Origin of the sequence: Giesbergeria sinuosa, assembly GCF_042652905.1 — a bacterium.
Classification (GTDB): domain Bacteria; phylum Pseudomonadota; class Gammaproteobacteria; order Burkholderiales; family Burkholderiaceae_C; genus Simplicispira; species Simplicispira sinuosa.
Genome location: NZ_JBHSHJ010000004.1, coordinates 249,265 through 292,655, shown reverse-complemented (window position 1 = coordinate 292,655; position 43,391 = coordinate 249,265). Strand labels below are relative to the sequence as shown.

The 43,391-nt window shown below is 58.8% G+C and carries 42 protein-coding genes (1 of these 42 running past the window's edge); 16 read left to right on the top strand and 26 right to left on the bottom strand.

The window, feature by feature from the left end; genetic code table 11:
- The first annotated feature begins 28 nt into the window (after positions 1–28).
- Together ACFO6X_RS07920 and ACFO6X_RS07915 are read left to right on the top strand one after the other, a co-directional pair.
- On the top strand, positions 29–151 hold the full coding sequence (locus tag ACFO6X_RS07920) for a zinc ribbon domain-containing protein (RefSeq protein WP_382431789.1): 123 nt from the start codon (positions 29–31) through the stop codon (positions 149–151).
- A gap of 110 nt (positions 152–261) precedes the next feature.
- Positions 262–2,157 carry a propionate--CoA ligase gene (locus ACFO6X_RS07915; RefSeq protein WP_382431765.1) on the top strand — a complete coding sequence of 632 codons (1,896 nt, stop codon included), beginning with the start codon at positions 262–264 and terminating at the stop codon, positions 2,155–2,157.
- A 66-nt stretch (positions 2,158–2,223) separates the two neighbouring features.
- On the opposite strand, the gene ACFO6X_RS07910 is transcribed toward ACFO6X_RS07915, so the two are convergent.
- The 12 genes from ACFO6X_RS07910 to ACFO6X_RS07855 all read right to left on the bottom strand — a co-directional run bounded on the left by ACFO6X_RS07910 (position 2,224) and on the right by ACFO6X_RS07855 (position 14,714).
- Positions 2,224–3,024, bottom strand: a complete 801-nt coding sequence (locus ACFO6X_RS07910; protein ID WP_382431763.1) for an enoyl-CoA hydratase/isomerase family protein — start codon at positions 3,022–3,024, stop codon at positions 2,224–2,226.
- 108 nt (positions 3,025–3,132) lie between these two features.
- A complete protein-coding gene (locus tag ACFO6X_RS07905; protein WP_382431761.1) occupies positions 3,133–3,807 on the bottom strand; it encodes a 4-carboxy-4-hydroxy-2-oxoadipate aldolase/oxaloacetate decarboxylase in 675 nt (224 codons plus the stop codon).
- Positions 3,804–4,472 carry an RraA family protein gene (locus tag ACFO6X_RS07900; RefSeq protein WP_382431759.1) on the bottom strand — a complete coding sequence of 223 codons (669 nt, stop codon included), beginning with the start codon at positions 4,470–4,472 and terminating at the stop codon, positions 3,804–3,806. Before ACFO6X_RS07900 ends, ACFO6X_RS07905 begins: the two co-directional genes overlap by 4 nt.
- On the bottom strand, positions 4,469–5,176 hold the full coding sequence (locus ACFO6X_RS07895; RefSeq protein ID WP_382431757.1) for an RraA family protein: 708 nt from the start codon (positions 5,174–5,176) through the stop codon (positions 4,469–4,471). Before ACFO6X_RS07895 ends, ACFO6X_RS07900 begins: the two co-directional genes overlap by 4 nt.
- A 25-nt stretch (positions 5,177–5,201) precedes the next feature.
- Positions 5,202–6,203 carry a DODA-type extradiol aromatic ring-opening family dioxygenase gene (locus ACFO6X_RS07890; protein ID WP_382431755.1) on the bottom strand — a complete coding sequence of 334 codons (1,002 nt, stop codon included), beginning with the start codon at positions 6,201–6,203 and terminating at the stop codon, positions 5,202–5,204.
- Positions 6,204–6,226: 23 nt separating this feature from the next.
- Complete coding sequence (locus ACFO6X_RS07885) at positions 6,227–7,438, bottom strand: CaiB/BaiF CoA transferase family protein (RefSeq protein WP_382431753.1); 1,212 nt, start codon at positions 7,436–7,438, stop codon at positions 6,227–6,229.
- A 12-nt stretch (positions 7,439–7,450) separates the two neighbouring features.
- Entirely contained in the window at positions 7,451–7,867 is a 417-nt protein-coding gene (locus tag ACFO6X_RS07880) for a Zn-ribbon domain-containing OB-fold protein (protein WP_382431748.1), read from the bottom strand.
- Positions 7,868–7,871: 4 nt separating this feature from the next.
- Entirely contained in the window at positions 7,872–9,089 is a 1,218-nt protein-coding gene (locus ACFO6X_RS07875) for a thiolase domain-containing protein (protein WP_382431746.1), read from the bottom strand.
- 62 nt (positions 9,090–9,151) lie between these two features.
- A complete protein-coding gene (locus tag ACFO6X_RS07870) occupies positions 9,152–10,132 on the bottom strand; it encodes a Bug family tripartite tricarboxylate transporter substrate binding protein (RefSeq protein WP_382431744.1) in 981 nt (326 codons plus the stop codon).
- Between the two features lie 46 nt (positions 10,133–10,178).
- The gene (locus tag ACFO6X_RS07865; RefSeq protein WP_382431742.1) at positions 10,179–11,312 is read right to left on the bottom strand and encodes an acyl-CoA dehydrogenase family protein; all 1,134 of its coding nucleotides are present in this window, start codon (positions 11,310–11,312) and stop codon (positions 10,179–10,181) included.
- Between the two features lie 36 nt (positions 11,313–11,348).
- Positions 11,349–12,542, bottom strand: a complete 1,194-nt coding sequence (locus tag ACFO6X_RS07860) for an acyl-CoA dehydrogenase family protein (protein WP_382431740.1) — start codon at positions 12,540–12,542, stop codon at positions 11,349–11,351.
- Positions 12,543–12,563: 21 nt separating this feature from the next.
- The gene (locus ACFO6X_RS07855) at positions 12,564–14,714 is read right to left on the bottom strand and encodes an acetate--CoA ligase family protein (RefSeq protein ID WP_382431738.1); all 2,151 of its coding nucleotides are present in this window, start codon (positions 14,712–14,714) and stop codon (positions 12,564–12,566) included.
- Between the two features lie 409 nt (positions 14,715–15,123).
- On the opposite strand from ACFO6X_RS07855, the gene ACFO6X_RS07850 reads away from it, so the two are divergent.
- The 9 genes from ACFO6X_RS07850 (at position 15,124) to ACFO6X_RS07810 (ending at position 23,370) form a co-directional block, all read left to right on the top strand.
- Positions 15,124–15,891, top strand: coding sequence for a GntR family transcriptional regulator (locus ACFO6X_RS07850; RefSeq protein WP_382431736.1), 768 nt, complete (start codon positions 15,124–15,126; stop codon positions 15,889–15,891).
- Positions 15,892–15,904: 13 nt separating this feature from the next.
- On the top strand, positions 15,905–16,291 hold the full coding sequence (locus ACFO6X_RS07845) for a RidA family protein (protein ID WP_382431734.1): 387 nt from the start codon (positions 15,905–15,907) through the stop codon (positions 16,289–16,291).
- A 38-nt stretch (positions 16,292–16,329) separates the two neighbouring features.
- Entirely contained in the window at positions 16,330–17,331 is a 1,002-nt protein-coding gene (locus tag ACFO6X_RS07840; protein WP_382431732.1) for an amidohydrolase family protein, read from the top strand.
- A gap of 66 nt (positions 17,332–17,397) precedes the next feature.
- Positions 17,398–18,630: a Rieske 2Fe-2S domain-containing protein gene (locus ACFO6X_RS07835; protein ID WP_382431730.1), complete on the top strand. Its 1,233-nt coding sequence runs from the start codon at positions 17,398–17,400 to the stop codon at positions 18,628–18,630.
- Positions 18,631–18,708: 78 nt separating this feature from the next.
- On the top strand, positions 18,709–19,686 hold the full coding sequence (locus ACFO6X_RS07830) for a Bug family tripartite tricarboxylate transporter substrate binding protein (RefSeq protein WP_382431728.1): 978 nt from the start codon (positions 18,709–18,711) through the stop codon (positions 19,684–19,686).
- Positions 19,687–19,706: 20 nt separating this feature from the next.
- On the top strand, positions 19,707–20,675 hold the full coding sequence (locus tag ACFO6X_RS07825; protein WP_382431726.1) for a PDR/VanB family oxidoreductase: 969 nt from the start codon (positions 19,707–19,709) through the stop codon (positions 20,673–20,675).
- A gap of 39 nt (positions 20,676–20,714) precedes the next feature.
- Positions 20,715–21,503, top strand: a complete 789-nt coding sequence (locus ACFO6X_RS07820) for a crotonase/enoyl-CoA hydratase family protein (RefSeq protein WP_382431724.1) — start codon at positions 20,715–20,717, stop codon at positions 21,501–21,503.
- 22 nt (positions 21,504–21,525) lie between these two features.
- Positions 21,526–22,875, top strand: a complete 1,350-nt coding sequence (locus ACFO6X_RS07815) for a 3-hydroxyacyl-CoA dehydrogenase (protein WP_382431722.1) — start codon at positions 21,526–21,528, stop codon at positions 22,873–22,875.
- Between the two features lie 66 nt (positions 22,876–22,941).
- The gene (locus ACFO6X_RS07810; RefSeq protein WP_382431720.1) at positions 22,942–23,370 is read left to right on the top strand and encodes a PaaI family thioesterase; all 429 of its coding nucleotides are present in this window, start codon (positions 22,942–22,944) and stop codon (positions 23,368–23,370) included.
- A gap of 7 nt (positions 23,371–23,377) precedes the next feature.
- Here ACFO6X_RS07810 and folP read toward each other — a convergent pair whose 3' ends face one another.
- The 3 genes from folP to ACFO6X_RS07795 all read right to left on the bottom strand — a co-directional run bounded on the left by folP (position 23,378) and on the right by ACFO6X_RS07795 (position 27,032).
- Positions 23,378–24,208, bottom strand: a complete 831-nt coding sequence (gene folP, locus ACFO6X_RS07805) for a dihydropteroate synthase (RefSeq protein ID WP_382431718.1) — start codon at positions 24,206–24,208, stop codon at positions 23,378–23,380.
- Positions 24,209–24,283: 75 nt separating this feature from the next.
- Positions 24,284–26,227, bottom strand: coding sequence for an ATP-dependent zinc metalloprotease FtsH (ftsH, locus tag ACFO6X_RS07800; RefSeq protein ID WP_382431716.1), 1,944 nt, complete (start codon positions 26,225–26,227; stop codon positions 24,284–24,286).
- A gap of 142 nt (positions 26,228–26,369) precedes the next feature.
- Positions 26,370–27,032 carry an RlmE family RNA methyltransferase gene (locus ACFO6X_RS07795; RefSeq protein WP_382431714.1) on the bottom strand — a complete coding sequence of 221 codons (663 nt, stop codon included), beginning with the start codon at positions 27,030–27,032 and terminating at the stop codon, positions 26,370–26,372.
- 372 nt (positions 27,033–27,404) lie between these two features.
- Here ACFO6X_RS07795 and ACFO6X_RS07790 point away from each other — a divergent pair, with 372 nt between their 5' ends.
- Positions 27,405–27,881 (top strand): YhbY family RNA-binding protein, encoded by a 477-nt coding sequence (locus tag ACFO6X_RS07790; RefSeq protein WP_382431712.1) that lies wholly within the window; start codon positions 27,405–27,407, stop codon positions 27,879–27,881.
- 4 nt (positions 27,882–27,885) lie between these two features.
- Positions 27,886–28,635, top strand: coding sequence for a glycosyltransferase (locus ACFO6X_RS07785; RefSeq protein WP_382431710.1), 750 nt, complete (start codon positions 27,886–27,888; stop codon positions 28,633–28,635).
- Between the two features lie 8 nt (positions 28,636–28,643).
- On the opposite strand, the gene ACFO6X_RS07780 is transcribed toward ACFO6X_RS07785, so the two are convergent.
- Together ACFO6X_RS07780 and greA are read right to left on the bottom strand one after the other, a co-directional pair.
- Positions 28,644–29,063: a DUF4149 domain-containing protein gene (locus ACFO6X_RS07780; protein ID WP_382431708.1), complete on the bottom strand. Its 420-nt coding sequence runs from the start codon at positions 29,061–29,063 to the stop codon at positions 28,644–28,646.
- A 22-nt stretch (positions 29,064–29,085) separates the two neighbouring features.
- Positions 29,086–29,562 carry a transcription elongation factor GreA gene (greA, locus tag ACFO6X_RS07775; protein WP_382431706.1) on the bottom strand — a complete coding sequence of 159 codons (477 nt, stop codon included), beginning with the start codon at positions 29,560–29,562 and terminating at the stop codon, positions 29,086–29,088.
- 199 nt (positions 29,563–29,761) lie between these two features.
- Here greA and ACFO6X_RS07770 point away from each other — a divergent pair, with 199 nt between their 5' ends.
- From ACFO6X_RS07770 to ACFO6X_RS07760, 3 genes are read left to right on the top strand one after another with little or no spacing between them, the layout of a single operon-like run.
- Positions 29,762–31,060 (top strand): hypothetical protein, encoded by a 1,299-nt coding sequence (locus ACFO6X_RS07770; protein WP_382431704.1) that lies wholly within the window; start codon positions 29,762–29,764, stop codon positions 31,058–31,060.
- A 2-nt stretch (positions 31,061–31,062) separates the two neighbouring features.
- Positions 31,063–31,491, top strand: a complete 429-nt coding sequence (locus ACFO6X_RS07765) for a type 2 periplasmic-binding domain-containing protein (RefSeq protein ID WP_382431702.1) — start codon at positions 31,063–31,065, stop codon at positions 31,489–31,491.
- Between the two features lie 4 nt (positions 31,492–31,495).
- A complete protein-coding gene (locus tag ACFO6X_RS07760) occupies positions 31,496–33,886 on the top strand; it encodes a putative bifunctional diguanylate cyclase/phosphodiesterase (protein WP_382431700.1) in 2,391 nt (796 codons plus the stop codon).
- Between the two features lie 62 nt (positions 33,887–33,948).
- Here the strand turns inward: ACFO6X_RS07760 and carB are convergent, their stop codons facing one another.
- From carB to ACFO6X_RS07715, 9 genes are all read right to left on the bottom strand, one after another.
- Entirely contained in the window at positions 33,949–37,197 is a 3,249-nt protein-coding gene (carB, locus tag ACFO6X_RS07755) for a carbamoyl-phosphate synthase large subunit (protein ID WP_382431698.1), read from the bottom strand.
- The gene (gene carA / locus ACFO6X_RS07750) at positions 37,197–38,360 is read right to left on the bottom strand and encodes a glutamine-hydrolyzing carbamoyl-phosphate synthase small subunit (protein ID WP_382431696.1); all 1,164 of its coding nucleotides are present in this window, start codon (positions 38,358–38,360) and stop codon (positions 37,197–37,199) included. Before carA ends, carB begins: the two co-directional genes overlap by 1 nt.
- 182 nt (positions 38,361–38,542) lie before the next feature.
- Positions 38,543–39,337 (bottom strand): TrmH family RNA methyltransferase, encoded by a 795-nt coding sequence (locus ACFO6X_RS07745; RefSeq protein WP_382431694.1) that lies wholly within the window; start codon positions 39,335–39,337, stop codon positions 38,543–38,545.
- Entirely contained in the window at positions 39,334–39,978 is a 645-nt protein-coding gene (gene rnhB, locus ACFO6X_RS07740) for a ribonuclease HII (RefSeq protein WP_382431692.1), read from the bottom strand. The genes ACFO6X_RS07745 and rnhB overlap by 4 nt, the downstream gene beginning before the upstream one ends.
- Positions 39,950–41,110 (bottom strand): lipid-A-disaccharide synthase, encoded by a 1,161-nt coding sequence (gene lpxB, locus ACFO6X_RS07735; protein ID WP_382431690.1) that lies wholly within the window; start codon positions 41,108–41,110, stop codon positions 39,950–39,952. Before lpxB ends, rnhB begins: the two co-directional genes overlap by 29 nt.
- Positions 41,111–41,120: 10 nt before the next feature.
- Positions 41,121–41,909, bottom strand: coding sequence for an acyl-ACP--UDP-N-acetylglucosamine O-acyltransferase (gene lpxA, locus ACFO6X_RS07730; RefSeq protein ID WP_382431688.1), 789 nt, complete (start codon positions 41,907–41,909; stop codon positions 41,121–41,123).
- A gap of 22 nt (positions 41,910–41,931) precedes the next feature.
- Positions 41,932–42,372, bottom strand: coding sequence for a 3-hydroxyacyl-ACP dehydratase FabZ (fabZ, locus tag ACFO6X_RS07725; RefSeq protein ID WP_382431686.1), 441 nt, complete (start codon positions 42,370–42,372; stop codon positions 41,932–41,934).
- 12 nt (positions 42,373–42,384) lie between these two features.
- Entirely contained in the window at positions 42,385–43,362 is a 978-nt protein-coding gene (gene lpxD, locus ACFO6X_RS07720; RefSeq protein ID WP_382431684.1) for a UDP-3-O-(3-hydroxymyristoyl)glucosamine N-acyltransferase, read from the bottom strand.
- 27 nt (positions 43,363–43,389) lie between these two features.
- Positions 43,390–43,391: a 2-nt sliver of an OmpH/Skp family outer membrane protein gene (locus tag ACFO6X_RS07715; protein WP_382431682.1), read on the bottom strand. 514 nt of this gene lie beyond the right edge of the window; only 2 of the gene's 516 nt are visible here; its start codon lies beyond the right edge, outside the window — the gene reads right to left on this strand; its stop codon straddles the right edge of the window (only 2 of its three bases are visible, at positions 43,390–43,391).

The window sequence follows — 43,391 nt, the reverse complement described above, 5'->3', positions numbered from 1 at the left end:
TGCCAGCAGTCCGAAAGGTAGAGCGGGTTTGCGAATAAGAGAGTGGAAGTGCAGCGATTGCGGGGCGGAACACGACCGCGATGTGAATGCAGCACGCAACATTCTCGCGGCGGGGCATCGCCGTCTAGCAGTAGGAATCCCCGTCCTTTAGGGCGGGGAGGATGTCAATGACAAACCGCGTCAGCTTCCCGCAAGCACACAAGATAAATAATTATGAATTCAAAATTGCCACTACCTGTGCGCGCCCCTCGGAGACATTGCATGACCAGCTACGCCGAATTTCACCAACGCTCCATCACTGAACGGGACTCTTTCTGGGCCGAGCAGGCTCGCCTGATTGACTGGCAAACCCAGCCCCAGCAAATTTGCGACTACAGCAACCCGCCCTTTGCCCGTTGGTTTGTCGGCGGCACGACCAACCTGTGCCACAACGCCGTAGATCGCCACCTGGCTAGCCGCGCCGATCAAGCCGCGCTCATCGCCATCTCCACCGAAACCAACACCGAGCGCAGCTACAGCTTTGCCGAGTTGCACGCCGAGGTGCAACGCATGGCCGCCAGCCTGCAAGCCTTGGGCGTGAAAAAGGGTGACCGCGTCCTGATCTACATGCCCATGATTGCCGAAGCCGCCTTTGCCATGTTGGCCTGTGTGCGCATTGGCGCCCTGCACTCGGTGGTGTTTGGTGGTTTTGCCTCGGGCTCGCTGGCCTCACGCATTGAAGACGCACAGCCCGTGGCCGTGGTCAGTGCCGATGCTGGTTCGCGCGGTGGCAAAGTGGTGCCTTACAAGCCGCTGTTGGACGAAGCCATTGCGTTGTCCAGCCACAAACCCCAAGCCGTGTTGATGGTCAACCGCGGCTTGGCCCCGATGGATTGGGTAGAAGGCCGCGACCAAGATTGGGCCAGCCTGCGCGAGCAGCACCTGAATGCCCAAGTGCCTTGCGAGTGGCTAGAGTCCACCGATCCCAGCTACACCCTCTACACCAGCGGCACCACGGGCAAGCCCAAGGGCGTGCAACGCGACACCGGCGGCTATACCGTAGCACTGGCTGCCAGCATGAAGCACATCTTTGATGCCGAAGCAGGTCAAACCTTCTTTGCTACCAGCGACATCGGCTGGGTGGTGGGCCACAGCTACATCATTTATGGCCCCCTGATTGCTGGCATGGCCACCATCATGTACGAAGGCTTGCCCACCCGCCCCGACGCAGGCATCTGGTGGAGCATTGTCGAGAAATACAAGGTCACGCACATGTTCTCGGCCCCCACGGCTGTGCGCGTGCTCAAAAAGCAAGACCCCGCTTATCTGGCTAAATACAACGTCTCTAGCCTCAAAGCCCTGTGGCTGGCCGGTGAACCGCTGGATGAGCCTACCGCCCAGTGGATCAGCAGCTCGCTCAATGTGCCCATCATTGACAACTACTGGCAAACCGAAACCGGCTGGCCCATCCTCACGCTGGCCAATGGCGTCGAGCCACAATCCACCCGCTTTGGCAGCCCTGGCAAGGCCGTGTATGGCTACAACGTCAAGCTGATTGACGAAGCCACCGGCGAAGAACTGACCACCCCCAACCAAAAAGGCGTGGTAGCGATTGAAGGCCCACTGCCCCCCGGCTGTATGCAAACCGTCTGGCGCGACGACGACCGCTTCGTCAACACCTACTGGAAGAGCATTCCGGGCCGCCTGATTTACAGCACCTTTGACTGGGGCATCCGCGATGCCGATGGCTACCACTTCATTTTGGGCCGCACCGACGATGTGATCAACGTGGCTGGGCACCGCTTGGGTACCCGCGAGATTGAGGAGTGCATTGCTTCGCACCCCAACATTGCTGAAGTGGCCGTGGTGGGTGTGGCCGACAACCTCAAAGGCCAAGTCGCCTTGGCCTTTGCCGTACCACGCGATGCCAGCAGCCTGGGCGATGACGCTGCCCGCAAGGCACTAGAGACCGAAGTGATGCAAGTGGTGGACCACAAGCTGGGTGCCGTGGCACGTCCATCGCGCGTTTATCTGGTGGGGCTGCTGCCCAAAACCCGCAGCGGCAAACTCTTGCGCCGCGCCTTGCAAGCCGTGGCCGAAAAGCGTGATCCGGGCGACCTGACCACGATGGAAGACCCCGCCGTGCTGCAACAGGTGCGTGATCTGGTCGGCTCCTGATTCAGTTCCTGTAGGGCGATGAGCCGCAATGCCTTGTCGGGCATTGCGGCTTTTTTAACGTCTGGCTCAATGTCCGGTAAACACCGGCTTGCGCCGCTCGGCAAAGGCACGGCGTCCTTCGGCAAAGTCGGCGCTTTCGGATGTGAGCGCCTCGCGTTCGCGCATGGCGGGCCAGTTGGGCTGGCCCGTAGCAATCTCATTGATCGATTGCTTGGTCGCCCGTACGGCCAGCGGGGCCAATGCCGACACCTCTTGTACCAAGTCGGCCACGGTAGCATCCATAGCGGCCACGTCGGGCACCACCGCCTCCAGACAACCCGTATTCCAGAGCATTTGCGCAGTAAAAGGTCGGGCTGTCAGAAAAGCACGCTTGGCTGCCGAGACCCCCAGCCGTGCCACATAGCGTTGTAGACCGCTGGGGTAGTAGTGCAACCCCAAGGCGGTGGCAGGCATACGAAACTCAATACCATCGAGGGCCACACGCAAATCACAGGCCAGTACCAAATCGGTGGCACCACCGTACACACTGCCATTCAGGGCGCAAATCGTCACCGGATGCAGCACGGCCAAGGCATCGGCCACACGCTCAAACAATGCCGAGCCACTCTCATCTTCCCCACCAAAACCACCAATGTGGTAGCCCGCACAAAACACCGGCTTGGGCTGATCGGTCGTGTTGGCCGTGAGCACCACCACCCGGATGCTGGGATCAGCATCTATTTGGGCAAACAGGTGCAGCAGGGCTTTCAGATCGGCATTTTCCAGTCGGTTACGGTGTGCCGGACGGTTGAGCGTGATTGTGGCCACGCCGCCTGCGGCAAGGGAGAAAACAGGCGTAGATGGGGTAGGGGCAAGGGTGTCAGACATACGGTTCTTTCGATGCACAAGGAGATGGGCTGCATTGACAAAGGCGCAAGAATACCTGTGCAGACAGCGCATGCGCTCTCCACCACAGCGACACCACGCCCCACCGGCTCAATGCCAGCCGTAGACAGCCAAGGTACTCTCGCCCGCTTGCAGGCGCTGCAAGATGGCGGCCTCGTCGGCCTCGCGCTGCTGCCCCTCGGCCACCACCTCCGCAGCACAGGACTGCGCAATGGCAACCACCCCATCGGCATCGCCCACCACCAAATCGCCCGCTTGCACCACCACTTGCCCCATCATGACTGGATGGTTGATCCAGCCTGTGGCACCAAAATCTTTGCCCGTTCCTTGGATGCACAGGCCGCGTGCAAACACCGGAAAACCAATGTCGGCCAACAACACGCTGTCGCGCACACAACCGTCAATCACCAAGCCGGCCAGCCCGCGCACCTTGGCCATAGTGGTCATGATTTCACCCCAATAGCCATGCTCATACACCCCACTGGTGTGAACCACCAACACATCTCCGGGCCGTGACAGCTCCAGTGCGCGATGCAGCCAGAGATTGTCTCCACCGGGTGAATGCACCGTCAGGGCAGAGCCTGCACAACGGAAGTGAGGGGCCACTGGCTTGATGGCCGAGGGCAGCGCCCCTTTCTTTTTCGCTGCTTCATGCAGCGTTGCTGTGGGCAGACATGCGGCGGCAGCCACCAAGGCTGGCGAGAGGCGCTGAAAATTCAGGCATGTGGTTGATGCGGGATCTACCCGATCCAAGAGCTGGCTCATGTGGCCTCCCGGCTCTGAAGTTGGTGGTACTTGAACTGCTTGCGTGCTGCATCCAGCCGGATACCGCTACGTGCTGCGGCTCGAATGTGGTTCTCTGCCGCCTCGATTTCCTCAGCTATCGCCAGCACACGGTCTTCATGCTCTTGGGGGATGACCACAACACCGTCAGTATCGCCCTTCAAGATGTCGCCGGGGGCTACGCGAGCGCCACCAATTTGCACCGGAATGCCCGTGGCCTCCACCTGCACCCGGTCTTTGCCTGTGCGCATCCAATGGTCTTTGGAAAACACCGGATAACCCAGTGACAAGCAAAGATGGGTATCACGGTTGATGCCATCGATCACGGTGCCTGCAATACCGCGACGGTGGGCAATTTCGGTCAGAATGTCACCCCAGACCGTGGCATCTTCACGGCCATTGTTGTCCAGTACGATCACGCTGCCGGGAGCCACATCGTCGATAAAGTCGCCCACCGTGCCGGGCGGGTTTTGTGCCGGGCCGTATTTCAGTGTCCAAGCACGGCCTGCCATGCGAAAGTCGCTGCTGCGGGGCTTGATCTTGTAGCACTGGCCCACAATGCCCAGCTTGTCCAAAGCGTCCGAGAGGGTGGGGGTGTCGAGCCGAGCGGCACGGGCCACGTTTTCGTCTTGGGGAATATTGCTCATATTGATTTCTCCAGCATGTGTTCGTAGTTGCCACCCATGACCTGCGTCATGGGCGTTCCTGCCAAAATGGCCTTGGCCATAGCAGCCTCTTTGGCCACAATGGTCTCGGCAGCCTCCAGCACCTGTTCAATTTGTTCTGCCGCAATAAAAATGACGGCACTGCGGTCGGCCAGCACATAGTCACCGGGGTTGACAAGCACTTCGCCACCCAAACCGGGGCCGGTGCCAACACCGATGGTCACGGGCACTTGGGTGCCCAACTCCACCACCCGGCCCCGTGCAGTGCGTGCAGACAGGCTGCGGCTATAGATGGGGAATTCGTACGCTATGGCCTCGTCTACATCCCGCAAAGGGCCATCGGCAATGACACCGGCCACGCCACGCACCTTGGCCCCGAGTGTCAGCAGCCCCCCCCAGCAACCGGCTTCCACGCCACTGCGCTGCTCGACCACAATGACGCTGTGGCTGTCGGCCTGCTCAATGGCACTACAACCCAGATGCCGGGGTGGGCCCGCAGGAGGCTGACCGGGGCCGACCTTCATGGTCACGGCACGCCCTGCAATGCGGCTGGCACCACCGGGGCCGCTGCTGCGTTGGGCAAGGTGGGTTACCACACCGGGCAGACCCAGTTTGTCCAGTGCATCCGACACAGCGCAAGCGTCCAGACGGCGCAAACGCTGCACATGGTTTGGGGAATCAGTCATGGTTTTCCTTGGTAGGCACAAAGGTTCAGGGCAAGGTTTTCCAGGCGGCAAAGGCCAGCCCAGTACCCGTGAGGGCGGGGGTGCGGTATCCGGGCACGTACTGCACCCATTCCAAGTCCAACTCCTTAGCCATTTCGCCCACCACCAGCCAGTTGCGAATTTCTGAGCTGCCCGCTTGCAACAGCTTGGGATCGAAGGCGGCCAAGGCGGCGCTGTCCTTGTTGCGGATGGCGCTAAGCACCTGTTGGTCTAGTTCTTCATCGACCACAAAATGGCTCAAACCACCTGAGGCAATCACGCCCACACGCAGCTCTTGCGGCCACTGGGCAATCAGTTCACGCAGCGCCTGCCCCAGAGCCACACAGCGTCGGGGGGTGGGTTGGTTGGGCGGATCAAAGGTATTGAGAATGACCGGAATCACTGCCAGACCATGCTCCTTGAGCAAGCGGCGGTGGACGAACTGAAAAGCATGCCCCTCAAACTTGCCTGGCTCTATGCTGTCTAGCGCCGCAATATCGAAATCACGGTCGCAAAGCTGGCGGATCAGCCACTCGGCCATATCGCTCTTGACCGGGTATTCGCGGTCTTGCTCTGGTTCGTGGCGCCACATGCGGGCAGTTTTGACCCAGTTGTCATCGGGGCTGGCGGGCTCGCGGGCTGTGTTGCGAATGGTGTGGCCGTAATAGATGGCAATGGCCGGGTTGTTGCTGGTTCTAAACAGCTCTGTCTGGTCATCGCCCACTATGAGCAGCACGTCCAACTGCGCCGCCTTGATGCGCTCATGCAGCACATCCATTGCGGCCTCGGCGGCGTCATAACGCTCGCTCATTTTGTCTGGCGTTACCAGTGCCGCACTGTTTGGCGGCACCGCCGCCAGCAAGGCGGCATAGTCCGTCTTGTGGCCTTGCTTGTCGTAGTAGTGGGTATTTTTCGGGTCAATCAGTTGAAAGTGGTGTTGCCAATCCTCACGCTGTGACACCAGCATGATGCTGTGTGAGGAACCAAAAGCGGCGACGAGTTTTGCCATAGTGCAGGTTCTCTTTCCAAAAATCAGACAACAAATTGGGCGCGCAAAGCAGCAATCTGCTCGGTGCTATAGCCCAGCCCCCCCAGAATCTGCTCGGTCTGGTCGCCTTGGTACGGCGCGGGCTGTAATGGGCCATCGTTGCGCGGGTGGCGTGAGAACTGCATGGGCAGTGCCACCACCTCGATATCACCCAACTCCGGGTGGTGCATGGTGCGGGCCATGCCCAAATGTTGTACCTGTGGGTCGGCAAACATGCGGTCGACCGTATAGATCGGGCCGCAAGGCACCCCGGCTTGCAACAGGCGCTGCGTCCAGTCTGCGGTCGTGCGCAGCTTAAAGGCCGCACCAATGGCGGCATTGACACGCCCACGGTTGCGCACCCGCTCGGGGTCTGAGCCCATGCCAGGCTCATCCACCAAATCGGGCATCTCCAACGCCTGGCACAAGCGACGGAACATGGTGTTGCCTATGGCCGCCAGATTGATATAACCATCGCTGGTGGCAAACACCCCGGTAGGCACAGTCAGTGGGTGCTCATTGCCGGTGGACTGCGGCACTTTTTTATCAATAAGCCACTGGGCCGCCTGAAAATCCAGCATGGCAATTTGGGACTCCAGCAGTGAAGATTGCACCCACTGCCCCTCTCCCGTGACTTCGCGCTCTAGCAGCGCCGCCATGATGGCTTGGGCGCAAAAGTGGCCTGCACACAAATCGGCAATCGGAATGCCCACCCGCATCGGCCCCGCCCCAGGCTGGCCGGTAACGCTCATCAAGCCCCCCATGCCCTGAGCAATAGAGTCAAACCCCGGCCAGTTGGCATACGGGCCATCTTGTCCAAAGCCAGAAATGCTGGCATACACCAACCGTGGATTGATGGCGCGCAGGTCGTCTGGGCCTATGCCCAAGCGGTACTTGACGTCTGGGCGATAGTTCTCAATGAACACATCTGCCGTCTTGACCAGTGCATGCAGGATCTCCAACCCCTGTGGCTCCTTCATGTTGAGGGTCAGGCTTTCTTTGTTGCGGTGCAGGTTTTCGTAATCAGCACGGTTGTGATCGCGGCTACCAATCATGTCGTCGCCACCGGGCGCTCCCGGCGGGATTTCCAGCTTGATGACCCTGGCTCCCAAATCGGCAAAGGTACGAATGGCCGTGGGGCCGGCACGCACCCGCGAGGCGTCCAGGATAGTGAAACGCGACAGTGGCCCTTGACGGCGGGTTTGGCTTGCAGACATTGGCATTCCCTGTCAAATAGGGGTAAACATGGGCACCGCATGACCATCGGTGGGCTGAAACACCACGCGCACCGGATCACCAATTGCTATGCGGGCAGGATCACAATCCACCAAATTGCTCATCAGGGTCACGCCCTCTTGCAGCGTCACAAAGGCCAGCGTGTAGGCCGCCTCGCCCCGGCCCATCGTGCTCAAGGAGTAGACCTTGCCCATACCAGAGGCTTGGCACCATTCGGTGTCACTGCTGAGGCAATGGGGACAGATGTCGCGCGGATAGTGGTGAAATTCACCACAGGTGCGGCAACGCTTGACCAACAGACGCCCCTCATCAGCGGCTTGCCAATAGGCCAAGGTTTCGGGCAATACCCTGGGCGCGGGCACCTTGCGCCGGTGGGCTGGTTTCTCTGGAGTGTTTGCGGGGGTGTTCATGGTGTCAGACCCTTTCCAAAATCAAGGTGCCAGCGGTGTGACGCGAGGCCAGCGCCCCACCAATGCCATTGGCCAACGCCAGGGCACAGTTGGGCACCTGCACCGCAGGATGGGCCTCGCCGCGCAGTTGGCGCACGGCCTCAATCACTTTGGTGACGCCACCACGGTTGGCCGGGTGGTTGTTGCACAGGCCACCACCATCGGTGTTAAAGGGCAACCTGCCCACGCCAGAGATCAGGTTGCCGTCCATCACAAACCGTCCACCCTCGCCCTTTTTGCAAAAACCCAGGTCTTCCAGCTGCATCAGCACCGTGATGGTGAAGCTGTCGTAGAGCGAGGCATACTGGATATCGGCGGGCGTTACACCGGCCTCTGCAAAGGCCAAGGGGCCAGACCAAGCCGCTGCCGAGTAAGTCAAATCCATGCGGCCACCCATGCCATGCTTGGGTGCCTCGCCAGTGCCACGCACTTTGACCAGAGGGCGGCCATTCTTGCGGGCCAATTCGCGGGCAATTTCTGGGCGGGCCACAATCAGGGCGCCACCGCCATCGCTCATCACGCAGCAATCCAAACGATGCAATGGATCACTGACCATAGGTGACTCAAGCACGTCTTGCACCGTCACCACATCACGCAGCATGGCGTGGGGGTTGTGCTGGGCATGGTGCGATGCCGCCACCTTGATCCACGCCAGTTGCTCGCTGGTGGTACCAAACTCATACATGTGGCGCTTGGCCACAGCGGCATACAGATTTTGTGTGGCCGGGCCATAAGGCAACTCAAAAGCCAGCTCGGGCGCATCTGGATCAGGGGCCTTCAAGGCCAGCGGCGCTTTGCCACCCTTGCCCTCCTTGGCAGCCTGCTGGGCAGCCGCCATCTGGGCACGCGGACGTCCGGCCAAGGTGATCAGCGCCACGTTGCAACGCCCGGCAGCAATGGCCGCAGCCGCATGGGCCACATGCAAGATGGGAGCCGAACCGCCACATTCTGTGGAGTCGACATGGCGCAATTGCAGCCCCAAGTATTCGGCTATGGTGGTGGTGCCTAGGCCGGGGGCATCACCAGCACAAAAATAACCATCGATGTCGTTTTTGGACAAGCCTGCATCTTCCAGTGCGCCTTTGGCCACATCGGCATGCAGGCGAACAACGGACAGATCATCAGCCTTGCGGGTGGGGTGCTCATAGGCTCCCACAATGTAGGCGGAACCGTTCAAACTCATGGTGCGTGCTTCACTATTGACGGGTGGGAGGGCCACAGCCCCCAAAAAGAAAGGCCGATGGCTCAAGACTCCGGCTTGAAGCCCGACTCTTTGATGATGGGGCCCCAGAATTGCAGCTCCTTGCGCTGGAGCTTGTCCATCTCTTCGCCACTGCGAAAATCGGGATTGAGCGTGGCTTTGTTGACCAAAATCTCGCGCACCTCGGGCAAGCCCAACACATGCTTGAGGCCGCTCTGCATGCGCTCAATCTCAGCCTTGGGGGTCTTGGCAGGTGCCCACATGCCAGTCCAAGCGTCTCCAGCATCGAGCTTGTAGCCCTGCTCCATCAGCGTGGGCACATCGGGCAGCACCGGAGACCGCTTGGCACCGAACTGCCCCACCACCCGCACCTTGCCGCTGCGCTGGTGCTGAATGATGTCGCCTGCCGTCATGATTCCAGCGGCAATTTGCCCGCCCAACAAGTCGGTAGCCAAGGGGCCATTGCCCCGGTAGGGCACCACCTGCAATTCTTGACCGATGATCTTGCCCCATTGCAGCCCTGTGAAGTGGGTATGGCCCCCAGCGCCAGCCGAGCCAAACGTAGCGTCTTTAGGGTTGTTCTTCACCCAATCGGCATATTCTTTGGCGGTCTTGGCACCGGTGTGGTTGCTAACGGCCAATGCCAAGGGGTAAGAAACCACCAAGCCCACCGGAGTGAAGTCGGTCAGCAGGTTGTACTTGAGCACTGTCTCGGGGTAGAGCAGCATCTGAAACACCGGAGTGGCATTGGGGGCCAGCATGTAGGTCAGACCATCGGGGGCCGAGGTCTTGAGGGTTTGGACGGCCAAACGGCCACCAGCGCCGGGCTTGTTGTCCACCATCACCGGCTGCTTGAGCACAACGGCCAATTTATCGGCCAGCACGCGGGCCACGGTATCGGTAGAGCCACCGGGCGGAAAGCCCACCAAGATCCTGATGGGGTGTTTGTCTTGGGCCGTGGCCGATAGGCTCAGGCCCACCGCCATACACACCAGCGTGGCCTTGAATGTCTGTAAAAGTTTCATAGGTTTGTCTCCGGTTTTTTTATGAAAATCGCTGGCACAGCAGACCTCAAGGTGCCGTGGGGGCCATCAGTTGTTGCAGGTGGTAGGCAGAATCCCCCAGCAGTTGCCCAATCACCATCAAACGCTTGGCGTAATGCCCCACACGGCACTCGTCGGTCATGCCCATCGCCCCGTGCATCTGAATGGCCGTCAGCCCTATCTGACGCCCCTGCTGGCTGGTCAAGACCTTGGCCGCCGATACGATGCGGCGACGCTGGGCGGCATCACCGGCCTGCACTGCCATGGCTGCGGCACAAGCCATAGACTTGAGTTGCTCCAACGCGATCACCATGTCGGCCATGCGGTGTTGCAATACCTGAAACTTCGCCAGTGGCACGCCAAATTGCTTGCGGGTACGCAAATGCTCTGCGGTGTGGGTCAACAAGGCATCGACAGCGCCCACCGCTTCGGCACACAGGGCCGCCACACCGGCCTGCAGCACGGCCTCCACACCCTCGGCGGCCTGACCAGGCGTGCCAATCACCTGTTCAGCAGGCACCTGCACCTGGTTGAACTCCACATGGGCCGCGCGGCGCCCATCCAGGGTGTCAAAACCTTGCACCTGCACACCCGGTGCCTGTGCCTCTACGGCCAACACGGTCAGCCCTTGGGGGCCAGCCCCGGCGCCTTCAGTCCGCGCCACCACCAGCAAGAGCCCAGCGGTATCACCATGCAAGACCAAGGTTTTACGACCTTGCAGGACATAACCGGCAGCCTTGGCCGTGGCATGGGTCTGTACCTGTTGCCAGTCATAACGTGCGCCATCCTCATACAAGGCCAAAGCCGCCTGCAAGCTGCCATCGGCCAGTGCAGGCAACCAACGCTGTTGTTGTGCGGCAGACCCCAAGCGGCTCAGCAACTGTCCGGCCATCACGGTGCTAGAGACAAATGCACCGCCCCCCAAAGCACGGCCCAACTCCTGGGCGACCAACATCACCTCTACTGGGCCTTGCTCACTGCCCCCCACATGGGCCGCCAAAGGCAGGCCCAGCAAACCCAGCTCAGCCATTGCAACCCAACGTTGGGCCGCCTGTGGCGGCGTTTCGGGATTGCCCCGGTGTTCAGCCGGGTACTCCCCCTCACAAAAACGCTGCACAGCATCGCGCAGAGCCAAGTGGTCATCGTTCAGAGCGAAATCCATCGTTAATCCTTGTGCCATTCATGGGGCATCGGTGGGTCAAAAGGCATCCAGTGCGGCACGGGCAATCAGGTTGCGCTGCACTTCATTGGTGCCGCCATAGATCGTGACCTTGCGAGAATCCAGACAGTTGGCGGCCAAGGCCACCAACTCCTCGCCCGTGGCAGCCTGGTGCAGATGCTCCAGACACTGCGCCTCCACCGAGAAGGGCACCGCGTCGGGGCCAGCGATGTCCACCAAGGTTTCGTAAATGGCCTGACGCAGCTCGGTGCCTCGCACCTTGAGCATGGAAGCCTCGACAGCCGGAATGCGACTTTGTTGGTTGGCACTGAGCAGGCGCAGCGCCGTAAACTCCAGCGCCATCAGCTCCACCTCAAATTGCGCCAAACGGGCCTGCAACAGGCCGTCTTCGCCCAAGCCCTGCTGCTGTGCCAGCCGCCGCGCACGGGCCAATTGCTGCTTGCAAGAACCAATGCCCGCAATACCAGTGCGCTCATGGCCCAGCAAATACTTGCCATAAGACCAGCCCTTGTGCAGCTCACCCACCAAGTTGTCCACCGGCACCCGCACGTTGTCCAAATAGCATTCGTTGAGGTCTTCTCCGCCCTCCAGCATGCGAATAGGCCGCACCGTCAACCCGGGCGAATTCATATCAATGAGGAGAAAAGAGATCCCCTCCTGCGGCTTGGTGGCATGGGGGTCGGTACGCACCAGTGCAAACATCATCGAGCACCAGTGGGCATAGGAAGTCCAGACTTTGTGCCCATTGACCACAAAGTGCTTTCCATCTGGCTCCAACACCGCCGTGGTGCGCACCGCCGCCAGATCCGAGCCTGCACCCGGCTCCGAAAACCCCTGGGCCCACCACGTATTGCTCTGGCGAATGTCGGGCAAATACTTTCTTTTTTGCTCCTCGGTGCCAAAGGCGTGCAGCACCGGCCCCAGCATCTGGATACCACTGGCAATAATGCGTGGGGCACCACCGAGCAAGGTCTCTTCGTCAAAAATATAACGTTGCACATGGCTCCAGCCGGGGCCACCGTACTCCACCGGCCAACTGGGCGTCAGCCAGCCGCGCGCTTCCAAAATGCGAAACCAGGTCACATAGTCTTGGTGCTCCAGACGCAACCCACCCTCCACCTTGCGCCGAATATCAGCAGGCAGGTGTTGTTGGACAAATGCCCGAACTTCCAGACGAAAAGCTTCTTCTTCCGGAGAAAACTGTAATTTCATGGTCAATCTCCTTGGGGTGGATCAGGCGCTGGCCAGCACCAAGGCATCCAGCGCCAACACGGGTTGTGTGCTGCCTGCGGGATAAGCCACCAACGGGTTGATGTCGATCTCGGTAATCTGCGGATTGGCCCGCATCTGCGCACCCACCAGCGCCACCACCTTGGCAATGGCTTGCAAATCCACCCCCACAGCCCCGCGAACGCCTTGCAATACCGCTGCCGCTTTGAGTCGACCCAGCTCCACCACAATGTCTTGCTCCGCCATGTCAGCAGGAATCAGGCGCACGTCTTTCAAGGCCTCGATCCAAACGCCCCCCAAGCCCACCAGCACCACTGGCCCCCATTCGGCATCGCGCTTGGCTCCCACCACCAACTCCAGCCCGCGCGGCCCCATCCCCTCAATCAACGCACCGTCCAGCACCAGATCAGGGCGGTGCTGGCGCACATTGGCAAACAGCTGTACCCAGCCTGCACGCAACGCAGCCTCGTCGGCCAGTCCTACCAGCACCCCCCCCACATCACTTTTGTGGGGCAAAGCACTGGCCTGCGCCTTCAGCACCACGGGGTAGCCAATATCGGCCGCGATCTGCACGGCCTCGTGGGCGGTACGGGCCAACATACCCTGGGGCACTGGCAACCCGGCCTGTTGCAACCAAGCCTTGCCTTGGTATTCAGCAAAAATCCCATTGGGGGGCACTGCGCCGGGCAATGGCAAGGCCTGCACTGGCGCTGCACTGGCCCGAGCGGCCCGCTGCAAGGCCTCGCCATAGACGGCCACGCGGCGCACAGCACGCAAAGCCCGGTCTGCCGAGCGAAACAACGGCACACCACTGCGCTGGATGGCCTCCAAAAAGAATGGCTCTACCGGGCTGGTATCCCCCGTCAGTACCAGCACCGTGGGCTTAGTAGCTTGGGCGATGGTGGGAATAATGTGTTCGGCCTTGTCTTGTTGCGCTACGGTTGGCCCTACCGGGATGGCCAGCACAATGTTGCCAATGTGGGCGTCCTCCAACATGGTGAGCAACAACTCGCCCACCACCCCAGGGTTGCGCACACTGATGGTGGTGTAGTCCAGTGGGTTCTCGGCCACCGCATATCCGGGCAGCAAGGCTGTCAGTTTTTCTACGGTGGCGGGGGTCAGTGCAGGCAAATCCAGGCCCAAACTGTCAGCAAAATCGAGCGCAATGTTCTTCATCGCCCCCGAGCCAGTCATAAAGGCAGTGCCTCCAGCCGGTGGCTGTGGGTAACGCAATAAAACCGCACTCACATCCAGTAGCTCATCCAGCGACTCCACCACCACCACCGCCTCACGTTGCAACAGGGCTGTGGCCGTGGCGTGGTCGCCCGCCAAAGCGCCGGTATGCGACTGGGCAGCCTCTCGCGCACGGGCGCTGCGCCCCGGCATCAACAGCACAATGGGCTTGCCTAGCGCACGCGCTCGGGCAGCCAGTTGCAAAAACACACGGGGCCGACGAATCTGCTCGGCATACACGGTGATCACCCGGGTCTGCGCATCGGCAAGGTAGTGCGCCACGATGTCTTCCACTGCCACCGCCACCTCGTTGCCCGTAGAAAACACCGAAGTCACCGGAACACCACGGCCCAACAAAGCATCGCGCAGGTTGGCTGCCATGAACCCACTCTGTGCCACCACCCCTACCCCAGGGCGGGTTTCACGGGCGCGCACGGGCATCGGCTCAAAAGTAATAGGCACCCCTGCGGCCAAATTGGTAAACCCCATGCAATTAGGCCCAACCAACAAAATGCCCGCCTCTTGCGCCACTTGGGCCAATTCTGCTTGGCGTGCTTGGCCTTCTTCACCCGCCTCCGCATAGCCCGAGGCAAACAACACCGCCGCACGACAACGGCGGGCCGCCAGTGCCCTGATGGCATCCAACACCCCAGCCTCTGGAATGGCAAGCACAGCCAGATCGATGTTTTCAGGCAGCGCATCCACCGTGGCTACGCACGGGTGTCCATGAATCTCCGTGCTGCTGCGACTGACCAGATGGATCACCCCACCGTAGGCATAACGCTCCAAATTGGCGAGTACAAAACCACCAAAAGCCCGAGGGTCGGCAGAAGCCCCAACGATGGCAATGGAACGGGGCTGGAGGATGTGATCAACAGCAAAAACGCTGGGCTCTTCTTGACTCCGGGCAGACGGGTTCATGCAGACAGATCCTTGTGGGAGAAGTAAGGGAAACGCGGTTTGCCAAAGCAGCACCGCCGAATGGGGCCGATTCTGGCATACATAAAACCCATTTTCAATACACCAGAAATGCAAATTAGGTGTTTTAAGGGTTTGTACTAATGGCTAGTTACTTCTGTATTTGCACACCAAAAAGCCTCACTCACCACTTCCGGTGTACTGCTTCCCCCAGACCAACAGAGGCTATGGCCCGCTGTTTTCTCTCTTACATCCCTATAGCAGCAGACAAAAATCAACGTCTTGCACTTGACCGCACAATAGCAAGCGGTACCCGCTGGTGTAGCCCACGTCTTGCGGGCCTTACCCAACCCTTTGTGGCATTTTTTAAAAAAACTATTGCATACCACAACACTTTGGAGATATATTTCAAATGCCTATGAAACACACCGACCCCACCACCGCCCTGATGGAGCACCTGCCACTGGAGACAGAACTGCCTTGCTCCGCAGATGAGTTGCGTCCACGCGGTGGTCGGGCCAACGAAATTCGTACCACCTTGCAAGAAGAAATTGAAAGTGGCACCTTGCCGCCTGGGGCACCACTGGATGAGCGCGCGTTGGCTACCCGATTTCAGGTCTCACGCACCCCCGTGCGTGAGGCTTTGCAACAACTGGCCGCCCGCGATCTGGTGCGTATTGCCCCGCGCCAAGGCGTGAGCGTGTCGCGCTTGTCCGTCAGTCAGGTGCGCTCCATCATGGAAAGCGTGGGTGAACTCGAGGCACTGTGCGCCAAGCTAGCGGCCCGCCGCGTGGATGAACCATTGCGCCACCAGCTCGATGAAGCGGTGCAACGCTGCCAAGATGCAGCGGTGCAGGGTGGCATGGCTGAGTACGCCATTGCCAACAGCTTTTTTCACGAAACGATCTACACCGGCAGCCGCAACCCCTATTTGGCCGAACTGATCCGCAATGCCCGCCGCCAAATCCAGCGATACCGCATCCGCGACTTTCACACCAAGGCACAGATCAGCAAATCTCTGCAAGAGCACCTGAAGGTGGCCCGTGCCATCCAAGAAGGTGACGAATCATTGGCCTCACACACCATGCTGCTGCATGTGCCAGCAGGCTCGACCGGCTTTTCCGAGTTTCTGGCCCGCATGCCCAGCAGTTTCTTCGATACCGAATCCAACGACCTCTGAAAGCTGCCACCCCATGACCCTGCACCACCGCTCCATCGAGGTTCCAGGTGCCTCGCACAATGCCCCCATTCCTGCGGGTGCCCGCGTGGGCAATGTGCTGTGCTCTTCAGCCATCTCGGGCAAAGATCCGGCCACCGGCCAACTGCCCAGCGATCCGGCAGCCCAAGTGGCCCAAGCCTTTGCCAACCTCAAAACCTTCATACAGGCCGGTGGTGCCCAACTCTCTGATGTGGTCAAGCTGACCGTCTACATCCGGGACAACGCTGTGCGCGAAGCCATCAATACCGAATGGCTCGCCTGCTTCCCCGACCCACACGACCGCCCAGCGCGCCACATCCTCGTCTATGAACTGCAACACGGCATGGCTGTGCAGCTTGAGGCCATGGCCGTCATCCAATAAATCACACATCCCCCATCCACGCTAAGGAGACTGCCCCCATGATCATTGACTCGCATGCCCACATCGTCATGCCCCCCGAGAGCTTTCGCTTCATGGCGGAACTGGTCGGTGGCCGAGCCAACCCCAACACCCTGCCCAAAATTCCCGAAGCCTCGGTGCGCAAAGTGGCCGAAGAGCTGGTGCGTGGCATGGATTCGGTAGGTACCGATGTGCAATTCATCTCACCACGGCCCTATTTGCAAATGCACTCGGTCAAGCCTGGCCGGGTGGCCGAACTGTGGAACCGGCATTGCAACGACCTGATCGCCCAGTTCGTTCAACTGTTTCCCGACCGTTTTCGGGGGGTCGCTGGCCTGCCACAGTACATGGACGAGGCACTGGAACTACGGGTCATTCCCGAGTTGCGCCGCTGCATTCAAGAGCTGGGATTTGTGGGCACGCTCATCAACCCCGACCCGACCGAAGGGCTGGGCGATCCTCCCGGCTTGGGCGACCCCTATTGGCACCCGCTGTACCAAGCCATGACCGAGCTGGATGTGCCCGGTCTGATCCATTCCGCCGCCAGTTGCAGCGCCCGCGAGTCCTACACGCTCAAGTTCATCAACGAAGAAAGCATCGCCATCATTTCGCTGCTGCACGCGAAGATTTTCGACACCTTCCCCACACTGAAAATCGTGGTGGCCCACGGTGGCGGTGCCATTCCTTACCAGATGGGACGCTTTCGCTCCTGGAGCGTGCGCAAGGGCGAGAAAGAAACCTTTGATGAGCAGCTGCGCAAGCTCTACTTTGATACCTGCAACTACAGCAAAGAATCCATCGAGCTGCTGCTCAAAGTGGCAGGCACCGACAACGTGCTGTTTGGCACCGAAAAGCCCGGCACCGGCAGCTCGCGTGACCCTATCAGTGGCCGCGACTACGACGACATGAAACCCGTGATCGAGAGCATCGACTGGCTCACCGAAGCCCAGCGGCAGAACATCTTCGAATGCAACTGCCGTCGCATCTACTCACGCGCCTTCCGCAAAGACGAAGACTGTTAACCAGACGCCCGCCAGCGTCCATCCCCCGGCGCGGGTTTGCGCCACCTTTCCCACAAGGAGACATACATGCCACTGAGCAAAGAAGACAACGACCTGCTAACCCGCGTCGAAAACGGCGCCCCCATGGGCGAGATGATTCGCCAACACTACTGGTTGCCCGCCGTGCCCTCCGTCAAGCTGGAGGCCGATGGCGCCCCGGTGCGGGTGCGCCTGCTAGGCACCAACCTCGTCGCTTTTCGTGCGACCAATGGCGAAGTGGGTGTGCTGGATGAACAGTGCTCGCACCGCAAGGCATCCCTGGCGCTGGCGCGCAACGAAGACAACGGCTTGCGCTGCATCTACCACGGCTGGAAGTTCAACGTCAAAGGGGAGGTGGTAGAAGCCCCCAACCACACCGGCAACCAAGAGCAGTTCTGTAACCATGTGCGTGTCAACCGTTACATCACCGTAGACCGTGGCGGGATTGTCTGGGTTTGGCTGGGCAAGGGCGAGACGCCCCCCCCCTTTCCTGATCTGCCATTCATGGATTTGCCCCAACAGCAACGCTCGGTCACCAGTGTCGAAATCCCCACCAATTGGGTGCAAGGCGTTGAGGCATCCATGGACTCCTCGCATGTGAGTTTCTTGCACGAATCGACCACACAGCTCACCGCTGGCCCCGGCAACGAGCGCCAAAACATGAACAAAGCACGCGCGCCCAAGCTCGACTTTGAAGATCGCCCCTACGGCTACCGCTACGCTGCACTGCGTCCACTGCCCGATGGCAATGTGTATGCCCGCGTCAACAACTTCGTCATGCCTTGGTACGGCATCATCTGTCCACCCGATGCCAACGGCCCTACCACCGTGTTCTTCTCCACCCCCGTGGACGATACCCACCATCGGGCTTGGTTTGTTCACTACAACCCCCAGCGTCCATTGGGCATGACCATCATGTCGGCCTCGCCCGATGTCTGGAACTTCCCACCACTGCCACCGGGCGAGGCCAAAGACAACTGGGGCCAAAACCGCGACATCATGAAACGCGGCCACTTTTCTGGCTTTCCCCAGCACTTGGGCACCGAAGACTTTGCCATGTTCATCAGCCAAGGGCCGGTGTACGACCGCAGCGACGAACAACTGTGCTCTGCCGATGGTGCCGTCATCCGTGTACGCCAATTGCTCATCAAGGCCGCGCGTGAGTTTGCAGAAGGCAAGGCCCCCACACTGGCCCACCACCCAGATCTGAATTACCGCCAAATCCGCTCGGTGGGTGGTGTGCTACCTGCCGATGCCGATTGGCATCAACTGGTGGACTAACCCCGCGCCCAGGGCGGTCGGTGCGCAACACCTGCCCGCCCCCCAGGAACAACACAGCACAACAATGGAGACTGCGCAATGACACTGAGCCGCAGAACCTGGCTGACGGCTTCGGCCTTGGCACTGATTGGCTCTGCCCTGCATGCCCAGGGTGGAGACAAGCCCCCGATTCGCATCTTGGTGGGCCTGCCCCCCGGCGGTGGCACCGATGCCATTGCCCGCTACATTGCAGAACGGCTGCGCGAGCCTCTGGGGCGGCCCGTCATTATTGACAACCGGATTGGGGTTGGGGGCCGTCTGGCAGGCGATGCCTTGATGACGGCTGCCCCCGATGGCCTGACCTGGATGATCGCCCCCAACGCCACCCCAACCTTCCAGACCTTGGTGTTTGGCAAACAGACCAAATGGGATATTTGGCGCGACTTTGCCCCCGTGGCAGGACTGACCTCTTACCCCCTGGGCATGGCCGTCAATGCGGAGCTTGGCATCCACAACGTACAAGAGTTTGTGCAATGGGTTCGTGCCCATCCACACAAGGCCAGTTTTGGCACCCCTGGCACTGGGGGACAAAACCATTTTCTGGGTGTGCAATTTGCCAAAGTGGCAGGCATTGAACTGCCCATGACCCCCTACAAAGGCACACCGCCCATGATCACCGACCTGATTGGCGGTCATGTACCTGCGGGCATTTCGCTGATGGACGAGCTCATCAAACACCGCAAAAGCGGCAAGCTCAAGGTTATTGGCATTTTCAGTGACCAGCGGTCAGAACTGGTGCCCGACATCCCCACCTTTGCCGAACAGGGCTACAAAGTATCTTCTGGCGATGCCTGGACAGCCATGTGGGCACCCGCCAAAACCCCCGTGGCAGAAATTGCCCGTATGCAACAAGCACTGCAAAAGGTGCTGGCGCAACCGCAAGTCAAAGAATATCTGATGGAGCGTCTGTCGGTAGTACCGCATTACCGCAATGCCGAAGAAATGGCCCGTTTACAACGCCACGAACTGGCCACCTGGGCACCCATCATCAAGGCTTCTGGCTTTCAACCCGACTGAGCAGCGACAGGAACGATGCGATGAGCACTCCCCTTCTTCAAGTCCGTGTGCGGGCCACCACCTTCGAAGCCGAAGGCATCCTGTCTTTTGAGCTGTGCCCGCTGCCCCCGGCCACCAATCTGCCTGCCTTTACCGCAGGTGCCCATATCGACCTGCACTTGGGCAATGGACTGGTGCGCAGTTACTCGTTATTGAACGATCCACAAGAACGCCACCGTTATGTGATTGCCGTCAACCGAGATGCCCATAGCCGGGGTGGATCACGCTATCTGCACGACGAATTGCGCACTGGCAGCGTCCTTCAGATCAGCCACCCCCGCAACCATTTCCCGCTGGACGAAACCAGCCCCTGCAATGTGTTCATTGCTGGAGGCATAGGCATCACGCCCATGCTGAGCATGGTGGCACGCTGCCACACCTTGGGCACCCCTTGGAAGCTCTACTACAGCGCCCGCACCCGCCAGCATGCAGCCTTTGTTGGTTTGCTAGAAAGCTACCAGCACCAGCCCGGTGCCGAATTGTTGCTCAATTTTGACCATGCACCAGGGGGCAAGCTGCTGGATTTAGCCACTATCGCAGCCTCGTTGCCCCCCGGTGCCCATCTCTATTGCTGTGGCCCCGTGGCCATGCTGGATGCCTACACCAAGGCCACCGCCAGCCTCGAACCCCACCGTGTGCACATGGAGTACTTCGCGGCCCCAGAGGCTGGTGCCACTGAGAGCGGCGGCTACACCGTAGAACTCCAGCGCAGCAGCAAAACCCTTCAGATAGAGGCGGGTCAAACGCTCCTCGATGGCCTGATAGCCATTGGTGCCGAGCCGCCCTACTCATGCCGAGAAGGCCTCTGTGGCACCTGCGAAGTCAAAGTGCTGTGCGGCACCCCCGACCACCGAGATCTGGTTTTGAGCCCAGCCGAAAAAGCAGCCAACGACCGCATGATGGTCTGCTGCTCGGGTGCCAAGAGTGAGCGATTGGTGCTGGACTTGTAACCACCGGCACAGGCCATAACCAACTTTGGAGACTACCCCATGAACGAATCACTGATTACCTACCAACTCGACGGCCCTGTGGCCTTGATCGGACTCAACCGCCCCGACAAACGCAACGCGATCAATGACCCCCTGATCGATGACTTGCGCAGCGCCGTGCTGCGCGCCCACGAAGAAGCCGATGTGGCCGTGCTGTTTGGTCATGGCAGCAACTTCTGCGCTGGACTGGATCTGGCCGAAGCCCTGGCACGGGCTACGGGTCAGATCAAGCCGCCACGCAAGCGCCGCCGCCACAACTGGCATGAAGTCTTTGACCTGATTGCGCGTGGCCCCATTCCCTTTGTGGCAGCCTTGCATGGTGCGGTGGTGGGTGGTGGGCTGGAACTGGCTACTGCAGCCCATGTGCGGGTGGGTGACGAATCCCTGCTCTGCGGCCTGCCCGAAGGGCAGCGCGGCATCTTTGTCGGCGGTGGCGGCACTGTGCGTATCCAGCGGGTGGTCGGCACCACCGTCATGACAGACATGATGCTCACCGGCAGGCTGCTCAATGCCGCCGAATCCTTACAAGAGCATGTGGTGCGCTATCTCGTGCCCACAGGTGAAGCCTTGAACAAAGCCCGAGAACTGGCTGCCCGCATCGCCAAAAACAGCCTAGAAACCAACTGGATGATCATCAACGTGCTGCCACGCATTCACGACATGTCCCACGATGACGGGCTGTTTGTTGAACAACTGAATTCGGCCCGGGCCCGCCCACCAGAAGCCGAAGCTCGCCTGCGCGATTTTGTTGACGGCAAGGCCGAAAAACTACAGCGCCACCCAGCCTGAGAACCCAGCCGCAGGAGACATGATGAATACCGTAGATTTCTTTACCGTCAGTGATGCCGAACGCGAACGCGCACTGGCCCATGCCCAATGGGCTGCAGCCCAAGCAGCCGTCATCCCAGATATTCCGGCCCACACCACGCTGCGGCCCCTTCACAAAGTGGCCGTGATTGGTGCAGGCACTATGGGCGGCGGCATTGCTATGTCGCTGGCCAACATAGGTATTGCAGTCACCCTGATCGATGCCAACCAAGAAGGGCTAGAACGTGGCCTGCGCCGCATCCAAGACAATTACACCACCAGCGTGCAACGGGGCAAACTGCGCCCACAAGACATGGAGCAACGTCTGTCGCTCATCCACGGCTCTATACAAATGGCCGATGTGCAAGATGCCGACATGGTGATTGAGGCCGTGTTTGAAGACATGGGGCTCAAGCAAAGCATCTTTCGTCAGTTGGACGAGCACTGCAAACCCGGCGCTATCTTGGCGACCAACACTTCTGGGCTGGACGTCGATGAGATCGCCGCGGCAACCCACCGCCCCCAAGACGTGGTGGGCGCACATTTTTTCAGCCCAGCCCATGTGATGAAGCTGTTGGAAGTTGTGCGGGCTAGCCAAACGGCCCCCGATGTGATTGCCACCCTGATGGACTTGGGTCGGCGCATGGGCAAAATTGCAGTGCTGGCACGGATCTATCCTGGCTTTATTGGCAATGCACTGTTTCGTCAATACACCCGAGAAGCCCACTTCGCGGTAGAAGATGGTGCCCTGCCCCATGAAGTGGATGCGGCGCTGAAGAAATTTGGCTATGCCATGGGCATTTTTGCCGTACACGACATGGCGGGCAACGATGTAGGCTACCAAACCCGCAAAGCCCAGATGGCCTCCCGCCCCCAAGACCGACGCTGGAACGACCTGATCATGAAACTGTGCGATCTGGGCCGTCTGGGGCAAAAAACCGGCAAAGGCTGGTATCAATACGCTCCCGGTGATCGCACGCCACAACGAGACCCCGAACTCGAACAATACATTGCCGAAGAGTCCGTCCGGATGGGAATCCAGCGTCAACCACTGGACGAGCAAGAAATTCTCAAACGCTGCCTTTATGGCATGGTCAACGAAGGGGCCAAACTGCTAGAGCAGGGTATTGCACTGCGCCCCAGTGACATCGACATCACCTACTTGACCGGCTATGGTTTTCCAGCCCACCACGGAGGCCCCATGTACTTGGCTGACCGTATCGGACTGGAGCAGGTTCTGGCAGACATTGAACGCTTTTATGCCCAAGATGGTTATTGGTGGCAGCCAGCCCCTTTGTTGCAGCAACTGGTGCGTGAGGGCAAGAAATTTGCCGATTGGCAGGCCAAGGCCTGACACGCCTACCGCCTGATCCTGCCACGCCCCAGAGCGTAGTATTTTTTTGAATCTGTACAGCCCGCCATGAGCACCACTGCCTCCATTCCTGCCAGCCTGCAAGCCCTGTTGAGCCAAACCCCCGTCACCCACCTACTAGACCAGCAAATCCAAGCTCTGGACTTAGCGGCAGGCACCATTGTGGTTCACTACCAAGCCACAGAACAGTTTCTGAATCCTGCGCGGCAAGTGCAGGGCGGCATGCTCAGTGCCATGTTGGACGATGTAACCGCCGTCTTGGTCACTGCCACACTGGAACCAGGCACCTTTTGCGCCACACTGAGTCTGAACACATCATTTCTATCCTCTGCCAAGGCCGGCCCAGTGATCGGCAAAGCCCGTTTTGAGCGCCAAGGTAAAAATATCTGCAATGTATGTGGCGAACTCTGGCAAGGCGACACACTGGTGGCGAGTGCCACCGCCGTCTGTATGGTGCGTCGGCCTAGCAGCACCTGAACAGCGGTCAACAACCAATTTGTGAAGCCTGCCAGACTTGCAATGCCTGGGTGGTTTCACGCACATCATGCACCCGCACAATACGCGCTCCACGCTCCACAGCCAACAAAGCGGCTGCCACACTGGGCACCAAACGCTGGCCTATATCCAGCCCAGTCACCGCCCCAATCGACGACTTGCGTGACCACCCAGCCAGCACCGGATAACCCAGCGCCAACAAGGCGCCTTGACGGGCCAGCAGGGCAAAGTTCTGCTCTACCGTCTTGCCAAAACCAATGCCATAGTCCAGCACAATCCGCTGCGGCTCTACACCCAAGGTTTGCAGGTTTTGGGCGCTCTGTGCCAAAAAGGTAACCACTTCCCCCACAGCATCGCCCACCATCGGGGCTGCCTGCATGGTTTGTGGGTCACGGTGCATGTGCATCAGGCAAACCCCACAACCAGGGTGCTGCGCCACCACTGGTGCGGCCCCCGGCTGGCGCAAAGCCCAAATATCGTTGATGATGTCTGCGCCCAAATCCAGCACAGCCTGCATGACCTCGGGCTTGTAGGTATCTACCGATACTGGCACACCCAAACGCACAGCTTCACGCACCACAGGCAAGACGCGCTCTAGCTCCTGCGCCAAAGGTACGGCAGGGCTACCGGGCCGGGTAGATTCACCGCCAATATCCAAAATATGGGCACCGTCGTGCAGCAACTGCTCGGCGTGGCGCAACGCTGCTACGCTGTTGGCGTGCTGACCACCGTCTGAAAAAGAATCGGGGGTGACGTTAACAATCCCCATGATTTGGGGCGTTGTGAGGTCGATATGAAAGCGGGTAGTGTGCCAAAACATACTTGTTCAGACGCCATCACAGCGCCCATAAAAAACGGGGCACTCGGCCCCGTATGCAAAAGAAAAGGTGTTGCCTTACACCACGGTAGAAGCCGTTGGCCCAGCGGTGGCTGTGTCTGCCGTAACGGCGGGCACCCCACCACTACCACTGTCTCCACCAGAAGATGAAGGGGTGTTGCGAGGCGTCCAGTCTTTGGGCGGACGGGGCGGCTTGCCCGCCATGATGTCATCGAGTTGCTCGGTATCAATGGTTTCCCATTCCAGCAACGCTTTAGCCATCGCGTGCATTTTGTCGCTGTGCTCTTCAATCAAGCGCCGGGCCAGCGAGTACTGCTCATCAATGATGCGGCGCACCTCTGCATCCACCTTTTGCATGGTCTCTTCGCTGATGTTGGTGGTTTTGGTGACCGAGCGGCCCAAAAACACCTCGCCCTCGTTTTCAGCGTAGACCATAGGGCCAAGCGCCTCCGTCATGCCATAACGCATCACCATATCACGGGCAATGTGGGTAGCCCGTTCAAAGTCGTTGCTGGCCCCAGTGGTCATTTGGTGCATGAACACTTCTTCGGCAATGCGGCCACCAAACAACATGCTAATTTGGTTGAGCATGTAGTCTTTGTCATAGCTATAGCGGTCTTGTGCGGGCAGGCTCATGGTTACACCCAAAGCACGGCCACGCGGAATGATGGTCACTTTATGCACTGGGTCACACTTGGGCAGCAGTTTGCCAATGAGCGCGTGGCCCGCTTCGTGGTAGGCCGTGTTGCGGCGCTCCTCTTCGGGCATAACCATGCTCTTGCGCTCTGGGCCCATCAGGATTTTGTCTTTGGCTTTTTCAAAATCCTGCATTTCTACGGTGCGGGCATTGCGGCGCGCTGCCATCAAGGCCGCCTCGTTACACAGGTTAGCCAAATCAGCGCCCGACATACCCGGCGTGCCGCGTGCAATCACACCGGGGTTCACATCTTGGCCTACCGGAATTTTGCGCATGTGTACGTTCAGGATTTGCTCACGGCCCCGAATATCAGGCAGCGTCACATACACCTGACGGTCAAAACGGCCCGGACGCAACAGTGCGGCATCCAAAATATCGGGGCGGTTGGTGGCGGCCACCACAATCACACCCAAATTGGTTTCAAAACCGTCCATCTCGACCAGCATCTGGTTGAGGGTTTGTTCCCGCTCGTCGTTGCCACCGCCCAAACCGGCACCACGCTGGCGGCCCACAGCATCGATTTCGTCAATGAAGATGATGCAGGGGGCGTTCTTTTTGGCGTTCTCAAACATGTCACGCACACGGGCGGCACCCACACCCACAAACATTTCAACGAAGTCCGAACCCGAAATGCTGAAGAACGGCACCTTGGCTTCACCCGCAATGGATTTGGCCAACAGCGTCTTGCCCGTACCGGGTGGGCCTACCAGCAGCAAACCACGCGGAATGCGCCCCCCCAACTTCTGGAACTTTTGTGGATCTTTCAAAAAATCCACGACTTCTTTGACTTCCTCTTTGGCCTCGTCACAACCGGCCACATCCGCAAAAGTGACGCTGTTGTTGTTCTCATCCAACATACGGGCCTTGCTCTTGCCAAAGCTAAAAGCACCGCCCTTGCCGCCACCCTGCATTTGGCGCATGAAGTAAATCCAAACACCAATCAACAACAGCATAGGCCCCCAACTGACCAACAGCGTCATCAACAGCGAGCCCTCTTCGCGCGGCTTCACATCAAACTTCACGTTGTTGGCAATCAGGTCGCCCACCAAACCCCGGTCTAGATAAGTGGCCGTGGTGCGAATGCGGCGTTCATCATTGGTGACAGCCACAATCTCAGTGCCGCCTTGCCCTTCCTGAATGGTGGCACTCTTGATGCGGCTGTTGCGCACTTCGTCTAGAAACTCCGAGTATCCGATATAGCCAGCAGCCACGCCCACGCGCGTGTCAAACTGTTTGAATACGGTGAACAGCACCATGGCAATGACCAGCCAAACGGCGACTTTTGAAAACCACTGATTATTCAAGCGGGACTCCAGAGAGAGTGCGAAGAGCGATAGAGAAGATAAGGCGGGATTTTAGGCTTTTCAAGGCAAGGTGGAACAGCAATAGCCCCAGACTGCCATAGTGCAGACATGGATTTAGTCTGCACCACCCGTTTCAGGGGTTTCAGCCTTGGTTCTTAAGACCAATTCCAACCAGAAAGGTTTCTGACGATTTATCCCGTGACGCCTTGGGCTTGACCGGCTTGACGATGCGGAACGTGTCCTTAAACAACTGCACCAATGGCGTATAGGCTCCCCCATGAAACAATTTGGCCACCAATGCCCCTTCGGGGTGCAGATGCTGGCGGGCAAAATCCACCGCCAGCTCTACCAAATGCTCAATCCGCGCAGCATCGGTAGCACCAATGCCAGACAAATTAGGCGCCATGTCCGACACCACCACATTGACGGCCCGGCCTTGCACTGCGGCTTCTAATTGGGCCAGCACCTCAGGCTCACGAAAATCACCGTTGATGTAACTGACGCCCTCGATCGGCTCCATGGGCAAAATATCCAGTGCAATGATGGCTCCATCCAACGTGCCACTGGCAGCCCCACCCGGCGACAGCCGCCGCCGCACATACTGGCTCCAAGCCCCCGGCGTGCTGCCCAAGTCCACCACCACCTGGCCGGGGCGAATCAGACCAAACAGCTCATCAATCTCCTTGAGCTTGTAAGCAGCGCGGGCACGATAGCCCTCCTTTTGCGCCAATTTGACGTAGGTGTCGTTAACATGGTCGTTCAGCCAAGCCTTGTTCACCTTCTTGCTTTGTGTTTTGATCTTCATGAAATGCTCCGAGAAGCCCCGGCATACATGCCAAGGAGGGAAAGGAGCGCAGCCGCCTATCGGCTGCACTGTGGGTTAACAATACGGAAAGAATACGCGTGCGACTTGGGGCGCAAAGGCCATACCTTTTGGGTGTTCAACTCGCACCCCCTGCCCAAGGGCACTATCACGAATGGCCCCTGCTCCGCCCAAGAAGACCCTGGGTTTGTTCGGGGGGTGATGGTGGGCATGATCGGGATGTGAATACCGCCAAAAATATTCTGAGCAAATCAAGCGCCCATGCGGGGCGTCGCACGCCTGTAGAGGGAATTTCCGTCCTTTAGAGCAGAGGGGATGTCGAGCTTTTCCTGTCCTGCCTCGATAATACGGCCCATGCCCCAAATTGAACTCACTCCGGCCGAGCGCCGAGAACAACGTGCCCAAGCCCACCATCTGAATCCGGTCGTCCTGATCGGTAGTGATGGCCTCACCCCTGGCGTACGCAAAGAGGTAGATGCTGCCCTCAACGCACATGGCCTGATCAAAATTCGCGTCTTCAACGATGACCGTGCCGCACGCGAGCTGATGTACCAAGAGCTGGCGGCCGAACTTGATGCTGCGCCCATCCAGCACATTGGCAAGTTGCTGGTACTGTGGCGCCCCATGCCTGAAAAGGAACGTGCCATTGACGAAGACCGGATGCCTGGCCCCAAAGATGTGCGGGTGCTCAAATACAGCAAGCGTGGCGGCCAGCGCCCCGAAATCAAAACCTTGCGGGTATTGGGTAACCAGCGCCTGACGCCTGGGGGCCAAATCAAGCGGGCCAAAAAACGCAAGCCCACTTCGGTCAAAAAACGCCAGGCCGATTGATCCCATGTGTGCTGTCGCAGCCCAGGCGCCGCAGCGCCATATTTTGTGCATGAAGTGGGGTACCAAGTACGGGCCAGAATACGTCAACCGCCTGTACGCGATGGTGCGTCGCCATTTGCGCGGCGACTTCCACTTCGTCTGCCTGACAGACAACTCTGCTGGCATACGCCCAGAAGTGCAGTGCTTGCCCATCCCACCATTAGACTTGCCCGCAGGCATTCCTGAGCGTGGCTGGACTAAATTGGCCACCTTCAGCGCCGATCTACACGGCTTGCGCGGTACGGCACTGTTTTTGGATGTGGATGTGGTCATCACGGGAGCGTTAGACGATTTCTTCACGCAACCGGGCGAGTTTCTCATCATCCACGACTACAAACGGCCTTGGCGCATCACGGGCAACTCGTCGGTGTATCGCTTTGAGCTGGGTGCGCATCCCGATGTGCTGGAATACTTTCGCGGTCACTTTGACAGCATTCGCAAGCAATTTCGCAATGAGCAAGCCTATCTGTCGGACTTTCTGCACCGGCAGGGCAAGCTGGCCTATTGGCCTAAAGCTTGGTGCCCCAGCTTCAAATACCACGGTATTCCGCGCTGGCCCACCAACTACTGGAAAGCACCCTTTGTGCCTGCAGGCGCGCGTATCGTGATCTTTCATGGCGAATGCAACCCACCCGATGCTTTGGCAGGCAGACGCAACCGGCGTTTGCGCTTTATCCAACCGGCCACTTGGGTAGGCGAGCACTGGCGCGAATAGGCCACCCTTTAGCGCCGCCGTACAGACGCAGCAGCACGCCACAGCACCACAGCAGCGCACAGCCATTGGGCCACGTACATCACGGTGCCCACGCTGTGCCATAGGCGCAGGTCTTGGCGGGCCACAATGCGCGGCGCCACACCAAACTGCACCAGCAGTGCCAACAACATCCCGCCCAGCACAAAGGCCATAGCCTTGTGCGCCCACGGCTCCAAGGCCTCGCTGCCTCTGGGTCTGGACAACAGCAATAAAACGACACAGCAGGCCACAGACACCCAAGTTTGGGCGGCAAACAAGCGTGCAGCCATGTGGCCTGCCATTGCAGGACTAGGTAAGTGGGCAAACAACAGGGGCACTGCCATGAATCCGATAGCACCCAAACTGCCCCACCACAGGGCAGCCACCAGCACCGGCAGGCGTTCTTGCATCGTCAACCAATAAGTGGTGCGCTCAAAGATAGCGCACGCCTACCACTTCATAACGGCGCAAACCACCAGGAGCCTGCACCTCGGCAGTGTCACCCTCTTCTTTGCCGATCAAGGCGCGGGCAATCGGGCTGCTGATGTTGATCAAACCCTGTTTCAGGTCGGCCTCATCTTCACCAACGATCTGATAGGTCACGGCGTCGCCACTGTCTTCATCTTCAAGATCAACGGTAGCACCAAACACGACCCGCCCTCCGGCATCCAGCGCAGAAGGATCAATCACCTGTGCGGCAGACAGTTTGCCCTCTACCTCTTGGATTCGGCCCTCGATAAAGCCTTGGCGATCTTTGGCAGCTTCGTATTCGGCGTTTTCGCTCAAATCGCCCTGCGCGCGGGCTTCAGCAATCGCAGCGATCACGGCTGGACGATCAACAGTCTTGAGGCGGTGTAGCTCTGTCTTGAGCAACTCGGCACCGCGCTTGGTGATGGGAATGGTAGCCATTGTGTGTTCTCCAAAAGCAAACCGCCGATCGTTCCCGGTCGGCGGTGTAGAGGTAATTATGCCTCAAGGCTTTTAGGGCACTCTCAACGCTCCACGAAAAAGGCGCTGTTGGATGCCAAACACTGCGCCAACCTCAGCCCAAAGCCAAAAGTGTCAGTAATCTGGTGCATATTATCCCGTTCAAGGAGGCTCCTCAATTATGACCACGCATCCGTTGCACAGGCTCCCACGCCAGTGGTGGCCATGGCATCTGTCCCTCCTGGCCTGCACCGTTGTCTTAGGCCTCCACACGTCGGCTGGGGCCACAGAACGGCCCAAAGAGCTGCCAGACACAGTGGCCGAGTCGGCACTCACCCTGCGTGGATTCGGTACGTTGGGTCTTGCGCGCTCGTCTTCCGATCAGGCAGAGTTTGTGCGTGACCTGTCACAACCGCGTGGAATTGCCAACCATTGGTCGGGCCGCATTGATTCAGTCATCGGGTTACAAGCCAATTGGCAAGCCACACAGGAGCTGGAACTGGTAGGACAGGTGGTCAGTCGTTATCAGTACGATGGCAGCCGTGCGTTAGAAGTGATGTGGGGGTTTGCCAAATGGGACATCGATGGTCGCCTTGAACTGCGGGCCGGACGACTGGGTGCTGATTTTTTGATCGGTGCCGATTCACGGCTGGTGGGTTATTCGTATTTGCCCGTGCGGCCTTCGGTGGATTATTTTGGCCCTCTGCTTTTTTCCTACTTCGATGGCGTCGATGCCAGTGCCACCTTGCCTGTGGCAGGCGGTTTGCTGCGCACCAAAGCCTATGCAGGTCGAAGCAAAGAAAAAGGCTCGGCTGGCGGCATCGTCTGGGATGCCAGCGACTCCACCCTGAAGGGTCTGGTATTCGATTATTTCAACGGCCCTTGGCAGGTGCGCGCCAGCACGGCCCAAGTCCGCCTGTCTCGGGACATGCCCTTCGACCCTTTGCCCCACAGCCTGCGTGCAGCGGGCACGGCACTGGGCATTCCACAAGCCATTGAGGCCGCCCAGGCACTGGCCGTAGGAGGTACCACCAGCCAGTTCATGACCGTGGGCATGGTGTATGACGATGGGCCACTACAGATCCAAGGCATGGTCAATACGATCCACCACCAAACAGGCGCCTTCGAAAACTCCAGGGCGGGCTACCTCATGAGCGCCTACCGCCTGGGGGCTGTCACGCCCTATGTAGGCTATTCATGGTGGAAAAGCAAATCCAAAAACTTGACCACGGGCTTGCCCCACACGGGGGCTCTGATCGCACTCAACCAAGGATTTGACAGCATCGTGCGCGATTCAGGCAGTGACCAAAAAACCTACACGCTAGGCGCCCGTTGGGACATCATGCCCAATATGGCACTGAAAGCCCAATGGGATGCTGTACGCGGCAAGCCCCGCTCCATTTTCCCCTACCGGGCCGAAAAACCGGGCTGGAATGGCCGTACCGATGTTTTGAGCCTGACGCTCGATTTCGTCTTTTAACCATGCGTGCCTTACTCCAAAAACTGCTTCTGCTGCTTGCCTTGTCGGCTATGCCGGCCATGGCAGCAGATTGGGTACTGGTAGCCAATCCGCAATCGGGCCTGAAAGCACTATCGCACGACGAGGTGGTCAACATCTACTTAGGCCGCTACCGCTATCTGGCCTCAGGTCTGACGGCTGAACCCATTGATCAGGCAATGGATGCCCCCATCCGGGCACATTTCTACCGCCATCTGGTAGACAAAAGTGTGGGTGAAATCAATGCTTATTGGTCAAGATTGACTTTCTCTGGCAAGACCCGGCCACCACGGGTAGTCCACAACAGCGAGCAAGCCCTGCAACTGGTGGCACGCACTCCGGGAGCACTGGCCTATGTGGAGCGTTCCAAGGTCGATGCCCGTGTTATGGTGGTTTTCCAATTGCCGGAGTGACATGATGGCCGAACGCAACGCAGTGCATTGGTGGAATGGGATCGTCTTTCGCAGCTTGGCCGCCGTCACCTTGCTCAGCGCACTGATCGGCGGTCTGTGCAGTCTGATGCTCAGAGAGCAGGTGGTAGTTCGCGCCCATACCGATGCACAGCGTCGCCTAGAACAATTGCTAGACACGGTTGAGAACACTGCCAGTGTGGCCGCCTTTGCCAATGATGAGCAGCTGGCACGTGAAGTGGTGCAAGGGCTGCTGCGTAACAGCGAGGTGCGCCGCGTCAGCATCCACGGTGCGGCTGCTCCTCTGGCCCATGCTGAGTCTTCGGGGCCGCAAAACACCAGCCAGCCTCCCGTGCAGCGCCGTTTGATGTCACCGTTCAAAAAAGGAGAAGTCATCGGGCATATCCGCCTAGATGCCGATTGGAATGCCATCTACAGCCAAGTGGATGCCGATGCCCGCTATGCCATGCTGTTGCTATCGGCCCAAACCTGGCTCATGATCCTTGGCACCGCAGGCATGGTCTTTTGGGTAGTGGTTCTGCCCATCAAGATGATTTCTGACCGCTTGCACCACTTGGATGCCACCAGCAGCGAAACATTGACCATCCCTGAAGGCCACGACAAAACCGAATTGGGACGGCTGGTAGGAGACATCAATGATCTGAAACTGCGTCTCATCAGCACGCTCGATCAGGAGCGCGAACTGCGTTGGCAACAAGACATTGCCCAGCGTATGTACCAAGATGTGTTTGATCACTCAACCTCTGGCATTTTTGTCGCTGATCTACATGGTCAACTGCTGTCTTTCAACCCAGCGTTCATTGAGCTGACTTGGCTGCCCCAACCTTCTGCCAAACAGCCTTGGCGCAACCTGAGCGAACCGCGTTGGGCCGAAAGCCAACAGCTGCTCCAACTGATCGAACACAGCACACAACAGCATGAATCGTGTGCCGCCGACCTGCTGCTGCATGGCCGACGCGGTGATGAACGCTGGCTCAATATCGTAGTGCTACCCTTGGGGGATGGCACTGTGCAAGGGACAGTCACTGACGTCACCGCACGCAAGCGCGAGGAGATTTCTGCGCGCCGCTTAGCCGTCACAGATCCACTGACGGGCTTTGCCAACCGCGAGGGGTTGTTTCAAGCCCATGCGGGCATGCATGTCACTGCGGACGCACCGTTGGTGGTGGCCATGATTGATCTTGCAGGGTTCAGGCAAATCAACGATGCCCTCGGGTTTAGCGTTGGTGATCAAATCCTCTTGATGGCGGCTAACCGCATTCGTGAATCCACCAACCCCGACTCTTTTCTAGCGCGGGTGGGGGGCGACGAGTTTGTCATTGTGCTGCGTGGCATGGCAGAGCGCAGTGCCATCGAGGCATGGATCAGCCACTTGCAAGCACGGTTGGGCGAGCCCTACAAAACCGATACAACACCGATATCCATAGGCTCCAGTGCAGGGCTGGCGCTGTTTCCCGGTGATGGAGTGGATATGCAGAATCTACTGCATTGTGCTGAATTGGCACTGGGCAGTGCCCATGCTTCACGCCATGGGGCACAAACCCACCCACACCTGTTCTTTCATCCTGAATTGCTCCAGCAGGTGGAATACCGCCGCCGCCTCGAAGATGATCTGCGTCTTGCGGTTGAGCAACGAGAATTGAAATTGTTCTTTCAGCCCATTGTCGATTTGCACACCGGCTTGCTCGCTGGTGCCGAAGCACTGTTGCGCTGGCAACATAGCGAACGGGGTGCCGTCTCGCCAGAGGTGTTCATTCCACTGGCAGAGCGTATCGGCCTGATTGGAGAAATTGGCCGCCAAGTGCTTGACGATGCTTGTCGCCAAGTAGCCCATTGGCGTCGAGATGGACTGGAGATTTATGTCTCTGTCAATGTGTCGGCCAGCCAAATCCCCGAAGAACTGCCCCCAGAATCCATTTTGGAAACCCTGAACAGCTACGGCCTGCCCAGCCACGCCATCGCCCTCGAAATCACCGAAGGCGTCTTAATGAGCAACGTATCGGTTGCCCAAAACTGGATAGCACAATTGCGCGCCGCCGGTCTGCGCATTTACCTGGATGATTTTGGCACTGGCTATTCTTCATTGTCTTATCTGAAACGTTTTCCGATGGATACCGTCAAGGTGGATAAATCGTTCATCATGGACATGAACGATGACCACACTCTGGTCGACGCCATCATCACCATGACGGGCAGTTTGGGGCTGAATGTGGTGGCTGAAGGGGTTGAAGAAGCCGCGCAGCTCGACCTGTTGCGCGCTATGGGTTGCGGCTACGGCCAAGGGTATCTGTTTTCGCGCCCAGTAGCCGCTGCCGATTTTGTCGCCACGGCCAAACGCATCAATACAGAAATGGGCAGACACACCGCCTCACCATGAAAAAAGCCCCTGCCTATCAGAGCAGGGGCTTGTGGGGCATGCAAGCCCCATGCGCTAGCGTATCAGGCCGCTTGCAATTGCGCGTGCATCTCTTGCACCGAGATGACGTCCAATTGGTTCATGTGCTTCATGCCTTCTACCGCTGCTTCAGCACCGAAAATAGTGGTAAAGGTGGTCACACGGGCCAGCAAAGAGCTGGTGCGAATCGCACGCGAATCGGCAATGGCGTTGCGGCGTTCTTCCACCGTGTTAATCACCATCACGATTTCATCGTTCTTGATCATATCGACGATGTGCGGGCGGCCTTCGGCCACTTTGTTCACGGTTTGCACTGGCACACCCGCTTCGGCAATCGCAGCCGCAGTGCCTTTGGTGGCGCACAGGGCAAAGCCCATGGCTACCAGCTCGCGGGCAATGGCCACGGCACGGGGCTTGTCGCTGTTACGCACCGTCAAGAACACTTTGCCCGCTGTGGGCAGCTTCGTGCCTGCCCCCAATTGGCTCTTGACAAAGGCTTCGCCAAAGGTTTTGCCCACGCCCATGACTTCGCCAGTGGATTTCATCTCGGGGCCGAGGATGGTGTCCACGCCAGGGAACTTGACGAAGGGGAACACCGCTTCTTTCACGCTGAAGTACGGTGGTGTCACTTCCTTGGTGATACCTTGGCTAGCCAGCGTTTGTCCAGCCATGCAGCGTGCCGCCACCTTAGCCAACTGGATGCCCGTGGCTTTAGACACGAACGGCACGGTGCGCGAAGCACGTGGGTTCACTTCCAACACATAGATGATGTCTTGGCCGTCGGCTTCTTGAATAGCAAACTGCACATTCATCAGGCCAACCACGTTCAGCCCTTGGGCCATCGCAGCGGTTTGGCGCTTGATTTCAGCAACGGTCTCTGCCTTGAGGTAGTAAGGGGGCAAAGAACAGGCCGAATCGCCCGAATGGACACCCGCTTGCTCAATATGCTCCATCACACCACCGATAAACACTTGGCCGGTGTTGTCGCGCACGCAATCCACATCGCACTCGATAGCGTTGCTCAAGAAGCGGTCGAGCAGCACCGGGCTGTCGTTGCTCACCTTGACAGCTTCGCGCATGTAACGCTCTAGGTCGCGTTGTTCATGCACGATTTCCATCGCCCGGCCACCCAGCACGTAGCTGGGGCGCACCACCAATGGATAACCCAGCGCGGCGGCTTTTTCCAGCGCATCGGCCTCGGTACGGGCAGTAGCATTCGGTGGCTGCTTGAGGTTGAGTTCATGCAGCAGCTTTTGGAAGCGCTCGCGGTCTTCGGCAGCGTCGATCATGTCGGGCGTGGTGCCAATGATCGGCACGCCTTCGGCCTCCAAGCCCAGCGCCAGCTTCAGTGGCGTTTGACCGCCATACTGAACAATCACGCCCACGGGCTTTTCTTTATCGACGATTTCGAGCACGTCTTCGAGCGTCACTGGCTCAAAATACAGGCGGTCGGAGGTGTCGTAGTCGGTGGAGACGGTTTCGGGGTTGCAGTTGACCATGATGGTTTCATAACCATCTTCACGCATCGCCAAAGCGGCATGGACGCAGCAATAGTCAAACTCAATGCCTTGACCGATACGGTTGGGCCCACCGCCCAGCACCATGATCTTTTTCTTATCGGTAGGCTCGGCCTCGCACTCTTGCTCGTAGGTCGAATACAGATAAGCGGTGTTGGTGGCAAATTCAGCCGCGCAGGTATCAACCCGCTTATAGACTGGGCGCACCTTCAGGGCGCGGCGCTGGTCGCGCACGGCTTTTTCCGTGGTCTTGAGCAGCTTGGCCAAACGGCGATCCGAGAAACCCTTCTTCTTGAGTGCCAACAGCGTGGCAGCATCCAGTTGGGCCAAAGCGGCATCTGCATGGCTGGCCGTGAGTTGGTCTAGTTCCAACTCAATCTTGACGATTTCTTCAATCTGCACCAAGAACCATTTGTCGATTTTGGTCAGGTCGTGGACTTCATCCACCGACAAGCCCATCGCAAAGGCATCGCCCACGTACCAAATGCGCTCGGGGCCGGGTTCGCCCAGTTCTTTTTCCAAGATTTCGCGGTCTTGGGTTTTTTCGTTCATGCCGTCTACGCCCACTTCCAAACCACGCAGGGCTTTTTGGAAGGATTCTTGGAAAGTACGGCCCATCGCCATCACTTCGCCCACCGACTTCATTTGCGTCGTCAAGCGGTTGTCGGCAGCGGGGAACTTTTCGAAGGCAAAACGCGGAATCTTGGTGACTACGTAGTCAATCGACGGCTCAAACGAGGCCGGAGTCGCGCCGCCAGTGATTTCGTTCTTCAGCTCATCGAGCGTATAGCCCACGGCCAGCTTGGCCGCCACCTTGGCAATTGGGAAGCCGGTAGCCTTGGAGGCCAGCGCCGAGGAGCGCGACACACGCGGGTTCATCTCAATGACGACCATGCGGCCATCTTTGGGATTGATGGAGAACTGCACATTGGAGCCGCCGGTATCCACACCAATCTCGCGCAGCACCGCCAAGCTGGCGTTGCGCAGAATTTGGTATTCCTTGTCGGTCAGGGTTTGTGCTGGAGCTACGGTGATGGAATCGCCCGTGTGGACGCCCATTGGGTCGAGATTTTCGATCGAGCAGATGATGATGCAGTTGTCCGCCTTGTCGCGCACCACTTCCATCTCGTACTCTTTCCAACCCAGCAGCGATTCTTCAATCAGCAGCTCATTGGTGGGCGAAGCCTCCAAACCACGCTTGCAGATGGTCTCAAACTCTTCGGGGTTGTAGGCAATGCCACCGCCGGTGCCACCCAGCGTAAAGCTGGGGCGAATCACGGTGGGGAAGCCCACGCTCTTTTGCACCGCCCACGCCTCTTCCATGCTGTGGGCAATGCCGGAGCGCGCCGAGCCCAGACCAATTTTGGTCATGGCATCTTTGAACTTGAGGCGGTCTTCGGCCTTGTCAATGGCCTCGGGGGTTGCGCCAATCAGCTCCACCTTGTATTTTTCCAGCACGCCGTGGTGCCACAAGTCCAAAGCACAGTTGAGTGCTGTTTGGCCGCCCATGGTGGGCAAGATGGCATCAGGGCGCTCTTTGGCAATGATCTTCTCGACCGTTTGCCAAGTGATCGGCTCGATGTAGGTGACATCGGCAGTGGCCGGGTCGGTCATGATCGTGGCAGGGTTGCTGTTGATCAGAATGACCTTGTAGCCTTCTTCGCGCAAGGCCTTGCAGGCTTGCACGCCGGAATAGTCAAACTCGCAGGCTTGGCCGATGATGATCGGGCCAGCGCCAATGATGAGGATGGATTGGAGGTCGGTGCGCTTGGGCATTATTTCTTCTCCATCAGCGCGGTGAAGCGGTCAAACAGGTAGGCGATGTCGTTCGGGCCGGGTGAAGCCTCTGGGTGGCCTTGGAAGCAGAAGGCGGGCTTGTCGGTACGCTCCAAGCCTTGCAAGGTGCCATCAAACAGGCTGATGTGGGTGGCACGCAGATGGGCGGGCAGCGATTGCAGTTCTACCGCAAAACCGTGGTTTTGGCTGGTAATGCTGACGCGGCCATTGTCCAAGTCTTTAACCGGGTGGTTAGCGCCGTGGTGGCTGTTGTCCATCTTGAAGGTTTTGGCCCCCGAGGCCAGCGCCATGATTTGGTGGCCCAAGCAAATACCAAAGGTGGGCACGCCCGACTCAATGATGGCTTGGGCAGCAGCAATGGCGTAATCGCAAGGCTGTGGGTCGCCGGGGCCGTTGGACAAGAATACGCCATCAGGGTTCAGCGCCAGCACTTCGGCAGCTGGGGTTTTGGCGGGCACCACCGTGAGTTTGCAACCGCGCTCAGCCAACATGCGCAAGATGTTTTTCTTCACGCCAAAATCGTAGGCCACCACATGGAAGCGCGGGGCGGTCTGCTGGCCGTAACCTTGGCCTAGCTTCCATTCGGTTTGTTCCCACTGGTAGGGGGCTGTGGTGGTCACTACTTGGGCCAAATCCAAGCCCTTCATGGGGGGGGCGGCCTTGGCAGCAGCAATGGCTTCGTCAATGCGTGCCTGTGTGACCGCTTCACCCACAGCCAAACCAACGATAGCGCCGTTTTGCGCCCCTTGGCTACGCAGCAAACGCGTGAGCTGGCGCGTGTCGATGTTGGCAATGGCGACCGTGTTTTCGCGCACCAAGTATTGCGACAGCGTTTCGGTGGAGCGGAAATTGCTGGCCAGCAAAGGCAGGTCTTTGATGATGAGGCCTGCGGCGTGGACTTTGTCGGCTTCGATGTCCTCGGCATTGACGCCATAGTTGCCAATGTGCGGATACGTGAGGGTCACGATCTGCTGGCAATAGCTGGGGTCTGTCAGGATTTCTTGGTAGCCGGTGATAGAGGTGTTGAACACCACTTCACCAACGGTGGTGCCGGTGGCACCGATCGAATTGCCGATAAAGACCGTGCCGTCTGCGAGCGCCAGAATGGCGGGCGGGAAGGTTCCCTGTAGAGACAATAGCACTGGGTTCTCCGGTTTGGTTACGGGCACGCCCAGCGGAGCAGGAGACAGGATGGAGTCTCGTGCAAAAGCTCTTGTGGGGGTCGGCTATGAAGCTGCGCTAGGCGTAAGGGATGCGTAAAAGCCGCCTATTATAGCCAATGACCATGATTTCTGAATGACAGTTTCAGGGAAAACCCGTGGCCTCAAGTGGCTGAAGCAGGGGCAAAAGCCGCCACCGCGCTGGCGTGCAAGCAGATGGCGGCGGCTGCGGCCACGTTGAGTGATTCTTCACCACCGGGTTGGGCAATGCGTACCGACAAAGCCGCGCGGGCCGCCACCGCATCGCCCACCCCTTGGCCTTCGTGGCCCAAAGCCCAAGCGCAAGGCCAAGGCAGGGTTTGGTGCTGAATCAAGGCCCCTTGGTGCGAGCTGGTGACAATCAAGGGCATCTGCAAAGCATCCAAGGCCTCAGGCTGTAAACCTTCGAGCAAGCGCAAACCAAAATGTGCACCCATACCAGCCCGCAGCACTTTGGGTGCCCACAGTGCCGCTGTACCTTTGAGGGCCAACACCTGCACAAAGCCAAAAGCGGCCGCACTGCGCAAAATGGAACCCACATTGCCCGCATCTTGCACCCGGTCTAGCACCACAGTGGGTGCATCGGGCAGCACGGCCGGGGCGGCAGCGTAATCCATCACATAACCCATTTGGGCTGGCGACTCTAGGCCGCTGATGTCAGCAAACAACCCGTCCGGTATCACCACCACCCGGCCAGCCCCTTGTGCCCATGCGGGCGGTGCCGCCGACCAGAAAGATTCTGCAAAGACCGCGACAGCCGGTTGCAAACCCCGCGCCAAGGCAGCACGGCAAAGATGATCGCCCTCTAGCCAAACCCGGCCCTGCTTACGGTAAGCGGTGCTGTCTTGGGCCAGACGGCGCAAATCTTTGAGCAGGGGGTTATCGCGGGAGTGGATCAGAGTGACGGAAGGAGCGGTCATAAAACGTCTTTTACGCTAACAACGGCCCGTTGGGCCTTAGCCACCGGAGCAAAAGAGTAGCGGTGCAGCGGGCAAGGGCCATGCGCTTGTAAGGCGGCCAAATGGGCTGCGGTGCCATAGCCCTTGTGTAGCGCAAAACCATAGTCTGGATACTGTGTATCGGCTTGCAGGCACCAGCGGTCTCGGTACACCTTGGCCAAAATAGAGGCTGCCGAAATGGCGGGCACCAGCGCATCGCCCTTGACAATCGCCTCAGCGGGCATGTCCAGTTGGGGCAGACGGTTGCCATCGACCAGCGCCATCACTGGCTTGAGGCGCAGCCCCAGCACGGCGCGGCGCATAGCCAACAGGGTAGCTTGCAAGATATTCAGGCGGTCGACTTCTTCTACGCTGGCTTGGGCAATACTACAACACAGTGCCTTGGCACGAATCTCATCAAACAGCGCCTCGCGCCGAGTTGGCGTCAGTTTTTTAGAATCGGCCAGCCCCTCAATGGGGTGCAATTCATCCAGAATGACAGCCGCAGCCACCACTGGCCCTGCCAGCGGCCCCCGCCCAGCCTCATCCACCCCGGCTACCAAGCCTGGAGGATGCCAAGGCAAACAATGCTGTTCAGGCAGCAAGAACTTGTCGGATGGCATCGGCAGCCAAAGCAGAAGTGTTGCGGCGCAAGCTATGGTGCAAAGCCATAAAACGCTGATGCAGCCCCGCGATACGCTCGGGAGCGTGTTGGCGTGCATCCAGCCATTCGAGCACCGCACCGGCCAAAGCCTGAGGCGTAGCAGCCCCTTGAATCAGCTCTGGCACCACAAACTCACCACACAGGATATTAGGCAGGCCTACCCAAGGCTGCAACTGCTTACGCTGCATGAGTTGCCAACTCAGGGACTGCATTCGGTAGGCAATGACCATCGGTCGCTTGAACAAAGCCGCCTCTAGGGTAGCGGTACCACTGGCAATCAAGGTCAGATCACAAGCGGCCAGCACAGTATGCGATTGCCCAGTGACCACTTGCAACACTCCGTCCAGACCCGCAGCATGGGCCATGCCTTCAATCGTCGCCCGCCATGCGGGTACGGCAGGCAGCACCAACTTCAAGCCCGGATAGACTTGGCGCACCAAAGCAGCCGCCTGCAAAAAGGCTGGCGTGATGTATTTGATTTCTGCCCCACGGCTGCCTGGCAAAATAGCCAACACCGTATCTTCCGGCTCTAAGCCCAACGCCTTACGGGCCGCCAAACGGTCTGGCTCCAGCGGAATCACATTTGCCAAAGGGTGCCCTACATACGTGGCGGCAATCCCATGACGGGCCAACAACTCTGGCTCGAATGGAAAGACACACAGCACATGGTGGGCCGCCCGGCGAATTTTTTCTACCCGTTTGGCACGCCAAGCCCAAATAGAAGGGCAAATAAAATGCACGGTCTTGATCCCAGCGGCCCGCAAATCACGTTCCAGCCCCAGATTGAAATCGGGGGCATCCACCCCAATGAATACATCCGGCTTGTCTTGCAACAATCGCGTGCGTAACTGGCGGCGGATCTGGATGATTTCCCCCAGGCGGCGCAACACTTCAAGGCTATAACCATGTACGGCCAGCTTGTCGCTGGGCCACCATGCCTCAAACCCCCGCCGGGCCATTTGTGGGCCACCAATGCCTTGGCTGGGCAAGCCGGGCCAATAGTGCTGCATACCGTCCAGTAGCAACCCGGCCAGTAAATCGCCAGAGGCTTCGCCTGCCACCATGGCAATGCGGGGTAGATGCTTGCTCATCAGTGTCTGCCTAGCGGGCAATACCGCGTGCGGATGCCTCAAGGAAGGCCAATAACAAGGCAATATCGTCAGTAGCTTCCGGGTAGGTGGCGGGCAACTCAGCAATCGCGCTGCGGGCGGCATCCAGCGTCAGACCCTGCCGGTACAACAGGCGGTGCATCTGCTTGACAGCCGCGATGCGGGCCGGAGAAAACCCGCGTCGGCGCAGCCCTTCCAAATTAAAGCCACGCACCGCCAACGGGTTGCCGTCCACCATCATGAACGGCGGCACATCTTGCGAGATATGGCTGGCAAAACCGGCCATCACATGGGCACCCACTTGAGTGAACTGGTGCACGCCCGTCAGGCCACCAATGATGGCGTAATCGCCCACTTGCACATGGCCTGCCAATGTTGCATTGTTGGCAAGAATGGTCTGGTTACCCACCACACAATCGTGGGCGATATGGACATAAGCCATGATCCAGTTGTCATTGCCAATGGTGGTTATGCCTTGGTCTTGTACCGTACCAGTATTGAAGGTGCAGAATTCGCGAATGGTGTTGCGATCCCCAATCACCAATCGGGTGGGTTCACCTGCATATTTCTTGTCTTGCGGGGCGGCGCCCAACGAGGCAAATTGAAAGATGCGGTTGTCCTGCCCGATAGTGGTGTGCCCCTCAATGACACAATGGGCTCCCACCGTAGAACCCGCCCCTATCGTGACGTGGGGGCCAATGACGGCATAAGGCCCAATGGTGACGCTGCTATCTATCTGCGCGGCAGCATCGACCAACGCCGTAGAGTGAATCGTGCTCACAGCCAAAACCTGCCACTCCCGCTTAGGCCACGCTGCGCATGGTACACATCAGTTCAGCCTCGCAAGCGACCTCCTCACCCACGCGCCCCACGCCCTTGAACTTCCAGATACCGCCACGCACCCGATCGATGGTGATATCGAGAATGAGCTGGTCACCCGGCTCTACAGGCCGCTTGAAGCGTGCGCTGTCGATGCCCACAAAATAATAGATATTGTTCTCATCGGGCACCTGCCCCATCGCATCAAAGGCCAACAGCCCTGCCGCTTGCGCCAAAGCCTCCAGAATCAGCACACCCGGCATGACCGGACGGCCTGGAAAATGACCTGTGAAGTAAGGCTCATTGAACGTGACGTTCTTGATCGCCCGGATGCGCTGATTGCGCTCCAACTCCACCACACGATCCACCAACAAAAAAGGATAGCGGTGGGGCAGTTGCTTGAGAATTGCGTGGATGTCCATCATGATCGGTTCCGTTCAGGCTGCGTCAGGGCCGCGCTCTAGCGCCTTGATGCGTTCACGCAGCCGGTGTAGTTGTTTGAGTGTGGCAGCGTTTTTTTCCCATTGCGCATTGTCATCAATGGGAAACATGCCGGTGTAATGTCCGGGGCGGTTGAGTGAATGTGTGACGACAGTGGCCGCAGAAACGTTGACGCCATCGGCCAAGGTTAAATGCCCCAGCACAACGGCACCACCACCAATGGTGCAATGAGAACCAATGGTGGCGCTGCCCGCTACACCCACACAACCGGCCATGGCCGTGTGTTGGCCGACACGCACGTTGTGACCAATTTGCACCAGATTATCCAACTTGACACCATCTTCAATCACGGTGTCCTGCAATGCACCCCGGTCAATACAGGTATTGGCGCCAATTTCCACATCGTCACCAATGCGTACCGCACCGAGCTGCTCAATTTTGATCCACTGTTTCTGCTGGGGGGCAAAACCAAAACCATCAGCACCAATCACCACCCCAGGATGCACAATACAGCGCGCACCAATCTGGCAACCTTCGCTGACCGTGACCCGAGATTTGAGCACCGTACCAGCACCAATGACCGCACCGCGCTCGACCACACACAAAGGGCCAATCGAGGCCGTAGGGTCGATCACAGCCGCGGGATCAACCACCGCGCTCGGATGAATACCGGCAAGCACTGGGACAGCGTGGCGCTGCTTCCAGAGCTGCGTGGTTCTGGCAAAGTAGGCGTAAGGATCGTCACTGACGATACAAGCCCCCCGCACCAGTGCAACCTCCCGCAATGCAGGGGCCACAATGACACAGGCCGCCCGGGAGGCGGCCAGTTGCTGCCGATAGCGGGGATTGCTCAAGAAACTGAGCTCTTGCGGCCCCGCCACTTCCAGCGGGGCCAGACGCTCTATGGTGACTTGAGGGTTTCCCTCCAGTGAGCCACCCAGCGCCGCAACGATTTCACCAAGAGACAAGCTCACGCGCCACCCACCTGCCAAAACTGCGCCTT

Excerpts from the sequence above, each read along its gene's own strand:
- ACFO6X_RS07785 (WP_382431710.1), top strand. The coding sequence starts at position 27,886 with ATGTGTGCTGTCGCAGCCCAGGCGCCGCAGCGCCATATTTTGTGCATG.
- ACFO6X_RS07845 (WP_382431734.1), top strand. The coding sequence starts at position 15,905 with ATGACCCTGCACCACCGCTCCATCGAGGTTCCAGGTGCCTCGCACAAT.
- ACFO6X_RS07840 (WP_382431732.1), top strand. The coding sequence starts at position 16,330 with ATGATCATTGACTCGCATGCCCACATCGTCATGCCCCCCGAGAGCTTT.
- ACFO6X_RS07880 (WP_382431748.1), bottom strand. The coding sequence starts at position 7,867 with ATGAACACCCCCGCAAACACTCCAGAGAAACCAGCCCACCGGCGCAAG.
- ACFO6X_RS07910 (WP_382431763.1), bottom strand. The coding sequence starts at position 3,024 with ATGTCTGACACCCTTGCCCCTACCCCATCTACGCCTGTTTTCTCCCTT.
- ACFO6X_RS07890 (WP_382431755.1), bottom strand. The coding sequence starts at position 6,203 with ATGGCAAAACTCGTCGCCGCTTTTGGTTCCTCACACAGCATCATGCTG.
- carB (WP_382431698.1), bottom strand. The coding sequence starts at position 37,197 with ATGCCCAAGCGCACCGACCTCCAATCCATCCTCATCATTGGCGCTGGC.
- ACFO6X_RS07815 (WP_382431722.1), top strand. The coding sequence starts at position 21,526 with ATGAATACCGTAGATTTCTTTACCGTCAGTGATGCCGAACGCGAACGC.
- ACFO6X_RS07895 (WP_382431757.1), bottom strand. The coding sequence starts at position 5,176 with ATGACTGATTCCCCAAACCATGTGCAGCGTTTGCGCCGTCTGGACGCT.
- ACFO6X_RS07860 (WP_382431740.1), bottom strand. The coding sequence starts at position 12,542 with ATGAAATTACAGTTTTCTCCGGAAGAAGAAGCTTTTCGTCTGGAAGTT.
- ACFO6X_RS07760 (WP_382431700.1), top strand. The coding sequence starts at position 31,496 with ATGGCCGAACGCAACGCAGTGCATTGGTGGAATGGGATCGTCTTTCGC.
- folP (WP_382431718.1), bottom strand. The coding sequence starts at position 24,208 with ATGTTTTGGCACACTACCCGCTTTCATATCGACCTCACAACGCCCCAA.
- ACFO6X_RS07790 (WP_382431712.1), top strand. The coding sequence starts at position 27,405 with ATGCCCCAAATTGAACTCACTCCGGCCGAGCGCCGAGAACAACGTGCC.
- rnhB (WP_382431692.1), bottom strand. The coding sequence starts at position 39,978 with ATGCCATCCGACAAGTTCTTGCTGCCTGAACAGCATTGTTTGCCTTGG.
- ACFO6X_RS07830 (WP_382431728.1), top strand. The coding sequence starts at position 18,709 with ATGACACTGAGCCGCAGAACCTGGCTGACGGCTTCGGCCTTGGCACTG.
- ACFO6X_RS07870 (WP_382431744.1), bottom strand. The coding sequence starts at position 10,132 with ATGAAACTTTTACAGACATTCAAGGCCACGCTGGTGTGTATGGCGGTG.
- ACFO6X_RS07810 (WP_382431720.1), top strand. The coding sequence starts at position 22,942 with ATGAGCACCACTGCCTCCATTCCTGCCAGCCTGCAAGCCCTGTTGAGC.
- ACFO6X_RS07905 (WP_382431761.1), bottom strand. The coding sequence starts at position 3,807 with ATGAGCCAGCTCTTGGATCGGGTAGATCCCGCATCAACCACATGCCTG.
- ACFO6X_RS07770 (WP_382431704.1), top strand. The coding sequence starts at position 29,762 with ATGACCACGCATCCGTTGCACAGGCTCCCACGCCAGTGGTGGCCATGG.
- ACFO6X_RS07865 (WP_382431742.1), bottom strand. The coding sequence starts at position 11,312 with ATGGATTTCGCTCTGAACGATGACCACTTGGCTCTGCGCGATGCTGTG.
- ACFO6X_RS07915 (WP_382431765.1), top strand. The coding sequence starts at position 262 with ATGACCAGCTACGCCGAATTTCACCAACGCTCCATCACTGAACGGGAC.
- ACFO6X_RS07745 (WP_382431694.1), bottom strand. The coding sequence starts at position 39,337 with ATGACCGCTCCTTCCGTCACTCTGATCCACTCCCGCGATAACCCCCTG.
- ACFO6X_RS07780 (WP_382431708.1), bottom strand. The coding sequence starts at position 29,063 with ATGCAAGAACGCCTGCCGGTGCTGGTGGCTGCCCTGTGGTGGGGCAGT.
- greA (WP_382431706.1), bottom strand. The coding sequence starts at position 29,562 with ATGGCTACCATTCCCATCACCAAGCGCGGTGCCGAGTTGCTCAAGACA.
- ACFO6X_RS07875 (WP_382431746.1), bottom strand. The coding sequence starts at position 9,089 with ATGAGTTTGAACGGTTCCGCCTACATTGTGGGAGCCTATGAGCACCCC.
- ACFO6X_RS07835 (WP_382431730.1), top strand. The coding sequence starts at position 17,398 with ATGCCACTGAGCAAAGAAGACAACGACCTGCTAACCCGCGTCGAAAAC.
- ACFO6X_RS07855 (WP_382431738.1), bottom strand. The coding sequence starts at position 14,714 with ATGAACCCGTCTGCCCGGAGTCAAGAAGAGCCCAGCGTTTTTGCTGTT.
- ACFO6X_RS07820 (WP_382431724.1), top strand. The coding sequence starts at position 20,715 with ATGAACGAATCACTGATTACCTACCAACTCGACGGCCCTGTGGCCTTG.
- fabZ (WP_382431686.1), bottom strand. The coding sequence starts at position 42,372 with ATGATGGACATCCACGCAATTCTCAAGCAACTGCCCCACCGCTATCCT.
- ACFO6X_RS07825 (WP_382431726.1), top strand. The coding sequence starts at position 19,707 with ATGAGCACTCCCCTTCTTCAAGTCCGTGTGCGGGCCACCACCTTCGAA.
- ACFO6X_RS07900 (WP_382431759.1), bottom strand. The coding sequence starts at position 4,472 with ATGAGCAATATTCCCCAAGACGAAAACGTGGCCCGTGCCGCTCGGCTC.
- lpxB (WP_382431690.1), bottom strand. The coding sequence starts at position 41,110 with ATGAGCAAGCATCTACCCCGCATTGCCATGGTGGCAGGCGAAGCCTCT.
- ACFO6X_RS07765 (WP_382431702.1), top strand. The coding sequence starts at position 31,063 with ATGCGTGCCTTACTCCAAAAACTGCTTCTGCTGCTTGCCTTGTCGGCT.
- ACFO6X_RS07850 (WP_382431736.1), top strand. The coding sequence starts at position 15,124 with ATGCCTATGAAACACACCGACCCCACCACCGCCCTGATGGAGCACCTG.
- ACFO6X_RS07885 (WP_382431753.1), bottom strand. The coding sequence starts at position 7,438 with ATGTCTGCAAGCCAAACCCGCCGTCAAGGGCCACTGTCGCGTTTCACT.
- ACFO6X_RS07795 (WP_382431714.1), bottom strand. The coding sequence starts at position 27,032 with ATGAAGATCAAAACACAAAGCAAGAAGGTGAACAAGGCTTGGCTGAAC.